We start from the raw sequence: 57052 nt of genomic DNA, 5'->3' as shown, positions 1-57052 counted from the left end.
GGCACTGGATAGATTGAAGGCGGCGGTCGCGGTGCCAGGCGACGGCCGCTCACTCGTGAAGCTGTGGACCGACCTGGGCGCGCTCGTCGCCGGGCTCCCCGAGGCCGACCGCTACCAGACCGAGGCGACGCGCTGGTCGGCACGCATCGCCGCCGCGGACGAGTTCATCAAGCTGTTCAACGCCCGCGGCACCGAGAGGGCGCTCGCGGCGGCGTGGGCGAAGGTCGTGGCGGCCGGCCCGCACCCGGAAATCACCCCCGAGCACCAGGCGCGGGGCGAGGCCGCACAGAAGCGCGCGCCGGTTCTCGCGGCGCTGGCCGCGGTGCCGTCGGTTGTGTCGTACAAGAACGACACGCTGCTCGCCGAAGCGTGGGGCGACGGCTCGGCGCTCGCGGGGTGCCGGGAGGGCGACGTCTACGTCACCCGCGTCAAGGTGGCCCGGGACCGGCTCGCCACGTTCGCGAAGCTCCGCGCCGCGGTCGAGGCCGCGGAGAACGGCGCCGGGTCGGAACTGGCCGTGGTCGAGGCCGCGAAGCCGCTCACCGGGTACGACCACCCGTTCGCCGACCGCGTCCGGCTCGGGGCGAAGTCGGTCGAGGTGCTGGCCGCGCTCAAGGCCGCCGCCGAGGAGAAGAACCCGTCGGACCGGGCGATCGCGGCCGCGGTGGACGCGCTGCGGGCGACGAACCTGGACCTGCTCGCGCGGCTCGACAAGATCGACACGCGCCTCGCCGCCGAGGCCGCCGCCGCCGGTCGCCGCCGCAAGATCCTCAACGAGTTCGCTGAGATCGACGCGAAGTACGACCGGCCCGACAAGCAGGACCGCAAGTGGCTCGCCGTGTGGCTCGCGAACAAGGAGCTGCTCCAGGGCCGCCGCGACACCGAGGAACTCCGCGAGCGGCTCACGCTCGCCAAGGCGCGGTCGCAGGCGGCCGCCGCGATCGCGAAGGCGCTCGACGACCGCGACATGTTCAAGCTCCGCGACCTGTTCGAGAAGCACGGCCCGCAGTTGGAGGGGTACCGCCCGCTGCGGGAGCGGAGGGCCGAACTCGACGAGCTGCTCGGCAAGGCGAACCGCGTCGCCGGGCTCCAGAAGCGGCTCGGCGCGGGCGACCCGGCGTTCACCGGGGACGACCTGAAGTTCGTCCGCGAGAACCACGCCGCTTTCCGGAACTCGGACCGCGCCGCCGTCGCCCAACTGGTGGCGGCGAAGCTGAAATCGGACGCGAGACTGGTTCCCGGCCGCCCGCCGATTAAAGTGGTGCCTGCCGGGAAGTCGGTGGCGGTGGTCGCGTACTGGGCGTGGGCCGGGCACGGGCTGGTGTCGCACTGCCTCGTCGCGGTGGACCGCGCCCGGCACCTCGCCGAGCCGGCCCAGGCCGAGCAGTACATGCTGCTGACGTGCCTCCCGCGGGACCACACGGCCGAGGGCGGCGGCAAGCGCCTGGCCCCGCCGCTCGGCGCGAAAGAGGTGTACGTCACCGTGTGGGCCGTGGTCGAACTCGGCTGGGCGACGGTCCACGGCCCCCCGCTGCACCTGGGGCCGGCGGCGGTGTGACTTTGCTTTGGCGAGCGGGGGACGTGAGTCCCCCGGTAGGATCTCCAGCGCGATTTGCGATTCAACCGGGGGGCTCACGTCCCCCGCTCGCCGGGCCTGTGGTTACATCAGAACGTGGTTCGAGATCCAACCGGGGGACTCACGTCCCCCGCTCGCCAAGACGAGCGAGGAGCGACCGGTGGACCGCTTCTGGCTGATCACCTGGACGACCTACGGCACCTGGCTTCCCGGGGACGCACGGGGATTCGTGACCGACCTGCGAGACGAGTTCGGCGACAAGTACCGGCTCAACCAACCCTCGACCGAGTGCGCGTCCGACCTCCCGGGGTTACGGCGGTTCTCAGAAGACAACCTCAAGGGACCGCCGATTTGGCTCAGTCCGGAGCAGGCGACAGCCGTCCCACCACAGTTCTCCGAAACGGCTGCGTACCGCGGGTGGCGGTTACTCGCGTGCGCCGTGATGGCGAACCACGTTCACTTGGTCGTCGGTGTACCGGGCGACCCGCAGCCGTCGAAGTTGCTCCAGTCGTTCAAGGGGTACGCGAGCCGACCATTGACCGCGGGCTGGGGGAGGCCGCCATCGGGCACCTGGTGGAGCGAGGGCGGTTCGACGCGAAAGTTACCGGACCACAAGGCCGTTTTCGCCGCGGTCCGGTACGTTCGCGATCAAGAGAGGCCGCTCGTCGTGCGGTTGAACGCGGAGCCGTTGCAGGAGTATCTGGGACCCGAGTGGACCGAACTCCTCCTGGCGAGCGGGGGACGTGAGTCCCCCGGTGTAACTGCAGAGTAGCGTGGAGATTTACCGGGGCACTCACGTCCCCCGCTCGCCGGGCCTGTGGTTACCTTGGTAAGCGGTTCGAGATTCCACCGGGGGACTCACGTTCCCCGCTCGCCAGGTGCAGGGGGCATACGGTGTCAGCAGCAGGGCACGCGGCGGTCGGCGACCAGTTCTACGTGACGCACTGCACGACCGCGGACAGCGTCACGAACTCGCCGGGGTACAGCGTCCGGGCGGCGTCGGCCGACGCCCCGGAGGTGCTCACGCGCGCCCTCGAGTACCCGCCCTACGAGATCCCGCTGGAGCTGTGGCGCGACAAGCCGGCCAAGCCCCAGACCCCGCGGCGGCTGGCCCGCACGAAGAATCCGGCCGGCGGCGTCTGGGTCGCGCACTCGGTGTACCTCGACAAGGACACCATGAACCGCGACCGCTCGTACTTCACGCACCTCCTCGGCCTGCCGGCGACCGCGGACGCCGCGAGCGTTCTCGAGTCGTGGGACGCCGACGGCTGGGCCAAGGAGTACCCGCAGGGCGCGCCGAAGGAGCTGGGGAAGTGCCCGCTGCCGGTCGGCACCAAGGTGTCGCGGGCCACACTCGCGGCGTTCCTGGGCCGGTCCGTCGGCGGGGCGTCGGACCTCGCGACCGTCGTGTGCCCGACGCGGTTCCGGGCCGACCCGGCCGGCCGCCGCGCGCTCGTCGCCCGGTTCCTGAAGGCGGTCCTCCTGCTCGCAAAGGAGCGGGCCGCGGGGGGCGAGCGCGACCGGCTGTTCGTTCACGCCGAGCCGGGCCTCGTTGCGATGCTCCTGTACGCCGCGGCCCGTGTGCTGCCGCCGGCGCTCGCCGCCGACCTCACGTTCTCGACGTTCGAGCCGGCGCACCGCGGGCTCCGCGACTACGTCCAGGCCACCGTGATCGGCACGTACCTCGCCGCACCGGGCAAGGGGCTCGACCCGGACCTCGTCACCGCCCGCGGGTTCGGGCTCGACGCGATCCACCCCGAGAAGTCGTCGCCCGAACTGGTCGAGGGGACGCCGATCCCGCCGGGGGTCGCGGACCTCATCGACCTGGCGGCCGCCGGCGAGTGGGACCTGCTCGACGACGTCCACCGGCTGGTCGGCAGCGACCCGGCGGCGGTCGAGAAGGTGCCCGGCACGGTCGCGCTGGCGCGGGCCACGTCGCGGATCACCCGCGGCGGGCTCACCGGGGCCGACCTGATCGCGCTCAAAGCCGACCGCCGCGGGGCCGCCGTTCTGAAGCAGCGCGAGGAGAAGGTCTGGGAGTTCCTGAAGGACGCGGTGCTCGCGGACGCGGCGCTACGGGCCGAGTTCAAGGACTGGATCGCCGACCCCGAGCGGCTCAAGGTGTTCCGCCGCGAGGCGTGCGAGGCACTGGTGAAGGGCGACTTCGACGGGTGGGACCGGCGCTGGGCGGTGGTCCGCGAGGCGGCCGACGCGAAGCAGTTCCAGGAGCAGGCCGACCGCGGGCAGAAGAACCTCGACCGGTACCTGCCGACCCTGCCGCTCCCGGCCCGGGACCGCGTGCGGGCGGTCTGCGCCGAGTCCGGCGCGTGGCCCGACCACCACCTCCTCGCCCCCGCCGGGCTCGACGAACTCGACGAACTGCTCGGCGCGAAGGTGGCCCCCGAGTGGCAGGGGTACACGTGCTTCGCGGTCATGGGACCGGACGAGAAGAACTGGCTGCTCGACACCACGAAGGCGTACCGCCCGGCGATGCGCGAGCGAGTCCGACACCACCTCGCCGCCGCGTCGCGGCCGGTCCTCGCGGCGTACCTGAAGCACGCCAAGGACTACGTCTCGACGATGCCCGGGTTCCTGTACGACTTCCTGAAGCCGTACCGCCCCGAGAGCGCGAACTTCCTCAGCCGACTCATTGACGCCGGGGCCGACGTGATCGACCCGGGCGACTGGGTGAAGCTGCTCGCCGACCTCGACATCTACGGCGAGCAGACGCCCGAGTGGCGCGGGTTCCTGCTCAAGGCCGACAACCTCGCGAAGCTGCTCGGCGGCATGAAGGCGCACCCGGCCGCGGTCCCGGTGTGGGACGGGTACGTGAACCTGCTCACCCCGGCGCTGGTCGCCGGCGACGAGTGGGAGCGGGTCATCTACGCGCAGCTCACGAAGGCCCGGCAGGCGCTCGGCGCGGCGGGGGTGCTGGTGCGGGACGTGGTCCCCGCGGCAGGCCTGCGCAAGCTCCGGGCGGCCGACACGCTCCTGGGCTTGCTCGCCGCCCCGGCGGCCGCCGAGGCGCTCGAGCCCGGCCAGCTCCTCGAAGCGTACCAGGTGTTCGGCATCGACCCGGTCGACGGCCTCCGCGGGTTCTACCTGCGGTTCAACTTCGCGGCGATCGACCTGAACGCGAGCCCGCTCCCGCTCCGGCCGTTCGCGGCCGCGTTCAAGTCGTGCTTCCCGGTCGGGCACGAGTACCCGTCGGCCCGCAACGCGGTCGCCGCGTGGGTCGCGCTGTCGATGAGTTGCCCGGACTTCACCCGCGGCGCGTTCCAGACGTACCTCCTCCGCGAGTTCGTCCCGGCGCACTGGCACGCCAACCTGCTCGCCGAGGCGCCGCGGATCGTACTGCACCCCGCGGCGGTCGCGTACATCGGCGAGACGGTCGCGGCGGCGCACGCGCAGAACACGTCGTTCCTCGACGCCGAAGACCCGCCGCCCAAGCCGGCGGCGAGCGTGGGGTTCGAGTCGGAGGCGACGCAGAAGGCGCGGGGCGGGCGGAAGATCGGCCCGGCCCGGCGGCGCGAGGCCGGCGTCCCCGGGTACCTGTGGGTCGCGGTCGGGCTGGTCGGCCTCGCCGTCGTGGGCGCGGCGGTCGTCGCGGCCATCAAGAAGAACGCGCCCAAGCCGGTCGAGCAGGACACGCCCGTCATCGTGGTCCCGAGCAAGGAGAGCCCGCCCAAGACCAAGCCGAAGGACACCAAGACCAAGGACAAGGACAAGTAGCGGCCCGAGGGTTCAGGAATGTCGCGGAGCAGTGCGGTCCCGGTGGCGCTCGCGGTGCCGTTCGCCCTGTACGCCCTTTGGGCCGTGCAGGCCGGCGTGCGCGCCGAACTCGCCGCGCCCTCCGCACCCATCGAGAAGGGCGCGCCCGACGAGAAGAAGCAGGCCGAGGCGCGGGTGCGGGCCGAGAAGTGGGCGCGCGACGTGCGGCAGACGAGCGTCGCGGCGCTCCAGGTCCGCGCCCCCGGCCCCGAGGAAAAGATCGAGGACGCCGACTGCCTCGCGCTCGCCCGCGCCGCCGCCGCTCGCGCCGCGGACCTCACCGACCTGGAGAAGTTCCTCTCGGGCGCGGAGCGGCCGGCGTACACCGGCAAGCTCAAGGAGCGGTACGCCGAGTGGCAGGCCGGGCGGGCGAAGCTCGTGACGGCCGAGGGGGCCGTCGAGGCGTGGCTGAAGGCCCCGCTGGCCGCGACCGACGGGCCGGCCGCTGCGGGCGCGATGAAGGCGTTCGAGGACCTCGTCGCCGCGTACCGCACCGCGTCGCCGTTCGCCGACGGCTCGCGGGCCGCGCTCTGGCAGGTCGAGGCCCGGGTGAAGGTGCTCGAAGCGCTGGAGGCCGCGGCGCAGCGCCCGTTCGACGACGTGCTCGCGCTGCCGCTGCCGCTCCCCGACCCGAAGGTGAACAAGACCGTCGAGCGGGCGCTCGGCGCGCCGGCCGCGGTCCGCGAACACGTGCGGTTGCTCGACGCCGAGGTCGCGAAGGTCGCCGGGACGAAGCGCCCGCTCCCCGAGCGGCTCGCGAAGGCCGCGGCCGCACTCGCCCGCCGCGGCGACGAGTGGGCCGCCCGCGAACAACTCCTCGCGCTGCTCGCCGACCCCGAACTGCTCACCGACCCGGGCAAGGCCGCCGACTGGCTCCCGAAGGTGCGGGCGCAGTTCGACAAGACGCAGTCGGCCGACGCCCGCGAGTTGATCCGCAGGAAGGTGCAGCAATACTGCGAGGCGTTCGTCCCGCGCGCCGCCCGGCTCGACGCGAGCGTACTGGTCCGCGACAAGGAGACGCCGCGGGTCAACGTGAAGGTCGTGTACGCCTCGGACGCGAAGACGCAGCCGCTCTCTGACCACCCCGGGCGGCTCAACGAGTTCAACTTCGCCACGCTGCACCGCGACTTCGATCAGGTGACCTGGCCGGGCGGGTTCGGGGGCCGCGACGCGCTCAAGCCGACCCCGGCGAGCCTCGTCGCCCGGGACTTCACCGCGGCGCGGGCGGCGGTGACGGCGTGGACCCCCGCGGCCGTGGAAGAACTGAAAAAGAAGTGCGAAGGCCCGGACGCCGGGGTACAACAGAGGCGGCGCGAGCAACTCGACACCCTGCCCGGGGCCGAGCTGGTGCGCGACCCGGCCGCACCGGAGCCGGCGTCGCCGTGGACCCGGGAGAACGCGAAGATCTGGACGCGGCTGGCGGCGCTCTCGGCCGCGATGGCCAAGGCCCCGGCCCTGTTCGACGCGAAGTGAGTTCGAGGCCGACATGACCCTCGCGGCGTGGAAGAAGGTACTCCTGTTCGGGCTGTTCGGGGCCGCCGGGTGCCTCGCGGGCTGGGCCGTCGGCGAGGTGTACCTGCTCGCGGCCCGCGCCGCCGCCGACCCCGGTGCGGGCGCGGCCCCCACGCTCATCTCGCGGCCGTCGGCCCCGGCCGCCGACACCCCGCCCCCGTCGAGCGAGTTCAAGGACCGCCTCGACCGCGAGCGGGCCAAGACCGGCGACGTGCAGATCTCGCTCATCTGGTTCAACCGCAACGACCTCGACCTGCACTGCGTCGACCCCACCGGCGCGGAGGTGTTCTTCAAGCAGCCGCGGTGCGCGTCCGGCGGCGAACTCGACGTGGACGCGAACGGCGACCGCGGCCGGCCGGTCACCAGCGAGCCCGTCGAGAACATCTACTGGCCCGCGGGCGGCGCGCCGGCCGGCAAGTACACGGTCGCGGTGAATTACTACAGCCGCCGGCCCGGCGAGCCCAACGCCACGACGTACAAGGTGAGCGTGCTCCGCGGCGGCGTCCGCGAGGACTTCTCGGGCGAGATCGCCGACAACGGCACCTCGAACAACCGGCGGCTCGTCCGCGAGTTCGAGCTGTCGCCGAAGATCGAGCTGTTCACCGCCCCCGAGGTCGAGCTACCGCCGGGCGCGACGCAGAGGGTGCCCGTGGTCGTGCGCCGCCTGTACTACCGCGGCGAGATCGCGGTCGCGGCGGAGAACCTCCCCGACGGCGTGACCGCCGACCCGCTCACCATCCCCGAGGGGAAGACCGACGGCGAGTTGGTGCTGCGGGCGGGCTCCGGCGCGAAGGAAGTGAAGCGGGCGATCAAGGTCGTCGGCACCGGCGGCGGGCTGACCGGGTCCGCGGACGCGAACCTGACCGTGCCGGCCCCGGCGGTGCGGTTCTCGGTCACGACCGTCATCATCCTCGGCGCGTGGACAGCCCTGCTCGCGGTCGGGTTGTGCCTCGCACTGCTGGTCGGCCAGAACCGCTACCTCGGCCGCCCGGCGTTCGCCGCGGGGCACGTGCCGATCGCGGTCGTCGTCTCGGGTGCGGTCGCCGCGGGGCTCGTGTCGGGGTCGGTCGGCCAGGCGCTGTACTCGCTCCTGCTCGGCTTCGGCTTCGGCGGCTTCGGACTGATCGTCGGGTGGGTGCTGCTCGGCACGCTGCTCGGGTTCGGCGTGAGCTTCTTCGTGCCGAACCTCGACCAGAACAAGGCCGCCCTCGCGGGGCTGATCGGCGGCCTGCTCGGCGCGGCCGCGTTCCTCGGCGGGTCGAACGCCGGCGACTGGCTCGGGCGGCTCACCGGCGCGGCCGCGCTCGGGTTCTGCATCGGAACGGCGGTCGCGCTCGTCGAGGCGGCGTTCCGGCGGGCGTGGCTCGAGGTGCGGTTCGGCGAGCGCGAGACGATCAACGTGAACCTTGGCCCCGAGCCGGTGAAGGTCGGCGGGAACGCGCAGCTCTGCACCGTCTGGGCCCGCGGCGCGGCCGACGTGGCTCTGCGGTTCTTCGTGCGGAACGGGCAGGTGGTCTGCGAGGACGTGCCGACGCGCTCCGAGTCGGTGGTCGCCGAGGGCCACACCCGCACCGCCGGCACCGTGATGCTGACCGTCCACACCGGCGGGGCGGTTGCCTCAATCGGGGGCGCGCCTGCCGCGAAGCAGGAGTCGGCGAAGCCCGCGAAGTCACTCGGGGGGCTTACGCCCCCCGCTCGCCAAGAGACATTGCCCCCGGCTCGCCAGGATGCGCCTCCCCCTGTGCGCCCGGAGCCGCCAAAGCCGGTCGCGCCGGACTACGACGACGGGATGCCGGTGCCGATCGGGCCGCCCCCGCCCGCACGGCCGAAGGTCGCGTCGATCCTCGACGACGGGTTCGTGACCCCCGCGGCGCCTCCGGTCGCCGCGAAGCCGCCGGCCCCGGCCGCCGCGCCGCCGAAGCCGGCGATCCCGACCGCACCGAAGCCCCCGGCCCCCGCAACGCCGGTCGCCGCCGCGCCGGCCGCGAAGCCCACCGGCGACGGGTGCCCCACCTGCGGCCGCGTCGCGCCGGGCCGCCCCGGGGCCCGCTACTGCATGATGTGCGACAAGCCGTACTGAACGCGAACCATTCCTCCCCCATCGCTCAAGGAGCCGTGCCGTGCCCTACGAGATGCAGATCGACCGGGCCAACCCCGGGTGCATCGTCTTCCTGGTGGACCAGTCGAACTCGATGCTCGACGGCATCGCCGGCACCCCGCGGCCGAAGCTCGACACGGTCGCCACCGCGATCAACCGGTTCTTCGCCGAACTCATCACCAGTTGCGAGAAGGGCGAGGACAAGCCCCGGAACTACTTCGAGGTCGGCCTCGTCGGGTACACCACCGACCAGAACGGCGTCGCCATCGTCAGGCCGCTGTTCCGCGGCGCGCTCGAGGGCCGCGACCTCGTCTCCATCGCCGACCTGTACGACAACCCGCTGGAGATCGAGAAGCGGCAGAAGAAGGAGTTCATCGACGACGGGGCCGGCGGGCTCCAGGAGGTCATCAAGGAGATCGCGTTCCCGGTGTGGTACCGGCCGCCAGCGGTGACCGAGATGTTCGGCACCCCGATGTGCGGCGCGCTCAGCTACGTCACGCAGGTGGCCCGCGGGTGGGTCGAGGCGCACCCCGGGTGCTTCCCGCCGATGGTCATCCACCTGACCGACGGCGAGCCCGTGGACGGCGACCCGCGGCCGTTCGCCGAGGAGTTGAAGGGGCTCGCCACGACCGACGGGAGCGTGCTGCTGTTCAACTGCCACCTGTCGAGCCGCGACTCGCAGCCGGTGTTCCTCCCGGCGACCGACGCGATGCTCCCCGACGACTACGCCAAGGACCTGTTCACCATGTCGAGCGCGCTGCCCGACAAGCTGCGGCACATGGCCGAGGTGAAGGGGATCTCCGCACCGCTCGGGTGCAAGGCGATGGCGTTCAACGCCGACGCGGTGAGCCTGCTCAAGCTCCTCAACGTCGGCACCCAGGTCGTCGCCACCGCCACCCTCCCCCCGCACCTGCGGTGAGGAAGAGTGAAGAGACTTATCCACAGATTACGCAGAGGACACAGATTAAAACCCAGAGGACAGAGGACAGTCGGAAGCCGGCGGGTACGCTCCTCTGTCCTCTGTCTGGAAATCTGTGTCCGCTGTGTAATCGGTGGATCACCTGTCTTTGGCTTTCGCTCTGTCTGGGAACTCGATGCTGCCTACTCCCGAAGCGCCGCCCGGTTGCCTCGTCGTGCTCGCGCCGCTGTCGGCCTCGATGAGCGGGGACGTGCGCGTGTGGCTCGGGCACCGGCTCACGCCCGACGGCGAAGCCGAGGTCCGCGACCTGCCGAAGTCGGTCGCTTCACGGTTCCTCGCCGATGAGCTGATCGAGGCGCTCGTCAGCACGCACGCGGCCGGCTACGCGCTGTCGCTCGATGTCGCGGTACTCGGGTACAGCACGCGGGACGACGGCTCGCTGAACCTCGTGTCGCTCCTGACGCCGGGGAGCCCCGCGTTGCGTTTCGTGCCAGTGGGCGAACTGGCGGCGCGGCCCGCCGATCCCCGCGGCCGGGAGGGCGACCCGCGGAAGTGGACCGACCGGGCCGAGTGCGCGGGCGACCCCCCGGCCGCCCTCGCGCTCGCCGAAGTTCACAAGCTCGTCGCGCTCTGGCTCACAGGGCGGCACACTGCCCGACCCCCGGTCGTGCTGCACGTCACCGACGGGCCGATCGCGGACGAGCACTACCCGCGGATCGCCCGATCGCTCGGCTTGCTCGCCACGGGGTACGGGCCGGCGCGATTACTGCACGTCGGGTTGACGGCGGGCGTCGAGCCGGTGCTGTGCGGCCTCTCACCGGGGCCGCTGCCTCAGCCGTGGGCGGCGCTCGAAGAGGTGTCCGCGACCCTCCCGGCCGAACCCGAGGGCCGGCCGGTGCGAGCGGCGCTGTCCCTAAACGACTGGTCGCTTGCGGACGCCTGGAGCGCGCTGTTCGATCTGGAGTGGGCGCAGAGCGGGAGTTGGGTCGGGGGCGACACCGACCGGTTCGACCCGGCGACCGCCCGCGGCATGTGGACGCAGAAGATGGGCAACACCCCCGAGCAGTGGGAGGACGCCTACGCCACCGAGCCCGCGTCCGGCGTGGCCGTCGTCGCCGACGGCGCGAGCAGCGGCATCTACTGCCGCACCTGGGCCGACCGGCTCGCGAAGCGGTTCATCGTGGACCGCCCCGAGATGCGCGACCCGGTCGCGCTGAACAAGTGGGTCCACGGGCTCCGCGGCGAATGGCGGGCGGCGATCAACTACGACACGCTGAACTGGTCGAAGAAGGCCAAGGTGGACGAGACCGGTGCGGCCGCGACGTTCCTGTCGCTCGAAGTCGGCCCCCTCGACCCGAGCGGAACGCGCCCGTGGCGCGCGAGTGCGGTCGGCGACGCGTGCCTGTTCTGGGTCCGCGGCGGCCGACTCCTCGGCACGTTCCCGGTCGTCGGTGCGGACCAGTTCGGCTCGGCCCCGATGCTGATCCGGTCGAACGCCGGGTACAAGACGCTTCCGCTCCACGCCGCGGGGGTGTGCGAGCCCGGCGACCGCTTCGTCCTGGCGACCGACGCGGTTGCGGCGAGGCTGTTCAGGAGCGCCGCGGCTGCCGACGGCCCCGACTGGGCGCGGTTCGAGACGATCGACGAGACCGCGTGGCGCGACGAACTCGACGCGCTCCGCAGGGCGAACGACATGGTCAACGACGACTGCACGCTCGTGATGCTGCGGGTCGCAGGCGGGTCGGGCGAGGTGGCTGCTGCCGGTGCCGAGGCGCTACCCCCCACCCGGCTCGAAGACTCGCCACCCTCCCCCACAAGGGGGGAGGGCACGGATTTGACCTCCCCCCTTGTGGGGGAGGTCGCCGCGGAGCGGCGGGTGGGGGGTGAAGCGACGACACACGTTGAGGCTCCCCCTGCGCCCAATGCGGACGACTCGACGCCCCCAACCACGGATGGTTTCTCGGACCCGGCGGACTAACCCGTCTAACCCCCTGCGAGGAACCCATGCGACCCTCTCCCGCTCTCCCCGGCCGGCTCGCGGCGTTCGCGCTCGCGCTGGCCGCGCTGCTCCCGACCGCGACACGAACCCGCGCCCAAGACCAGCCCGATAGCGCGGCGGTGCTGGAGAAGGTGAAGGGCGGGGCCGGGCTCGCCAAGGTGCGGGAGAAGCTCGCGGCCGACCCAGTCGGGGCACGCTTCCGCGTCGATGCGTTCGCGCTCAACGACGACAAGGCGCTGAAGGTCACCGGCGCGGCGCTCGTGCCGGGCGGCACCGACGAGGACCGCGCCGAGGCCGAGAAGGCGATCCGTGCGCAGGTCATCGCCGCGGTTCAAGAAGTTGCGGAGGCCAAGGAGTTCAAGGACTTTGAGTTCGCCGAGAAGGCCGCCAGGGGCGACGCGCTGCCGCACGTCGCGCTCCAGAAGGCCGCGAACGAGGCCGGGAAGACCGACCGCGCCGCCGACGAACTGAAGTTCACCGACGCCAAGTTCGACGCCAAGGGGAAGCTCGTCGTGAGCGGGCTCCGCGGCGCGAACCCGAAGGCGCTCGCGTGGGCCGAGGCCGCGCTGCCGAAGGTGCTCGCCGAGAACCCGGCCGCCCTCGACGCCGACGGGAAGGTCGCGGCCTCGCTCGACCTCGCGGCCCCAAAGGCCGGTATCGAGTGGCCGCTCAGCGCGGCGGCACTCCAGAAGGCGCTCGGCGTGTCGCGGGTCCGCGTGGACCGCGCGTTCCTCGTCGCCCGGCCCGCGAAGGCCGACGAGACGAACCCGAGCGGCGCCGCGTGGGCGGTCGCGCTCACCGGCTTCGTCATCGGGGCCGAGAAGCCCGACGCGACCGCGATCGGGGCCGGGCTCGCGAAGGCGTTCGAGGCCGCCGGGTGGCCCGCGGTCAAGGACGCGGACCTCGAGGCGCTCACGGGGGCCGACAACCGGCTCCCCGACCCCGCTCCGCACTTCCAGAAGGCCGTCGCCGAGAAGCCGGGCCTCGACGGCGTCCGCATCGACGCGCGCACCGCGTTCGGCCCCGACGGCACGCTGGTCCTCGCCGGCGTTCAACCGGGCCTCGACGACAAGCAGCTCGGCGAACTCACTCAAACCGTGCGCGGCGTGCTCGCGGCGCTCGCAACGGGGAGCGACGCGAACCCCGCGTACAAGCGGCTCGCGGAGGCCGGCTTGTCGAGCGACAAGCTCGACAAGGTCAAGTTCCGCGAGCTGCACGCCGAGCTGCGGAAGTGGGCGGCCGACAGCCTCGACGACGTGCGCCTCGGCCGCCTGTACTTCGACGAGTCGAGCAAGCTGGTGCTGACGTGCGAGGCACCCGACGAGGCGGTGAAGGCGGCCGTCGAGCGGCAGTTGATCGACCGCGCGACGAAGACGATCCCCGGCTTCAAGGCGGTCGCGGCCGAACCCGTCGCCCCGCCCGTGACCGAACCGAAGGAGCCGGAGAAGAAGGAACCCGAGAAGAAGGAACCGGAAGAGAAGAAGGACCCCAAGGAGCCCGAAGAAAAGAAGGACGGTGCGGAGTCACTCGTCGCGGCGCGGTTCCAGGCCGAGGCACCGAAGGTGGTCAGCGGGGCCGAGGTGCGGTTCACCAAGTTCCCCGGCGGGCTCACGAAGTTCCTCCAGCAGGTCGTCGCGGACCCGAAGAACAAGGAGTGGGACGCGCTCCTCGTCGAGCGCGGGTACTTCGACGCCGACGACCGGTACACGGTCCGCGGGGTCGCCAGCTCGGAGGCGCAAAAGAAGGCGTTCGGCGACTACCTCGCGTCGCTCAAGGGCGACCCCCAGTGGGGGCCGTACTTCGCCCCGAAGCCGCACGCCGTGCCGGACCTCGCGGTCGTTCCCATGCCCAAGCTCGTCGAGCGCGCCCAGCGGGTGATGCCGGCCTACCCCGCGTTCGACGGGATCCGCGTGACCGGCGCGCGGTACGTGTTCGTGGACGACAAGCTCGACCCCGGCCCACGGCTCGTGTTCGACGCGCAGGTGGTCGGCCGCCCGAGCCCCGCAGCGGCCGAGGCGCTGGGCCGGCTCATCGCGGCGGACCGCGCCTTCTACGGCCGCCGGCTCCCGAAGGCGCGCACCGGCGAGCCGCGGCCGGTCGAGATCCGCGGGGCGGCGGCCCCGGCCCCGGGCGACACGCTCAGCAGCGACCAGGTCGGCACCTACACCGAGGGGTTCGGCGCTCTCGCGCTCCAGAAGGGCGACATGGCCAAGGCCAAGGAGTGGATCGACGCCGGCCAGTTGTACGCCCCGCACCTGTCGTCGGTGTGGTTCCTCAGCGCGTACTACCACCACCTCAAGGGGGACGCGGAACTCGCCCGCCGCGACCTGTACCGCACGATCGAACTGGAAGTGCCGGTGGACTTCGACGGCCCGTCGCAGCGCAAGCGGCGGTACCGCGTCGCCAAGGACCTGCAGGGCGAGAAGCGCGACCAAATCGAGAAGCTCTGGCTGACCGCGTGGAAGGACTACCGCGAGGGGGCCAAGCCGCCGGCGTTCGCCGAGCCGAAGTGAGCGAGCGGCTCGGGCCTACACGTCGCGACGTGTGGGCTCGGGCCGCGCCACGTGTCTCTCGGAGGTCCACCCAATGCCCGCGCCGAAGCTGCTCGCCGCACTCCCGAAGCCGGTGCTGTTCGGCCTGTACGGGGCCGTCGGTGGGCTGCTCGGCGCGCTCGTGTTCGGCGAGCCGCTGTACCTCGCGCTCGAACCGCCGAGGGCGGCCGCGGCGCGCCCCGAGCCGGCGGTCGCGGTCGCCGCGTCGCCCGAGGTTCCGGTCGCCGTCAGCGGCACGAACACGTTCGGCGTCGAGGTCGCACGCGCCGAGTTCGACGGCCCCGTGACCGTGCGGTTCGAGGGGCTCCCCGAGGGCGTGGCGGTCGCGCCGGTGACGGTGCCGAAGGGCGCGACGAAGGCGACCGCGACCGTCACGGCCCGCGGCGCGGCGGTCGCCGTCGCGCCGGTGAAGCTGGTCGCAGAGGCAATGGCCGGGGACAAGACCGTGACCGCGACGGCCGCGACGCGGGTGGTGGTCCTCGACCCGTCGCGGCCGCAGGCCGACATCGTGTTCGTCCTCGATGTGACGCAGAGCATGGGGTGGGCGATCAACGGGCTCCGGGACGGGATGGGCGGGTTCGCCGAGCACATGCGGAAGGAGAAGGTCGACTTCCGCGCCGGGGCCGTCGCCTTCCGCGACCTGTTCGCCCAGGAGCCGCTGGAGTCGCTCCGGTTCCGCGGGGCGAAGGGCGGCGACCCGGGGTTCACCGACGACGCGGCCGAGTTCAGCCGCGAGGTCGGGAAGCTGACCGCGGTGGGCGGCGGCGACGACCCGGAGAGCACCCTCGACGCGGTGCTGGCGGCGTGCGACTACCCGTTCCGGAAGGGCGCGACCAGGGTGCTCGTGGTCGTCACCGACAACCCACCGAAGAACCTGTTCAAGCAGGGGGCCGCCACGGACCGGAACCAGGCCGCGCCGCCCGACGAGGTCCGCGAGGTCGCCGACCGGGTCCGGGCCGCGAAGATCGACTTCGTTCACGTCGTCACGCTCCCGCAGGTCGGCGCGTACCGCCCGCTCCAGGACGCGGCGCTCGGCAAGAGCCAGACGTTCGACCTGGGCCGGGTCGCCCGCGGCACCGGGTTCAACGACCTCGTCTCCGACTTCGGCCGCACCGTGGCGACCGCGGCCGCGGCCAAGAACCCCGACGGCAAGTTGCAGGTCGGCGGCGAGGCGGCGACGCCCGAGATCGGGCAGAAGTCGCTGCAATCGAACACCGAGTACGCGAAGGGCTCGAACACCCGGCTCGCGGTGCTGAGCGCGCTGTGGACGGGCGCGGTCGCGGCGCTCGTGTGCCTCGCGCTCGTCGCCGGCCAGCACCACTACCTCCGCGGCACGCTCCCGGCCGCGGCCGGCCTCGCCACCGGGCTCCTCGGCGGGCTGGTCGCGGGGCTGATCGGCGGGGCGGCCGGCCAGGGCGTGTACACGGTCGCCGCCGGCGGCAAGTTCCTGTCGGTCGCGTTCCAACTGGTCGGCTGGGCGATGCTCGGCGGGCTCGCCGGCGTCGGGCTGTCGCTGTTCATCCCGAACTTGAAGCGCGTCCACGGGCTCGCCGGCGGCGCGATCGGCGGCACGGCCGGCGCGGTCGGGTTCATCGCCGTGTCGTCGGTCACCGGCGACGTCGCCGGGCGGCTCGCGGGCGGGCTGCTCCTCGGGTTCTGCATCGGGCTGATGGTCGCGGTGGTCGAGGCCGCGTTCCGGCGGGCGTGGCTCGAAGTGCGGTTCGGCGAGCGCGAGACGATCACCGTGAACCTCGGCCCCGAGCCCGTGAAGATCGGCGGCGACGCGCCGGCCTGCACGGTCTGGGCGCGCGGCGCGGCCCCGCTCGCTTTGCGGTACTTCGTGCGGAACGGCCAGGTGATCTGCGAGGACTCGCCGGCCCGCACCGAAGCGGTCGTGGCCGAGGGCGACGTCCGCGAGGTCGGCAACGTGCGGCTCACGGTGCGGACCGGCGCGGGCACCGCGGCCCCCGTGCCGGCGCGGCCGGTTCCTACCGGGGGACTGACGTCCCCCGCTCGCCCGGCACCCGAACCGGCGCGACCGAAGCCCGCGCCGGCGCCCGAGGAAGACGATCTGCTCTCGATGCCGATGCCGGTCGCCGCTCCGAAGCCGGCCGCTCGCCCGGAGCCGCCGAAGGCACCCGTCGCGGCTCCGAAGCCGGCGGCCGCGCGCGACCCCGATGCGTGCCCGTCGTGCGGCCGCAAGAACCCCGGCCGCCCCGGCGCGCGGTACTGCATGGTGTGCGACAACACGTACTGACCACCCCGAGCGGTTTCGAGTTCCGAGTTTAACGTTTCGAGTTGCGGACGCGCGGCTCACGACTCGAAACGTTAAACTCGGAACTCGAAACTTCACTCCCCGGAGCCGCTCAATGCCCGCGCCGAAGCTGCTCGCCGCACTCCCGAAGCCGGTGCTGTTCGGCCTGTACGGGGCCGCCGGCGGGTTGCTCGGCGCGCTCGTCTTCGGCGAACTCCTCTGGTACCTGCTCCGGCCGCCGGTCGCGACGGCCGCCGCCCCCGAGCCGCGGGTCGCGGTCGCCGCGGCGAGGGACGTCGAGGTGTTCGTGGACGGTCGGAACGCGCTCCCCGTGCAGGTCGCCCGCGGCGACTTCACCGGCCCCGTCTCGGTGAGGCTCGACGACCTGCCCCAGGGCGTGACCGCCGCCCCCGTCACCATCCCGGCCGACAGGACCGAGGGCGAGGTGCTCATGGTCGGAGGGCGGGGCGCGGCCGCGGTCACCAAACCGGTGCGGCTCGTCGCCGAGGCATCGGCAAACGGGAGGACCGCGACCGCCGACGCGGTGGTCAACGTGAAGGTGTGGAACCCGCCGAAGCCGCAGGCCGACATCGTGTTCGTGCTGGACGTCACGTCGAGCATGCAGTGGGCCATCGACGACCTGAAGAACGGCATCGGCACGTTCGGCGACGCGCTCGCGAAGGCCCGCATCGACTACCGGCTCGCGCTGGTCACGTTCCGCGACGTTGCGGTGCCCGGCGAGAAGGTCGAAGTGGCCGAGTTCAGGCCGGGCGAGGCGTTCACCGGCGACGAGGCGGTGTTCCGCGAGAAGGTCGGCAGGTTCGTCGCGTCGGGCGGCGGGGCCGACGTGCCCGAGAGCAGCCTCGAAGCCGTGGCCGAGGCGACGAAGTTGCCGCTGCGGAAGTCGGCGACCAAGGTGGTGCTGCTCATCACCGACGCGCCGCCGAAGGTCGCCGACCAGGGCGGCCGGCACAGCGACGCCGCGATCCCCGCCGCGGTGCAGCGGGCGGCGCAGCTCGTGCGGGCGGCCGGCGTCGACTCGGTCCACCTCGTGGTGCAGCGGTTCGACGAGGACGACTACCGGCCGCTCATGCTCGCCGGTGCGGACAAGTCCGGCGGCAGGACGTTCAACCTGACCGACGTAGTCCGCGGCGACGAGGGGTTCGACCCGATCCTCGCGACGTTCGGCACGGCGGTCACCGAGGCGGCCCGCGCGAAGGTGCCCGAGAGCCGGCCGCAGGTGCCGACCCGCGGCGCCGCGCCAGTGCTGGGCGTGAAGAGCCTGCAGTCGGGCGAGCAGTCCGCGGCCGGAAGCGAGGGGAAGGTGGTGCTCCGCAGCGGCGTGTGGGCCGGGGCGATCGCGGCGCTCGTGTGCCTCGCGCTGCTCGCCGGTCAGCACCACTACTTGCGGGGAACCCTCCCGGCGCTCGGCGGCGTCCTCGCGGGGCTCGGCGGCGGGCTGGTCGTCGGGTTCATCGGCGGCGCGGCCGGCCAGGGGCTGTACCTGTTTGCGCCACAGGGCAGCGTCCTCGGTCTGGTCCTCCAGGTGCTCGGGTGGACGCTGCTGGGCGGGCTCGCGGGGGCCGGGCTGTCGCCGTTCATCCCGAACTTGAAGTGGACCCTCGGGCTCGCCGGCGGCGCGATCGGCGGCGCGGCCGGTGCGGCGGGCTACCTCGCGGTCTCCGCGGCGGGCGGCGAGGTCGCGGGCCGGCTCGTCGGCGGGCTGCTCCTCGGGTTCTGCATCGGGCTGATGGTCGCGGTGGTCGAGGCCGCGTTCCGCCGCGCCTGGCTCGAAGTGCGGTTCGGGGCCCGCGAGACGATCACCGTCACGCTCGGCCCGGAGCCGGTGAAGATCGGCGGCGACGCGAAGCTCTGCACGGTCTGGGCGCGCGGCGCGGCCCCGCTCGCTTTGCGGTTCTTCGTGCGGGATGGTAGTGTGGTGTGCGATGATGCCGTGATGAGGCGCGAGACGGCGGCGGCCGACGGGTTCTCGAAGGAGGTCGGCAACGTGACGGTGACGGTCCGCACCGGGTCGAGCGCGGTCGCGGCACCGCCCGCCCCGCGACCGGCGGCCCCCGCCCGCCCGGAGCCGGCGCGGCCGAGGCCCGCGGACGACGACTACGACGCGCTCCCGATGCCGATGAGTCCCCCGCCGCCGGCACCCGCGAAGGAGCCGCCGAAGCCCCCCGCGCCGCCGGTGCCCCAGGCCGGGGGACCCGCGCCCCCCGCGCGCCCGAAGCCGCCGGTGCCGGCCGCGCCGCCGAGGCCGGGACTCGGGGGGCTCACGCCCCCCGCTCGCCCGGAGCCCGCCGCGCCGGCCCCGAAGCCGGCCGCGCCCGCCGCGCCGAAGGGCCCGGACGCCTGCCCGATGTGCGGGCGGGTGAACCCCGGGAAGCCGAAGCAGCGGTACTGCATGGTCTGCGACAACACGTACTGACGCCCCCACGCACTGGGGTTCCTACAATGGCTCCGCCCCACGTCACCCGCTTCCCGGCACTTGCCATGCGATATCTGTTGTTGCTCGCGCTCGCCGCCGCTCTCGCGGGCTGTTCCAAGAAGAAGCCCCCCGAGCCGGCCGACCCGGACGCCGCTTCGCAGAGGGACGACCCGCCCGGCGACAGCACCGCGAAGGACCGCGCGTACTGGCTCACCGCGCTGAAGAGCAGGGACGCCGCCACCCGCCGCGAGGCCGCCGACGAACTGGTCGTGTGGGTGGGCACCGACCCGGAGACGGTCGCGGCGCTGCTCGACATGCTCAAGGACCGCAGGACCGACGGTGCCGGCCGCACCATCCCCGGGCAGATCAACAGCACCCGGCAGCAGGCGGCCGACGTGCTCTACCGCGGCGGGCCGAAGGGGCAGGCGGCCCTCAAGGAGAAGGGCGTCGCCGCGCTCCGCGAGGGGCTCGCCGACCCCGACCCGGTGATCCGCGAGCACTCGGCGTTCACCCTGGGCTCGCTCGGCACCCTGGCCCAGCCGGCCGTGTCCGACGTCCTCAAGCTCTGCAACAGTTCCGACGCGAACGTCCAGAACGCCGCGTTCGACGCGCTGCGGAACATCGGCGGGGGCGACCCGGTCGAGCTCTCGGCCCTGCTCAAGAGCTCCCGGGCCGACGCGGCCCGGCTCGTGGCCGAGCAACTGGCCCGGTTCCCCGCCATTCCCCCCGAGGCGGTGCCGAACCTCGTCGCCGGGCTCAAGAGCGGTCGGTCCGCGGCCGTCCGCACGGCGTGCGCCGCGGCGCTGGCCCGGGTCGGCCCGGCCGCGGCCCCGGCGGTCGACCCGCTCGTCAAGGCGATCACCGACCACTACCCGAAGGAGGCCGACGCCGCGACCGCCTACGAGCCCGGGTCCGAGGTCGCGTACTGGAACGCGCTGGCGGCGATCGGCGCGCCGGCCGCCGGCCCGACCGCCGGGCTCCTGGCGCACACCAACCCCCACGTCCGCACGGCCGCGGCCAAGACCCTCGGCGAGATCGGCGCGCCGGCCAAGGCGACCGCCTCGAAACTCAAGGAGCGGCTCGCGGACGACTTCGGCAGCGTCGCCATCGAGGCCGCGGTCGCGCTGTGCCGCATCGGGGCCGAACAGGACGCCGCCGTCGCCCTCGTCAAGCGGGCGATGGACCTCGACAACAGCGTCGCGCAGGCGGCCATCGAGGCGATCCCGCGGATGGGCGCCGCGGGCAAGGACCTCGTCCCCGCGGCGCTGGCCAAGCTCGCGAGCGAGAACCCGTTCGCCCGGTACGCGGCGGTCGGCGTGGTCGGCACGCTCCCGCCCGAGGAGGCGGCGAAGTACGCGGCCGACCTCGGCGCCCTGGCCGGGGACAAGGGCACCGGGGCCGGGGCCGACACCGAGACCCGCGCGGCCCGCGACATCCGCCAGCAGGTCGCCGTGGTCCTCCTGAAGCTCGGCCCGGCCGCCGCGCCCGCGGCCCAGGGGCTGGGCCGGGCGATCCCCAAGGAGACCGACGCCGCGCTCCGCGACCAGTTCGTCGAGGTGCTGCTCGCGATGGGCGAGGCCGCCCGGCCGGCGCTCCCGGCGCTGCTCGACCTCGCCGCCGATTCGTCCCTCGCGCCGGACCGCCGGGCGCACCTGTTCGACGTGCTCGTCGCCATCGCCCCGGGCGCCAAGGAGCTGCCGCCGCTGCTCGTCAAGGCGGCCGGCGAGGTCGGGTCGGCGACCCGGTTCCTCGCCGTCGCGACAATGGCCCGCCTCGACCCGGTCCCGACCGACGTGCTCGCGAAGCTGGTCGCGATGGCGACCACCGACCCGAAGACCCCCGCCCGGGTCGCGGCGATGCGGTCGCTGGCCGCCGCGGGAGCGAAGGCCAAGCCGGTCCGCGGCGACCTGGAGCGGATCGCCGGCGGGACCATCCCCGAGTTCGCGCTCTACGCCCGGGTCGCGCTCGCGGGCATTGACGGCGACGCGACCGCGGTGGCCGCCGACGCGCGGGCCGCCCTCGCCGACAAGAACGCGCAGGTGCGGCTCGCCGCGGCCGACGCGCTGTTCCTCCTCGGCCCGACGCCCGCGGACCTCCCCGCCCTCCAGCGGCTGCTGGGCGAGCGGAGCGACTCGGTGCGTGAGGCCGCCGCCCGGTGCGTCGGGAAGCTCGGCCCGGCGGGCAAGGACGCGGTCCCGCAACTCATCCGCATGCTCGACGACAAGGACGCGGCCGTCCGGGGCGCCGCCGCGACGGCGCTGGGCGACGTCGGCCCCGCCGCGAAGGACGCCGCGGACCGCCTGAAGCAGCTCAAGGGCACGGGCACCGGGCGGAAGGGCGACACCGGCGACCCGCTCGCCGGCCCGGCCGCCGCGAAGGCGCTCGAGAAGATCCTCGGCAAGCCGAAGAAGTGAGCCGCGGGGTGGCGCTCTCATTGTCTCGGCGCGGGTGCGCCACCCCTCGCCGATGAACTCCAACTTCGCCAAATCATCATAATTATTGCGGACAAATTTGTATCAGATTGATGCAGGTAATTGCCGCGCCTGTGATTGTGGCCATTCTCTCACCGGCACGATTGGGTCGTTCAAGTGCGATAAATCGCGTCGCCATCCGCTCCTGTGTGGTGTGAAGATTCCGGTTTTGCGGAACTTACCTTGACGCGGTGTCGCCCAATAACACGGTTGTCGTGACTTGATACTTGTGTGATGGCTTTACCGCGACTCGCACCACACGGACGCCGCCCCAGGCTCGCGAAGCTCCTCGCCCGCCTCCGCGAAACAATCGCCCCCCTTGAACGTCGGCCGCTCCGGTGGCTGCCCCTGGTTGTCGAGGGGCTCGAAGACCGCACCGTGCCAACGGCGATCCCGGTAACCGGCCCGAACGGCGGGGCGTGGGTGAAGATCGACACGATCACCGTCTCGACCCGGACCCACCAGACTGCGACGACATCAGCCTGCACCCTATCGATTTATTGATCCCTCGCTCCTGTTTAGGTAAATGTATGGAAGTACCAAGAAGTTTTTTGCACTGACGAGTGCAGCCCGATGCTTGGTTTGATATCCAGGGAGGGAACTGGCAATGCTCCGTGCTATTGTTGGGCTTGCGTTGGCTGGACTGATCGTCGTCAACGTAAGCGTATCGGCTCCTGTTCCTACTCATTTGCTTTCAAAAGAAGCCTCGCTCTACTATCCAGTTCGACCAGTCGCAAAATGGGTTTATCTGGTAGATCGAAAGGGACTAGCTGGAGCCGATGAAGTGGTCCAAGGAGTTGGCACAGTTAGACAGGTTGATGGCGGGCATTTGATTACAGTTTCCACCCACCGACTTTGGAAGCTACCTGTTGTTGACAAGAGAATCTTAGTCACTGGCGGCGGCTTGACTCAGACCGATAGCTACAGCGGCAAGTTGACTGTTCCGTATTGCTTGTTAAAGGTTCCCTGTAAAAAAGGCGACACTTGGGAGAACGACTGCTCGAACGACTTGTCCATTCAGCAATGGGTGCGCACTGTCATCGGCACAGAAGAAGTCGAGGTTCCCGCAGGGAAGTTCACGGCAATTCGAGTTCGCTCGGTGCTTGTATCGAAGCCACGGCAACAGGGTGGCCTTTGTATGCCCGGTCTGGACATCAGCTCTGAAGAGTGGTACGCCCCTGGGGTCGGAGTTGTGAAAGTCGATCGCAGTGGCCTTGCGCCGAATTGGGTGTTGAAGTCCTTTACGCCGTGATGATCACTTCCGGTCGGCGATGACCTGATCCAGGACTTGCTTTACCGCGTCGGCGTCGGTCGCGCCGACGCCGGTGTACTGCCGCCGCGCGCCGTTGCCGCTGATCGGCACCGTCGCCCGGAACGTCGACTCGCCGCCCTCGCGGACCAGCGAGCGGTCGGCGCGGCTCACCCCGTACTTCGTCAGTTCCGCGAAGAGCGGGTCGAGGGCCGGGGCGGTCGGCTCGGCGTCGCCCGCCGGCACCACGCCGCCGGCCTGGCGCAGCGGGACGCGGTTGTCGGGCGGCGTGTCGATCCGCAGCTCTTCGGGGTCGTGGTTCTTGCCGGCCAGCGACGCTGGCGAGCTGGTCGGGCCGGGGTTGAACGAGCCGCGGAACCGGTCCGGGTCGTCGGAGTACCCGGCCCCGCTGCGGGCGGTCGGCGTGGTGAGCGGGTCGCGGCCTTTTGTGGCGCGGTCCGGCAGCGGGACGTTCTGGGGCGGGATGCGGCTCGGGCCGTACACGAGCGGGTCGCGCTGCTTCGGGGTGCCGCCGCTGCCGACGGAGCCGCCGTTGCCGTCGCGGGACTTGCACCCGGACAGCGCGAGCAGCCCCACCAGCCCGGCGGCGACCGCCCGGCGGACGAGGGTTCGGCGTTGCGGGTTCGGCACCGTCATCTTGACCCGCCTCCGTGGGCGACTACACCAGCGAGAGGTTCACCGGCACAGTCCACCACCTACACTCTCACCGACCGGACGCCCGCGGTCCACCTCCGGAGGGCGGAAACTGCCTCCCGGCGGCCTGCGGCGGGTGGGGCGGTTCCCGGTGGGAAAACTTTTCCGACGACATAACCAGGGCGAGGGGCGGGTTCAATGGCGGTTTTCCGGATCGCGGTCATCGGCGGCGACGGCATCGGGCCAGAGGTGATCGACCAGGCCATCCGCGCGGCCGAGGCGGCCGCACGCAAGCACGACGGGGCCGACCTCCAGTGGAACCGGCTCCCGTGGAGCACCGCGTACTACAAGAAGCACGGCCGCATGCTCCCCGAGGACGGGTGGGAGCAACTCAAGCCCCACGACGCCATCCTGTTCGGCGCTGTCGGCGACCCGAGCGTGCCCGACAAGATCACCGTCCACGAGCTGCTGCTGCCGATGCGGCGGAAGTACGACCAGTACGTGAACCTGCGGCCGGCGTACCTGTTCGCCGGGGTGCCCTGCCCGCTCGTCGGCAAGAAGCCGGGCGAGATCGACATGCTGGTGTTCCGCGAGAACACCGAGGGCGAGTACGCGCCGGTCGGCGGGAACCTGTACCCCGGGACCGAGCACGAGATCGCCGTGCAGACCGGCATCTTCACCCGCCGCGGGTGCGAGCGGATCCTGCGGGCGGCGTTCGAGACGGCGCAGAAGCGGCCCCGCAAGAAGCTCACGAGCATCACGAAGTCGAACGCTCAGGTGTGGGGTCTCGGCCTGTGGGACGACGCCTTCGAGGCGGTCCGCAAGGAGTTCCCGGGGGTGCAGAGCAGCTCGCTGCTCGTGGACGCGGCCGCGATGGACTTCGTGCGCAAGCCCGAGGCGTTCGACGTGGTCGTGGCGAGCAACCTGTTCGGCGACATCCTGACCGACCTGAGCGCCGCGGTGACCGGGAGCATCGGCCTCGCCAGCTCCGCGAACATCAACCCGACGCGGAAGTTCCCGAGCATGTTCGAGCCGGTCCACGGCAGCGCCCCGGACATCGCCGGGAAGGGGATCGCGAACCCGATGGCAGCGGTCCTGAGCGCGGCGCTCATGCTGGACCACTTGGGCCTCGCGAAGAGCGCGGACGCGGTGCGGGGCGCGGTGAGCAAGGTGCTGGGCGAGGCGAAGGTGCTGACCCCCGACCTCGGCGGCAAGCACACGACCACCGACATCGGCGACGCCGTGGTCCGAGCCATCGGGTAATGGAGTAAGAAGAGAGTGATCCACAGATTACGCAGAAGACACAGATTTTCGGACAGAAGACCCCGGCTGATCTCTGACTTCTGTCCTCTGATTTCGAATCTGTGTCTTCTGCGTAATCTGTGGATCACTCTCTTCTGGTTTTCACAGGGGCACGAATGCCGACCGGTCCGCAGATCATCCTGACGCTCAAGGTACTAGTCGCAGCGGTGACGGTGCTGCTCGTCGCGTCGCTCGTGGCGCTGGTGCTGAAGAAGCCGCGGCTGCACGGGCGGATCAACACCGTGTTCTTCGCGCTGACGATGGCGACCGTCATCGGGTTCGAGGCGCTGCTCCAGTTCGTGAACGTGTCGGCGACGTTCACCCCCGAGGCCCGCGAGGCGCTGCGGGTCCACCTGTGGTTCTCGGTCCCGTCGGCGGTGCTGCTGCCGGTGATGCTGGTCACCGGGCGGACCCGGCGGAAGTCGGTTCACGTTGCGTTCGGGGTGGTGTTCGCTATCCTGTGGGCCGGCACGTTCGTGACGGGCGTGTTCTTCCTCCCGCACAACTGACGCCGCACGGCGAGCCGGGAGCGTCAGCGACCGGAGCAACGTGAAGCAAAAGACTCCGGTCGCTGACGCTCCCGGCTCGCCGAGGTCGAAACCTTCTCTCGAAGACGACCGCCATGTCGGCCGGCACCCACCCCGACGACCCGCTCCCGATCCCGCTCCCGGACCTGTCGGGCGAGTGGGAACTCGACGCCGAGCCGCTCCTGGAGCCGGACGCGGAACCCGAGCCCGAGCCCGTCGCTCCCGCACCCGCACCAACTCCCGAACTGGCCGCGCCGCCTGCCCCGACTCGGGGGGCTGCCCCCCCCCGCTCGCCCAAGTCCGACGCCACCCCGCCGAGCCCCGAGCAGATCGTCGAGGCGATGCTGTTCGTCGGCGGGCACCCGCTCACGGCCGACGCGGTGTGTGCGGCGGTCCGCGGGCTGACACTTGAGGGGTTCGGTGCGGCGATCGACGCGCTCACCCGCCGCTACCGCGAGCAGCGCCGGCCGTACGCGGTCCTGCCGCGCGAGGGCGGGTTCGTCCTCGGAGTCCTACCCAAGTACCGCGGGCTGCGGGAGCGGCTGTTCGGCGGGCCGCGGGAGGCGCGGCTGAGCCAGCCGGCGCTCGACGTTCTGTCGGTCGTGGCGTACCGGCAGCCGGTCGGCAAGGCGGAAGTGGACGCGATCCGCGGCACCGACTCGGGCGGCATCCTGCGGCAACTCGTGCGGCTCGGGCTGATCGCCGTGCAGCACCGCGGCGAGGCGACGACGCCCGAGGTGCGGTACGGCACGACCCCGCGGTTCCTGACCGTGTTCGGCCTCGCAACGCTCGACGACCTCCCGCGCCTCGGCGACACGGCGCAGGTGTGAGTGGTGAGTGTGAGTGTGAGTGAAGTGCGGCGCGGTGGTTTTGTCTTCTCTCGCACTCACACTCGCACTCAACACTAGCGGGCCGCGAACACGACCTTCTTCGCGGCGCGGTCGATGCCGACGAGGCCGCCGGTCTTCGGGTCGGTTCCGATCCCCTGGCCGGGGAACGGGCACGTCAGCGCTTCCAGTAGCTCCAGTTCCTTCCCGTCCTTCGGCACCTTCAGTCGGTACAGCACCTTGAAGTGGTGGTGCGTCACCAGAAGGGTGGCGCCGTCGAACACGCCGCCCGACGCGCTCATCTTGTCCCAGTCGTCCACGACCGCCTTCGGGAACGTCCAGCGCCGATCTTCTTTGAATCCGTCGGAGTAGCGGATCAACAGCGTCTTCGCGTTGTCGGCCCCGTAGTGCGCGAAGCAGCACCACCAGTGCTTGCCGTCGTGGACGTTCCACACCAGGCTCCCGGGCGGGTTCTTGAACTCGTGGAACACGGACAGCGTGTTCGCCTCGGGATCGAAGACTCGGATGTCACTGGTCTCGGGCGTCTTCGGGTAGTTCGAGTGCGCGCAGTACACCTTGCCGCCGAGCACGAACGCGCTGTTCAGGTGCGTCGCGCCGCCGGCGCTGCCGATCAGCTTGCCGGTCGCGCGGTCGTAGGCCGCGACCGTGGTGCTGCTGACGGCGAACACGCGCGTCTCGTCGGCCGCGGCCGCCTGCGTGGCGTGGTCCGACTTCCGTTCACCGGTCGCCTTCCACCCGGGCTTGAGCGTCAGCTGCGATTCGCCAGTTGCGGCGAACCCGATCAGGACGAGCGCGAGGAACATGGGCGGGCTCCGGGAACTGGGCTTTACGCGGCACGCAGAGAAGCTATCGTTCCGCCCGACCGACCGGAAAGGACTCCGGCCGATACTCCGCACGGAAGCGGGTTCGATATGCGCAGATCTGCCCTGTGGGTCGGGGTGCCGGTGACCGTCGTCGCCGGCGTCGCCCTCTGGTTCACCCTCGTGCCGGGCCGCTCCGGCGCGGGGTGAACCCCCGTGGGCTGCGGCCCCATCGTCGGCGGTCCGCCGACCTTCGACCCGTACTCGCAACCGCGACCGTTCGCTACCCCCCAGCCGTACTACCCGCAACCGCAAGCGTACCCGCAGCCGCGGCCCCAGCCGCGCCCGGTGGCGGTGCAGCCGCAGCCGAGGCCGCAGCCGCGCCCGCAGCCGAAGCGGGTCGAGGTGCTGCCGGACCCGGACCCCGAACCGGTCGCGGTGCGGCCCGTTGCGGTGCCGCCGCCGGAACAACTTGGCATCCGCGTGGCCGCCCCCGGGGTGGTCGTTCCAGCGCCCGACGCGCTGGGGATCACACTGAACTGAGAACACGCCCGCGGGTCGCGACCCGCGGGCGTGTTCACTTCACAAGCTCGAGCACCGCCCACAGCGACGGGTCCTCGGCGAACGGGAAGTCCCAGTTCACGCCGAGGAACTGGTCGCCGAGTTCCTGGTCGCGGACGACGTAGGACACGCCGAGCCGCGGGTGCTCCTGCGGGTCGAACCCGTACAGCGCCGCGGCCGGGATGAACGCTTCGAGCCGGTACCCGCCCTTGACGCGCGCGCCGCGGAACAGCACGTCGCCGAGGTTCGCCGCCGGCGCGTCCTGCTGGGCGCGGTTGATCTTGAGCTGCGCGACGAACGGCTCGTCCTTGTCGGCCCCGCCGCCGGCCGCGAGGAACAGGAAGTGGTGGCAGTACCGGCTCGCGCGGTGGCCCGCCCGCGAGTCGCGCGTGTCGAGCAGCAGCCACAGCCCGTCGCTTGACTTCGGCTGCGCCGCGTCGCCGATCGCGGCCTGCTCCTTGCCCCGCACTTCGACCTGTACCGCGAGGCCGAAGTCGTTCCACGCGAGCCGCACGTCGGCGAAGTTGGTCTGCTCGTCGAGCGCCGCGAAGTTGTCGATGCGTGCTGATTCGGGAAGGTCAACGAGGTGGTCGTGCGCGTCAGTGTCCTGCGGGACGCCCTTGACGTACGGGCACGGGTGCGCGACGCGGACGAGGAAGCGGTTCGGCACGATCGGCGGCATGGCGCGAGTCCCTCCGTGGCGCGGGCGGTGCCGTTACGATAGCCGGACCGTGAACACGCGACCACAGGGGGCGAAAGGGCCGGGGTCAGTCGCCCGTGACCTCAAGTACCCCGCTCGGGCCGTCGAGGACGACCCTGTAGCGGCTCAACACGTCGCGGCCGACGGTCTACATACCCCCCCCGCTACGATCGACGTGCGGGGAGAGGATGTTGACGACCCGCGGCGGCTTGTCGGTCACCAACCGTACCAGGATCTCGACGTAACCGAACGTCTTGTAGGCTTCCTGCGCGACGGCCAGTTTGTCCGTGCCGGAGCCGACGACCCGCCCCTCGTGAACCGCGACGTACTGGTCGCGGTGCGTCTTCAACAACTCCGGCAGCAGCCGCAAAACTGCCTCGTACTCGGCGTCCCACTTGGTCCGCGGCTGCGGGAGGCCGAGCAGCGGCGCTTCGAAGATCGGAACCGGAGTCATTGTCGTCACCCTCCCACCGGGTCCACGAAACGGTTGCGGGTCGCCCAGTTACGGTATCAGTCGGCCCAGTTCCCGAGCTTCAGACCGGGCACGTTCGCGTAGTCCTTGACGTTGCGGGTCACGAGCGTCGCGTCGTGGGCCAAGGCGATGCACGCGATGAGCAGGTCCGGACGACCCGCGTTCTTCAGTTTCTTGTTCTTGAGGAGAACATCGAATCGGTCGGCGGCTCCGCGGGTGACCGGCAGGATACCGAACGGTTCCAGGGAGGTTTCGGTGCGGCGCAACAGGTCGTAAAGGGCCAGGACCGCGGGTCCGTCTGCTGCGGTCGTGATGGCGTTGAACCGCCCGCGTAGAACCTCCACCCGAACAACGGCCGGCACGGCCACCGTGTGTTCGTTCGCCGCGATCACCTCGGCGTACCGGGCCGTCACGCGCGCGTGACCCTTGACCAGGTGCGAGAAGATGTCCGTGTCCAGCGCGAAGGTCACGTGCCTCCCCCGACGGGGTGGCGCTTCCGCTCGCGGTAAATCTCCTCGACCATCGCGTCCAGCGAGTCGTCGTCGGCCAGACACCCGGCAACGGCGAGCATCCTCTCCTTCGACGACAGGTGGCTCACCGGCTCAGGTGGTCGTTCGAAGTCACTGCCCGAGAGCCAAAGCTTGAGAGCAGACCGGAGGAAGCGCCACTCACCCTCTGCGACGCGGCCCGGAAGGCGCCCGCTGAGCGCGAGGCGCTGAACGACGGGTTCGGAGTACCGCAAGAACGCAGCCGCTTCCGGGAGCGTGAGCACCTCGGGCGGCGCGGCGGGCCCGTTCGTAGTCGGCTTCGGTGGTTTGGTGGCCTTCGGCATGGTTCAGTCCCCGTGCGGGTGGTCCTCCGCCACCGGCGCGGCGACCGGCGGGTTCAGGAGGCTGCGGGCCAGCACATGGTTCGCGGGCACAGCGGCATCTCGGGGGTGGTGCGTTCAGTCGGCCCAGTTCTCGAGCTTTAGTCCGGGGATCGCACTGTAATCTTTGGTGTTGCGAGTTACCAGCACTGCATCGTGCAGCAAGGCAATACATGCGTTTAGAAGGTCAGGTACGTCCATATTTCGTGCGGCCTTAGTCCGACGCAGTTCAGCAAAGCGTGCTGCGGCGTCGCCGTCTAATGGGATGACACGAAATTGAGTTAGAAATTCTTCGGTCTGCTGAAGACGAGATTGCATTTGAATAATTGCGTCGGGCATGGTCGCCTTCAGCAACCCGTCCAGGCGCCCGCGCAACATTTCGGCTCGCGTGACCGTGGTAATGAACTCGGAAAGTGGGGCAGCGAGCCGCCGTTCGCGGACACGCGGGTTACCATAAAACAAAAGTGTAAGTATATCTGTGTCGATGAGAATCATGGAGCTTCGTCCTTTTGGGACGGATTCTCGACTTCTTGCTTCCGTAACGTGCGCATCCGCTTGATGAATTCTTCGGCCTCGACGCTTGCCACCTCGCCCCAAGATTCAGCTGCAACGGATGTGCGCCACTCATCTTTTGGGAACGAACCATCTTCGACCCAACCACCGGGCTGGCGGACACGGCGTCCACAGTCTACTCCCGACAGCCAGTTCAACACCGTGCTACGGAGGAATCGCCATTCGCTGCCGATGAGGCGCCCCGGAATATCGCCCCGAGCAACAAGTTGACGGACTGCAGGTTCGGAAACTCGGAGGAGCAGCGCGAGGTCGCCGAGGGTCAGAATCTCCTGGGGAGTTTCAGGTGTGCGGGCAGCGTGAGTCAGAACCTCGTTTGCCAGGGCCAACGAGACCCGTGCAAGTGATTCAACTGAACCTGGTGTTTGGTGCTGCATCTCTCCGGTCTCCCAAAGTGCGGCGGTATTACTGTACGGTTCAGTCGCCCTGGGGATGGAGATTGGCGGCGACCGGCGGGTTCAGGAGGCTGCGGGCCAGCACCTCCTTCGCCCTGTCGAACTCGGGCTGCCACAGGATCTCGGGCCGGCCGTACTTCATGCAGTCGCGGACCTTCTCCAGCGTGTTCCGGGCCATGTGCGGGCACTTGTTGCACGCGCACGACACCCCCGGCACGCCCAGGAACGTGTGCCGCGGGTGCCGCCGCTGCAGGTCCCACATCATGTTCGCCTCGGTCGCCACCAGGAACGTGGTCGGGTCCGCGAACGTGGCGACGTGCCTGATCATCGCCTCGGTGCCGCCGGCGAAGTCGGAGTGCTCCAGCACGTTCCGCGGGCACTCCGGGTGCGCGATCGTCACCGCGGCGGGGTGCTGCCTCTTCATCTTCAGCAGGTCGCCGACGCTGAAGATTTCGTGGACCATGCACGACCCGTCCCACAGGATCATGTCGCGGCCGGTCAGGTCGCGGAGGTACGCCCCGAGGTGCTTGTCGGGCACGAACAGGATCTCGTACCCGGGTGGCACCTTGTTCCGCACCACGTCCTCGGCGTTGCCCGAGGTGACGACCCAGTCGGACAGCGCCTTGACCTTCGCGGAGCTGTTGATGTAGCACACGGTCTGGAACGTGCGGCCGTTGGCCCGGAGCCGCTCCTGCTCGCGGGCGAGCTTGTCGGCCGGGCACGCGTCGACGAGGCTGCACCCGGCCGCGAGGTCGGGGAGCAGCACCTTCTTGGCCGGGTTGAGCATCTTGGCCGTCTCGGCCATGAACAGGACGCCGCAGAACACGATGACGGGGGAGTCGACCTTGGTGGCCTCGCGGGCGAGCTTGAGGCTGTCGCCGGTGACGTCGGCGAGCGCCTGGACCTCGCCCTCCTGGTAGTAGTGGGCGAGGATCGTGGCCCCGATGCGCTTCTTCAGGTCGAGGATTTCGGCGGAGACGTCGTCGAGAACGGCCGGCATGGCGCGGCTCCCTTGTTTTTAGTGTGGCGGAGGGTGAACCCACACAAATTGTTCGCAGCCATTGTACGCGCCGGCGGCCGGGCGGCCGGCAAATCGCGGCCGCCGGCGGGGCGCGGGGGCGGGGCGGGGCCCGCGGCGCGGGCGCTACGGCACCAGTTCCTTGAACCGCGCCTCGTCCACCTCCTCGACGCGGGCGGTCCCGGCGTACACGACGAACCGGCGGCCGCCCACCGCCTCCTGTTCGAAGGCGACGACGGGGCCGTCCGGGATCTTGCCCGGGTGGGCGCCCTTGGCCGGTGGGACCGGCAGGCCGTACCGGACGACGATCGGGCCCTGCGTCCGGGGCGACTTCAGCAGCACCGCCGGGACGGTGATCGGCCCGCCGTCACCGGCCGGGAGCGACGCGCCGAACGCGTTCATCTCCTCGAGGTTCGCGGGCGCGCGGCCCTTCTTCTCGGCGAACAGGGCGTAGAGCTTCTGGACGCCGGTCAGGCGGGTCTGGGTGATCGTCCCGTCCATGGTCACGGCTTCCGGGGGTGGGCGGGAGCACCCCGCAGCCAGGACACACGCCAGCACCACGAGCCCGGTCCCGCTGGGGGAGGTCGTCACGTCGGGTCTCCTCGTCTGTGGTGGGGGCGCCGCGCCAGACCGAATCGCAGGGATTCGTTTCCTTGTTGGTGGGGCAGGCATTCGTGCCTGCCTCCGGACGCCTTCGGAGGCAGGCACGAATGCCTGCCCCACCAAGAGCAACTGATCCACGCGATTCGGCGTCAGTCCCGCCAGGCCGGGTCGATCGGGGCCCCGTCCTGCCAGAACGCCATCGATTCGTAGACCCCGCGGGGGACCCCGTAGCGGAGGCTCCGGACCGCGCCGTCGGCCCAGAGTACGGGCATGGCGCCCGGGTGCGGGGAGCCCGTGATTCGGTTGCTGATGGAACAGTTCTTCTGAAAGTTGTGGTGGTCCCGGTTCGACCACGGGGAGCACCCGTTGTTGGCGTCCACCTGGTAGTCCCCTTCCGGGGTCGGATCGACCTGGTCGATTTGGGGGGAGGCCAGGTCGCGGGCGAAGCCGAGCAGGGCGGCCTGGTGGCCGTCGTCCCGGGACCCCGCCCAGGACGGGTTGTGGCCCATGGTCTGGGCCGACTGGCTGTAGCTCTGCGGGTCCATCCCCTTGTGGGCCAGGAGGAGCGAGTTGCTCGCCCCGTCCGCGGAGGAGACGTCGGCCAGCGTGACCCGCCGCCGGGCGCCCGGGTTGCTGACGTTGATGCTAATCACGTTGTACCCGGTGACCGGGATCGAGAAGATCGCCCGCCGGTTCTGGTCGCGGAACCCGACGTAGTCGAACCCGGCCCGGCTCGCGGACGCCGGGGACCGCCGGCTCGGGCACAGGTACACCGGAACGGGGAGCGTCCGGACCGCGTTCTAACCGATGTCCGTGCCGGCGGTCGCCGCGCCCTGGTCGTACACCGCCGACTGCTCCAGGTACGGGAGGATGCGGACCGTGTAGGGCATCGGCACGGTCCCACTGGTGGCGTTCTTCCGCTGCCGGTACCCGAACTCCGGGAGCGTCCCGAGCGTGTCGTGGTAGGCGTGCGCGGCGAGGCCGATCTGCTTGAGGTTGTTCTGGCACTTCGCGCGGGCGGCGGCCTCGCGGACCTTCTGGACCGCGGGCAGGAGCAGCCCGATCAGGATCGCGATGATCGCGATCACCACCAGCAGTTCGATCAGCGTGAACCCACGCCGATCGCGGTCGGGAGTCGGCGGCATGTGGCCTCCGGGAAGAGGGTGTCCCGGCAGACCCGCGGGCCGAGGGGCCGGAAGAGTGCGGGCTGCTCGGGGTCGGGACACGAGAACTTAAATCGAGAACAGAGAAAGTGAATTCAATCCTATGGCAGTGTATCAAGTATCCGGCCCGGCACAAGCCGCAGATTTTCGCGGCACGCGCCGCGCAGAAGTGCTACGCTGTGCGCTACGCCGCGGCCGCGCGGGACCCCTCCCTTCCCGCCCCCCGCGGCCCCGCCCGGCGCCCCGTGCGGCCCGCGTCCGACCAACCGGGCGCGGACCGAGCCGGCGATTCCGCGGCGGCGCACAGGTCCGGACGGTCACCGAGGCTCCCATGGCACCGCCCCGCCGCGCGGGCTTCACGCTCGTCGAACTCCTCGTCGCGATCGCCATCGTTGCGATCCTGATCGGCCTCCTGCTGCCGGCCGTGCAGAAGGTGCGCGGGGCCGCCGCCCGCGCCGCGTGCGCCAACAACCTGAAGCAGATCGCCCTGGCGTGCCACGCCTACGAGGCGGCGAACGGGTTCCTGCCCCCGGGCGGGATGGCCACGTTCAGCGCCGCCGCCGGCACCACGGACATGTCGAAGGGGAGCTGGGTCGGGTGCCTGGCGTTCGTCCTCCCGTACGTCGAGCAGGACGCGCTCCACAAGATGATTCCTGTGAACTGGAACCCGAAGACGCCGGTCGGTGCCCCGTGGTGGTCGTTCCCGACCGCCCAGCAGGCCGCGCAGGTGAAGGTCAAGGTGTTCCGGTGCCCGTCCGGAAACCTGGACGCGATCGAGGCCAGTTCGGCGGGGCTGTTGTACGCCGCGGTCGACGACGCCTCGGTCCCGGGGGAGTACCTCTGGTCCACCTACAACTTCATCGACGACCCCGTCAGGATGAAGCTGACGAGCTACCTCGCCGTTTCGGGCGTGTTCGGCACCTGCGAGCCGTCGACCCAGGGCGTCCTCGCCAACGGGTCCGCGGTCGCCCTCACCGCGGTGGCCGCCGGCGACGGGGCCAGCAACACGCTCCTGCTCGGCGAGTCGCTCAACACGTCGGCCGGGCCGGTGCCCGACTTCGGGTTCGGCTGGATCGGGGCCACCCCGGCCCCGGCGTGCTTCGGCCTGCCGGCACACGGCACCGAGCTGTGGGGCGACTGGGGCAGCAACCACAACGGGATCGTCCAGTTCGCGTTCGGGGACGGCTCGGTGCGGCAGCTCCGCACGTTCGGGTCCGACGAGGCCGACCCGCGGATGGCGGTGTTCCGGGCGCTGGCCGGGTACCGCGACGGCCAGCAGGTGGACGCCGGGGCCGTTGTGAACTGAGCCGCCCGTTCCTCCCTCCCCACGGTGCCCCATGCGCCGACCGCTCTGGTCGCTCCTCGCCGCGCTCGCGGCCGCCGGGTGCGGCGAGAAGCCACCCGACCCCGCGACCCTTCCCACGGTCCCCTCGCGCGTGCTCGTGCCGCAGAGGCACGACGGGAAGGCCGGCGAGCCGCCCGTGAAGAAGTCCCAGCGCGAGCCCGTGAAGATCGGCCACTGACCGGCCCACTCGCTGCCGGCCGCGGCGGGCCGTACAACACCCCGGCACCGCCGCGCCCCGTCCCCCCGGCACCCGCACATGCGCCACCTCGCCGCCCCCGTGCTGCTCGTCGCGGTCGTCGCCGCGGCGCTCGCCCTCGCCCTCGTGTCGGTGCGGTCCGGGCCGCCCGGCCCGCCGAGGGTGCGGCTCGCCGTGCTCGTCGTGTTCGACCAGATGCGCGGCGACTTCGTGGACCGGTGGCGGCCCCTGTTCGGGCCGGACGGGTTCGCCCGCGTGCAGTCGCAGGGCGCGTGGTTCACCGCGTGCCACTACCCCTACGCGCGGACCACCACCGGCCCCGGGCACGCCTCGATCCTCAGCGGCACGTGCCCGGACCGGCACGGGATCGTCGACAACGCCTGGTACGAGGGCGGGGCCACGGTGTACTGCGCCGGGTCGCCGCGGTACGAGTTCGTCCCGGCCCTCCCGCACCTCGCGGCCAGGAAGGGGGACGTGGGCAACCCGGACCGGATGCTCGCCGAGACGGTCGCCGACGCGCTCAGGGCGCAGCGGCCGGGGGCGAAGGTGTTCGGCCTGTCGCTCAAGGACCGGTCCGCGATCCTCCCGACCGGCAGGCGGCCCGACGGCGCGTTCTGGTTCGACCGCCGGTTCGTCACGTCCACGTACTACGCCGACCGCCTCCCACCGTGGGTCGAGCGGTTCAACGCCTCGGGCGCGGCCGACGCCTGGTTCGGCAAGGACTGGGCGCGGTCCCGCCCCGACCTGGACTACGCGAAGTGGAGCGGGGCCGACGCGGGGCCGGGCGAGGGGTCGGGCGTCCAGGTGCGCGAGGGCAAGGACAAGGTGTGGAAGCAGGGGGCCGAGTTCCCGCACCCGAACACCGGCGGGAAGGACAAGCCCGGCCGGGAGTACTACGACGCGCTGTCGAACTCGCCGTTCGGCAACGAACTCCTGCTCCAGTTCGCCAAGGAGTGCGTGACCGCCGAGGGGCTGGGCGCGGACGACGTCCCGGACCTGCTCGTCGTCAGCTTCTCGTCGAACGACCTGATCGGCCACACCTGGGGGCCGGACTCGCAGGAGGTGCTCGACGTCACGCTCCGCAGCGACGCGGTGGTCGCCGAGTTGCTCCGGTTCCTCGACGCGAAGGTCGGGGCCGGGAACTACCTCGTCGGGATCACCGCCGACCACGGGGCGTGCCCGCTGCCCGAGGCGTCGCGCGCCCGCGGGCTCGACGCGAAGCGGGTGGACCCGGGCGCGATCGTCGCGGCCGTCGACAAGCACCTGACGGCGACGTTCGGCCCGCCGGCGGCGACCGGCGACAAGAGGCCCGGGTGGTTCGCGGCGACGCCGGTCCCGTGGCTGTACTTCGACCCGAAGACGCTGGCCGTGGCCGGCACGAACCGCGAGGCGGCCGCCGCGACCGTGGCCGGGTTCCTCGCGACCTACCCAAGCGTCGTCCGGGCCTACACCCGCGCCGAGGTGGAGTCGCGGGCCCCGACCACCGACGCGGTCCTGGGGCTGGTGCGGCGGTCGGCGTACCCGGGGCGGAGCGGCGACGTGTTCGTGCTGATGCGCGAGTGGGACCTGCCGTCGGGCACCACCGGCACCGGCACCACGCACGGCTCGCCCTACGACTACGACCGGCACGTGCCGCTGATGGTGTTCGGCCCCGGGGTCTCCGGCGGCGCGTTCGCGGAGCCGACGACCCCGCAGGCGATGGCCGCGATCTTCGCGAAGTGGCTCGGGGTCCGCCCGCCGCGGAAGGCCGACTTCCCGCTCCCCGCGGCGCTGCGAGACAGGTGAGTGCGTTGATCGAACGTGTGGCGTCCGGCACTCCCCCGGACGCGGTGTGGCGAGCCACGTGTGCCCGAGGCGGGAACGGTCGCCGTGACGGGGCGCGTGTGGATTCGAGCAGGTGGCCGGGCGAACCCTGAGCGCCAGCGAGGGGGTAGCGCTACCCCCTCGCCGGCGTTCGCCCAAAATCGCCAGCCGCACCCCCCTGCCGCGAGTTGCCCTTGGTGCGGTTGCACAGGAATAGTACACTTGATATTCGCTCCCCAGGCGGACGGTATTCGGTGTCTTTCTGGCGAACGTTTCGGTGGCGATTACCCTGACTGGCAAGACACTCGGTTTGTGCTGCCCCCTGATTCTCTCTATACTGGGGGCGAATTATGACTTATCCTCAATGGATACGTAGCCCACGCGGACCCCAACCGGCAGTCCCATGCCCCCTCCGGTAACCAATACCGAAAGCGGTTCGCACCAACCGTACAGCAAGACCGCCGGAGCCGAGCCGCTGCCGGGCTACCGCCTCATGGAGCCGCTCGGCCGGGGCGGGTTCGGCGAGGTGTGGAAGTGCGAGGCCCCGGGCGGGCTCCACAAGGCCGTCAAGTTCGTCTCCGGCGCCGAGTCCGAGGACGGCCAGGGCGAGCGGCGGTTCGCGCAGGAACTCGAAGCGTTCCAGCAGATCAAGGCGATCCGCCACCCGTTCCTCCTCACCCTGGAGCGGGTCGAGGTCATCGGCGGCGAACTCATCATGGTGATGGAGCTGGCCGACCGCCAGCTCCAGGACCGGTTCCGCGAGTGCCGCACGTGCGGGCTCCCGGGCGTCCCCCGCGACGAGCTGCTCGCGTACTTCGCCGACGCCGCCGAGGCGCTCGACATGATCTCCGCGAAGTACGGGCTCCAGCACCTCGACGTGAAGCCGGCCAACCTGTTCCTCGTGTCCGGGCACGTCAAGGTCGGCGACTACGGCCTCGTCGCGCAGCTCAACCCGGACGGCCCGACCAGCGGGAACCGCGGGCTCACCCCCAAGTACGTCGCCCCCGAGGCGCTCCGCGGCGAGCCGTCGAACCGGTCCGACCAGTACAGCCTCGCGCTCGTGTACCAGGAGCTGCTCACCGGGACGTTCCCGTACAACGGGAAGACGGCGCAGCAGATCATGCTCCAGCACGTCTCGTCGAAGCCGGACCTGTCGGGCCTGCCCCCGGGCGACCAGCCGATCGTCCTCCAGGCGCTGTCGAAGGACCCCGAGCAGCGGTTCACCTCGTGCCTCGCGTTCGTGCAGGCGCTGCTGGGCGTGTCGAGCGCGACGGCGCTGCCGAACACCGGGATGGACGTGCGGCGGGCGCGGGTGCAGCGGTCGATGTCCGAGATGAACCTCCCGCCCGGGGAGGCGATGGCCGACGAGGTGGACACCGGGAACCGGTACCCGGTCGAGTCCACGCAGAACTTCACGCTCCCGGGCGGCGCGGCCAACGTCACCCGGCCCGGCGCGGCCGGCCGGCTCCCGGCCCTCGTCTCGACCAACCGCCGGCCCGGGTCGGTGATCCAGGCCCCGTCCGGCTCGCAACAGTCGAACGCCCGGTCCGTCCCGCAGCAGCCGCAGCCCACGGCCCCGCCCCCGTCGCGGTTCGCGGTCGTCCTCAACCCGATCAAGTCGGTCGTCCCGGTGGCCCGGCTCATCGGGATGCCGGCCCACGACTCGTCGCTGACCCCGCCCGACTTCGCGATGGCCGTGCTCGGCGAGGCGGCCGGCGGCGGGCACATCCCGCAGATGGCCGGCGACCTCGGCCGCCAAGCCGACGGCACCTGGATCTGCCGGTTCCCCAGCACCGTGCCGCTGCCCGTGGTGCCGATCAAGCTCGCCATCGTCCGCGACACGTTCCGGGTGAACGCCGAGCAGCCCGAGCCGACGCAGATCGTGTTCCGGCAGATGGTGACGAGCGGGTTCTTCAGCTCGCGGGCCGCGAAGAACTCGGGGTTCGAGGTGACCGTCCACCTGCCCCCGCCGGGCAAGGTGGTGGGCGAGATCGTCGTCACCGGGACCCTGTTCGGCACCCCGGACAAGGACTTCGCGCGGCAGGCGCAGGACGTGATCCCGCAGATGATCGCCTCGATCCGCCGCGAGCTGAAGAACGTGGACGACCGGCGGAAGCACCCCCGCATCCCGGGTACGTTCCCGATCACGCTGTACCCGATCCACGGCGACGGCGGGATCGACAACCCGGTGTACGCCCGGTGCCGCGACGTGTCGCTGGTGGGGCTGTCGGTCGCGACCGAGACCACGTTCAACACGAAGTACGCCTACGCCGCGTTCGAAGGGGTCGGCATCACCGCCGGCCAGACGATCCTGGTCCGCTGGGTCCGCACCCAGGTCGTGGACCGCATGTGCGTCTCCGGCGGCTACTACCGCACCGACCTGTAATCACCCCGCGCATCAGTGTTGAGCAACTGATTCGCGTCACTCACCCGAACCGACATTCCGTGTTCTTGGCTGCGGAGGCGCAGATGTCACAAGCGTTGCTTGATGGTTTCAACGCTGCGATGCTCAATATTTACGAGGCGGCCAAGCAACTCAAACCGCCGTACAGCGCCCCGCGGTTTTTACGGATGGTTCACGAGCACGGGGGCAAAGAGACAGCCGACCGATTGTTGGCCACTGGCGATCCGTCAGAGGGGTTCACACAGTTGTTCCTTCGCGGCAAGGACAACCTCCGCATCAGCGTAGAATATGTTGTCCTCCAGGACCCGTGGCGCGTACTGTTTGAGCCAGAGCAGTTGGCAGTAGCTCGCAAGCGGTTGCTGGATCACGGATGTCAACTTCCTCCCGAAGACAGTCCTTGAGCTGAATACGGGAGATGTTTCCCTTGTTCCTGTGCGACCACGCCCATCCGTTTGGGTGGTTCCACGTCGCTCTCGGGGGATTGGTGGCAGGCAAATGAGCGGTGTCAACTGGAGGGGTAGCAATGGCGTCAGAGCGAACGAGGTACGGGAGCGGAGTGAACACAAAGTCAGCCGCACTGGATGCTGTGATCCTCGATTTTCCGGTGGATCGTGAGTTCAATGAGTCCGAGGTGGTTGACGAGGTTAGGCGGAGAGGGCTCCCTGAACGGGGGGCAGTTGGGAACCATCTCCGAGCATTGCGAGACAGAGGATTTCTCCGCCAGTCAGGTGGAGGGTGGGTGCGAGTTGAGCAGCCCTAAGTCCCGTGTGGATCACCTGATTACCATTGAACTCGTGAATAAGCATGTCCCTGCCCATTGAAGTCGAGCAAGAAGACGATGGCCGGTGGCTGGCCGAGGTGCCGGAACTGCCCGGGGTGCTGGCCTACGGTGCGACCCGTGAGGAGGCGACCGCGGGGGCGCTCGCGCTGCGGGTACTGGCCGACCGGTTGGGACACGGCGAGGAATGAGTTGGCCCGCGACACGCTGAGGTACTTCGCCCCCTCACCCGCGACTCGCAGAGCCTCGTCGCGACCTCTCCCCCCGAGACCGGGAGCGAGGTGTTGCCGCGGGCCTTCTCCACAGCGACGCGGATGGATCAGCTCAGAGCGGGACCAGTCGCCCCCACCTCGCCCCCGGTCTCGGGGGAGAGGTCGCCGCGCTTCGCGGCGGGTGAGGGGGGGCCACCTTCGATAATCCCACAGGCGAACGTCACACCTCACGTTAATGACACCGCGGTGTCACAGCACCGCGTGCAGCAGCCCCTCGAAGCCGCCGGTCGCGTGGAGCAGTTCGCCGAAGCCGAACGAGCACAGGTTCGCTGCCACCACCGCCGCCAGGTCGCGGCGGTTCGCCCGGCGCGGGTCAGGCGTCGCCACCGGCCACTCGTCCCGCTCGATCTCGGCGGGCCGCTTCGCCAGCGCTCGGGGCGGCGCACAGGTCTCTCGAAGCACGTCCGGCATCACCACCGGGCCGTGCCCGGATTGCGTACGCAGATTGTTGCGGCCTGGTCGTCAAATCGTTAGCATGGCCGCAAGTCAAATGACGGGTACGACCGGACCGTATTCGCACGCCTCGTGCAGAAGACGCCGTGAAGTAAGTCACAACGAGGGCACGATGTCGAACAGCCCATTCGAATTCGGCTCGCCAGATCAAGGCGGGGAGAGCGGCGACGCGAAACCGTGGGAACGGCCCAAGGTCAACCGTGGTGCGAAACCACCGGATCGGGAAGCGAAGCCCCAGGAGGCATCGACCGGGGCGAACATGGTCGGAATCCTGGCCGCCGTCGTGTCATCTGCGGTGGTAACAGGGTTGATGAAAAGCAAGGACGGTGCCTACTGGACGGGGGTGTTGATTGGGGGAGGGCTGGTCGGGGCGGCGTGCGGACTGATCCCGTTACTCGCGGGCCGGGCGTTGGGGCGACCCAGTTTGGCCGGTTGGGGGATGGGTGTGTGTGTCCTGACGGGGCTGTTGCTTGGGGTGACGGGTGCCGGCCCGGTTGCCGTTCTCTTCGCCCTCGTCATTGCCCTACTCGGACAGGCACGCGAGCCGGGTACCCGGAGGCGGGGCGCGCGGCCCGTGGCCGAGAGCGACGACGACATTCCCATCGCCGAACCCGTGCGGGCCGCCCCGCGGCGACAGACCGCGAACCGCGGGCCGGTCTGGAAGGTCACGGGCACCGACACCGACTCGGGCCAGGTAGTCAGCCGGGAGATTGCGGCCGACACCGAGCAGGAGGCGGTCGCGTTCGCCTCGCTTGAGAACATCGAGGTCCAGTCGGTGGAACGCGTGGCGCCAGATCACATCCAGTAGTAAACTGCGGCAGCAAGTCGGGCACCACCCCACCGTGGCCGAGAGGATTCCGGGAACGACCGGGCAGGTGGGCTTGATCGTTCGGCCAGGGACGCGGAGGCGGCACCGTGCGGGTCCTCCAGAACGTCCTCCTGGTCATCGGTGCCCCGGCGCTCGGGGTGGCGACGTGCGGCCTCGGCCTCGCGAGCGTCCTGGCCGCGACGGCATTCCGGACGCGCCCCGGCCAGGACCCGAGCCTCGACTGGGGGGCGACCGGTGCGTTCCTGTGCTGCGGCCTGGGTGGGGGTGCGTTCGGGGCCGTGGCCGGCCTCGTGCTGGCCGTCCGCTGGATGACCCACCACCGGAGTGGCCCGTGGGGGGCGGCCACCTGGGTCGGGGTCGTACTGGGTGTGGCCGTGGTCGCGGCGGTTCGGCTCTCGGGCGTCCTGGGCGGCCACGTGACCGGCGCCGTGCTCCGGTGGGGGCCGGGGTTGGCCTGCCTCCTGGCCGCGGGCGGCACGCTCGGCGGGTTGCTGGGGGGTGCCATCGACGCGCGCCGGGGCCACCGTGAAGCGAGAAGGCGCCGCCGGAGACACACGGCGTAGTTCGCCGAACCCACCGCTGCACCGGACCGAGGCGGCATCAGGCGATCCTGATTCCGAGGGGCAGAGGGCAGAGGACAGAAAGATCGGGCACGTCGGCGCACCTTGCGTTTCGTCCGTGCCCGCGTGCGTGCCCGTGCCCGACTCGGGATTTCCCGTCTTCTGGTCCGCTGCATCCCGTCCGTGATCCGCCTCGTCCGCGTCCCATCGCTTGCCGCCCGTCACCGCAGCGCCGTGACGCGGGCCTTGCGCTGCCGGTAGTACTTCAGCCCGGGGACGAAGAACGACAGCGCCGAGACGGCCCCGAACAGCAGAATGCTCCACGGCCGCACCGGGGCGAGCGGCATCACGACCGCGGCGGCGAACGTCAGCACCGCCCACCCGTAGAACCGGCCCGACAGGATGCCGGCCTTGAACACCATCACCATCCCCGCGGCGATCGCCACCGCGGGGGACAGCGTCAGCGCCGGGAGCGGGATCAGCCACTCGATCGCGAACATGGCGATGCTCGCGCACACCCCCGCGGCCCAGGCGTGCGCGATCTGCCGCTCGACGAACAGCACAGGCCCGGCCGCCTTGCGGATCTGCCACAGCACGGTGCCCCACGTCAGCAGCCCGACCGTCCAGAACCCGAGGTACCACACGTGGTCGGCGACGCCGCTCCACGCGAGCGCCTGCGTGATGAGGCACAGCAGGAAGATCATCAGGCTGTGCCACATCCACAGCTTGCCCCAGTTCTCGAGCACGTCGGCGTGGTGGGTCTCGCGGAACAGCCGGGCGATGAAGAACCGCAGCCCGCTCGGGGCGGCCGCGACCGGCCGGCCGGCGGCGTAGGCCTCCAGGTCGGTCGCCAGGTCCGCGGCCGACGGGTACCGCAGCTCGACCGGCTTCTGGAGGCACTTCAGGCAGATGAGTTCGAGTTCGCGGTCCACGGTCGGGTTCAGCGACCGCGGCGGCACCGGCTCCTGTTCGAGCACCAGCAGCAGCGTGTCCACGGGGTGCGCGGCCTGGAACGGCGGGCGGCCGGTGAGCAGCTCGTAGAGGACCGCCCCGAGCGAGTACACGTCGGCGGCGGCCGTCAGGTCCTTTCGCCCGGCGGCCTGCTCGGGCGACATGTAACTCGGCGTCCCGACGATCGCCCCCGTGCGGGTCAGGCTCCCCGTGCCGTCGAGCTTCTTGGCGAGGCCGAAGTCGGAGACCTTGGGATCGGGGATCGGGGATCGGGGATCGGGGATCGGGGAAAACAGCGAGACTGAGCCGGTGCGTTCGTCCTGAGTTTTTGAGCGGTCTTCGCCCCGATCCCCGATCCCCGATCCCCGATCCCCGCCCACTGCCAGCAGAATGTTCGAAGGCTTCAAATCCCGGTGCAGGATGCCGAGAGAGTGCGCGTGGTGGACGGCCCGGGCGATGACCCCCACGAGCCCGGCGGCCTCCCGCGGGGGCAGCGGCCCGCCGGCCCGCACCCGCTCGGCGAGCGTCTGGCCGCCGACGAACTCCATGCACAGGTACGCCTGCCCGCCGACCGTGCCGACCTCGTGAACGGTCACGATGTGCGGGTGCTTGAGCCGGGCGGCGGCCTCGGCCTCGGTGCGGAACCGCTCGAAGTGCTCCCCGCTGGCGAGGTGCGACTCGCGGATCATCTTCACCGCGACGACCCGGTTCAGGCTCCGCTGCCGCGCCCGGTACACCACCCCCATGCCGCCCCGACCGACCTCTTCCAGCAGCTCGAAGTCGCCGAAGTCGCGGGGCAGCGCCGGCCCCCCGCCGCCCGGCGGGGGCGCGTCGCGGGGGGCCGGCGGTCGCGCGCGGCCGGGCTTCGGGAGCGACACCGTGGACGGGTTGGCCGGCGCCGGGCCGTTGGCGAACCGGGCGAACTGGGCCACGGCCCACAGTTCCCGGAGTTCGGCGGCCAGGTCCGGCTGCTCGCGGGCCGCCGCGTCGACGTCCGGGGCGCGGCCGGCCGCGGCGTCGGCCGTCAGCCGGTCGATCAGACTCGCCAGGCGCTCGTCGTGGTCGGTACTCATCGGTAGCCTTCAGAATAGCCGCCGCCCGGCCCCGGGCCCAAGGTGAAGTCGGTGCCCGTCCGGCCACCGGCACGCCAACTGCTTCATAGTTGATCATGAGGGAGGAAAGCCATGCCGGAATCCGAGTCGATATTGAAAGTCTTGTGCGTGGACGACAACCGGGACACCGCGGACAGCCTCGCGGTTCTGTTGCAGATTGCGGGGTTCGAGGCGATCGCCTGTTACGACGGGGTGAGCGCCCTGGAGGCGGCCGCCAAGTTCCACCCGGACGTGTGCGTCCTCGATTTGAATATGCCCGGGATGAACGGTGACGAACTCGGCCGGCGCGTCCGGGCCGGGGAGGGGAACGCCGACACGACGCTCGTCGCGCTGACCGGCCTGCCCGAGGACGAGGCCCGCGAGCGGACCGCCGCCGCCGGGTTCGACCTGCACCTGACCAAGCCCGTGGACCCGGAGCGGCTCGCGAACACGGTGATCGACATCGTGATCCTGCGGGCCCCGTCGCCGTCGTCGCGGAGTTCAACGCGGATCGTCTGGCCCGCCGCGCGGAGCACCGCCTAGAGCCCGGATCGCCCCCCCCGTCATCACTCGCCCGCTCGCCCCGCCACGTCTCCCGTCTCCCGTCTCCCCCTCCACCCCTCTTTGCACGAGCCACGACCGCCCCCGAGCGGCGGACGCTCCCCCGCGAACATTCCAGAGCACAAAGGTACGGTGTCGGGAAAGACAGCAGGGCTCCGGCCCGTTTCCGCGCCTCGCGCGGGCCGGTGCCGGTTCGTGTCTCCTCTGCACCCGGCGCAGTCACTTTCGAAAGCTGGACCGACTGAACGTTCCCAGGGTCGGGTCGTAGAAGGTGCCGGTGTACCGGGTTCGCCCGGTGCCGGGGTGCGCGAGGTGGCCGGTGCGCGACACGGTCCCGACGACCGGGTTGTGCCCCGGCTTCGGGGCCGGCGGCAGCGGGCGGCCGATCCCGGGGACGCCGGCCCACGACGACCGGCCCGCGGTGCCGTTGAGGACCGTCGGCTCCGGGGGGTGGCTCCGGAACCAGCCCGCGTCGGCCCGGTCGGTGGAGCCGGCGAGTCCCAGGAGGGCAACGGCGAGGAATCGGCGCACGTTCACGGGAGGCTCCGCGTCGGGGTGTCGGGTGGCGTCACAGGCACCCATCGGCACGGGTGCGGCCCGGCGCTCACGCGGTCCGGTGGGCACCTGGGAAAGGTGGCGGGGGCGTGCCGGTCGGGCCGGTCGCGCGGCCCCGGGCCGGGGGCGACCCGCCGCGGTGGGAGTTGGAAATCCGGGCGGGCGGGCGTATAATCCCGTTGACGCGAGGACGGAATCGCGTAGACTCAGGTTAGTTCGGAAGCTTGCACTTTCCGGCGTACTCCGCCCCGGTGGACCGGGCTCCGGTAAAACGCATCTTGACTCCTCCCCCCGCAATCTGGCACTGTGCCGTCCGAATCAGTCACCACTCTCGACTTGCAAACCGAGCCCGGGGCGACCTGATTCCGATTCCAGTGCGGCACCGGGTGACAGTGGGCTCTGGACGCCCGCCCACCGGGGGAGTCGAGAACACGAGTGCAGCGTGGGACTCCAACAGTGAGTGCTATCGGAGAGCGAATCTCCTGACCCGTTCCGGGGGCCGATACCCGCCCCCATCACGACCCGCCGGTGCGAACGAATCCGCCTGTGGGTCCTCTTCTACTCCCGTTTTGAGGATCTGCTATGCCCGACGCCAAGGGCGTCGAAGGGCCGCAACCGCGCCCCTCACTTCTCCGTGCCGCCGCGGCCCGTCGTCCGATCCGCAAGCCCGGTGACCCCACCCCGGCGGCCGGCCCCGCGCCCTCGGCGGTCGCCCCGGCCCCGCCGGTCGCGCCGCCCGCCCCGCCGCGGACCGCGGACCGGGCCGACCGCGAGCGCATGGACCGCGAGTCCGAGCAACCGGCCCGGCCCGCCCGCCCCGGCGGGTGCCGCCTCGACGACCTGTACCGGATGCCCATGCCCCAGCTCTTCAAGCTGGCGGAGAAGGAGGGCATCCACGAGCACACCGGCATGAGCCGGGCGCAGCTCATCGTCGGCGTCGTCCGGCGGCAGATCGAGCGGGGCGAGGTGGTCCGCGGGTCCGGCACGCTGGAGGTGCTCCCCGACGGCTACGGGTTCCTCCGCAGCCAGGCCCACAACTACCTCGCCAGCCCCGAGGACATCTACGTCTCGCCGTCCCAGATCCGCCGCATGAGCCTGCGGACCGGGCTCGTCGTCGAGGGGCCGATCCGCCTGCCGATCGAGAACCAGGACAACTTCGCCCTGATGCAGATCGAGCTGGTGAACAACAAGAACGCCGACGAGGTGAGCGGCGTCACCAACTTCGAGGACCTGACCCCGCTGCACCCGAACGAGCGGCTCCACCTGGAGACGACCCCGGACGAGCTGAGCATGCGGATCGTCGACCTCGTCACCCCCGTCGGCAAGGGCCAGCGCGGGCTGATCGTCGCGCCGCCGCGGACCGGCAAGACGATCCTGCTCTCGAAGATGGCCAACGCCATCATCAAGAACCACCCCGAGTCCTACGTCTTCGTGCTGCTCGTCGACGAGCGGCCCGAGGAAGTCACGGAAATGCAGCGGCTGGTGAACAGCCCGAACGCCGAGGTGGTGGCGAGCACGTTCGACGAGCCGCCGGAAGAGCACATCCACATCGCCGACATCGTGCTGGAGAAGGCGAAGCGGATGGTGGAGCTGAAGCGGGACGTCATCATCCTGCTCGACAGCATCACCCGCCTGGCGCGCGCCCACAACACCGAGACCCCCGGCGGCGGCAAGCTGCTCTCCGGCGGCCTCGACAGCAACGCGATGCAGAAGCCGAAGCGGTTCTTCGGCGCGGCCCGCAACGTCGAGGAGGGCGGCTCGCTGACCATCCTCGCGACCGCGCTGATCGACACCGGCAGCCGCATGGACGAGGTGATCTTCGAGGAGTTCAAGGGCACGGGCAACAGCGAGTTGCACCTCGACCGCCGGCTCGTCGAGAAGCGGGTCTACCCGGCCATCGACGTGAACCGCTCGGGCACCCGGAAGGAAGAGCTCCTGCTCCACCCGGACGAGTTCGACCGCATCCGCATGCTCCGCAAGGTGCTGGCCGACATGCACCCGGTCGAGGCGATGGAGCTGATCGTCAACCGCTCCAAGAAGTCGAAGACGAACATGGAGTTCCTGCTCGGAATGAACCTCGGTTGATGCGAGCCACGGGGTCACCCCCGTGGCCCTTGAACCACACACCACCCCCGCCCGCGGCACCCGCCGCGCCGGGGGTGTTTTTGTGTTCACTGACTGTGGTGAGTGAGTTAGACTCTCCGCCATGCCCAAGCCGTTCGACGCCACGCTGAAGGACCTGATCGCCTCGCACCCGGAGGACTGGCTCGCCCAACTCGGCGTGCCAATCACCGAGCCGCCCGAGGTGCTGTCGGCCGACTTCTCCACGGTCACCGCGGCCGCGGACACGCTGCTCCGCGTCGGGAACCTCGTGGTCCACATCGACGTCGAGAGCGGCCCGGACGACTCGCTCGCCGAGCGGATGCTGCTGTACAATGTGCTGGCGCACCACCACACGGGGCTCCCGGTGCGAACCATCGCCGTGCTGCTGCGGTCGAACGCCCAGCGGGCGAGCCTGACCGACCGGGTCGCCTACGAGCGGCTGTCGTTCGTGTTCGACATCGTCCGCGTGTGGGAGCTGCCGAGCGAAGACCTGTTGAGGGCTGGAATCGGGCTGATGCCGCTGGCACTTCTCGGGAAGCCGGGTGCGGGAAAGACTCGCGAGCAGGCGCTGCCCGAACATGTGGAGCGGATCGCCGACCGGGTGGAGCGCGAGATGAGCCCCGAAGCCGCGAGCATCATGACCGCAACCTACATCCTCGCAGGGATGCACCACAAGGCGGCGTTCGTCAAGAAAGTCTTCAACAAGGTGTTAGCGATGCGCGAGTCGTCGACTTATCAATTGATTCTTGAGGAGGGTGCCGTCGAGCACACACGCGAGCTGATCCTGAAGCAGGGTCGCGTCAAGCTCGGCCAACCGACCGACAAGCAGGCCGCGAAGCTCGGGGCGATCCAGGACCTGGAGCGTCTGGACCGCATCGCAGTCAAACTACTGACGGCGAAGTCGTGGGACGGGCTTCTGCGCGTGACGTGACGGGTTCCTGAGGGGTGGCGGCGTTCTGGGGGACGACGCGATGACCGAAAAAGAGTGGCTCGCAGGAAACGATCCGCTCGTCATGGCTGACCATCTTCGCGGTCAGGCGACCCCGCGGAAGACGCGACTTCTGTTGGTCGCGGCTTGCCGACACATTTGGGAGTCGGTTCGGGAGAAGCGAACCGGCAAATGGCGAGATGAAGTCGAGATGGAGGAAACGAATGGGCAGATTTTAGAGATTGGCGAGATGGTTGCCGACGGTTTGATCACCCATGACGATGCGCTCGAACAGGCTCCCGATCCCGATGTTGGTTCCTTGACGAACTTGACCAGTGCGTGTCCCGAAGTCTTGCTCGCAGTTCGTTACGCCGTGGGATTGATGGTCATTGCCTGGGGGTATCACGACGCGGACAAATTCGCCAAATCAGCCTGCTGGACGAGCGTCGCCGAAGAGGACTTTGACCTCCTTCCGTCTCACGCGGTCTTCTGCGAGAATCATAGTGAGGTCGCATTCGAGGAGTGGATCGCTGCGGAGCGAACCGAACTGGCCCGCGCGATCAGGAACTACGAAGAAGAGTTCGAGGAGGGGTACGGGCGTTGTGTCGTCATGTCCAGTCATCCCCCCGACGTACAGCAAGAGATCTACCAAGACGGCCGTGCCGCGATGGAGCAAGAATCCCAGCACCACGCACATCTCCTCCGCGACGTCTTCGGCAACCCGTTCCGCCCGGTGGCGTTCGACCCCGGGTGGCGCACTGACACCGTGGTGTCACTCGCGAAGCACCTGTACGAGTCGCGGGACTACTCGGCGATGCCGATTCTCGCCGATGCGTTGCAGGACGCCGGGTGCGAGGACGAGGCGGTCCTGGCGCACTGCCGCGACCCGCAGCAGGTCCACGTCCGCGGGTGCTGGGTCGTCGATCTGGTGCTGGGCAAGGCGTGATGCGTGGTACAATGCCGCGACACACGGGGAACGCACATGACCTTCGACCGCATCACACACGACCCGCTTCAAATGGGCGGCAAGCCGTGCGTCCGCGGGATGCGGGTGACGGTCGGCACGGTCGTCGGCCTGCTCGCCGCCAAGCGGTCGCCCGACGAGATCCTTCGCGCGTACCCGTACCTGGAGGCCGCCGACCTCGACCAGTGTCTCGCCTACGCCGCGTGGCGGCTCGAAGAGCGGGAGCAACCGCTGGTGCTGTCGTGAGCCTCGCCCTCCTGGTGGACATGAACCTGTCTCCGGACTGGGTCGCGTTCCTCCAGGGGCACGGGCACACCGCGGTCCACTGGTCGGCGGTGGGCGACCCGCGAGCCCTCGACACCGACCTTGTCGCGTGGGCGCGAGCGAACGGCCACGTCATCCTGACCCACGACCTCGACTTCGGGGCGATCCTGGCTCAGACGCACGCCGCCGGCCCGAGCGTCGTCCTCGTGCGGAGCCAGGACACACTCCCCGCGGCGATCGGCCCGGCAGTGGCCGCGTCGCTTCAGCAGTGCGAGGCCGACCTCCTCGCCGGCGCGCTCGTCGTGGTCGATGTGGCCCACCGCCGCGTGCGCATCCTGCCGATTTGAACTCAATCACGCGGCGCGGCTGCTCGGCCCGAACGAGAGCAGGTCCGCGTGCGGCTCGGGCTCCTCGATGGCCCACGGCACCTCCGACTCGGGCAGGTCGATGTCCAGCACCACCGCCGCGAGCCGCTCCACCTCCGCCCGCAGCGCCACCAGTTCCGCCGACGGGGCCGACAGCGTGGCCGGGGCCAGCGACGCGGCGTCGGCGGCCGTCGCCTCGGCGAGTGTTGCGCGGTCGGCGGCGGTTTGTTGAGAGGTCACGTCGGCCTCGCGCTCGCCGACCCTCACGAGCCGCTCGTGCAGGTCGTGGTACCGGCCCTCCAGCGCGGCCCGCTCCTCGGCGACGCGCTCGCGGTGCGCGAGGAGCGACTTGGCGTGCCGCGCGAACAGCCGCTCCCACCGCCGCCGCAGCACCCGCAGCCGGCGGACGATCCGGTGCGACCCGGAGTCGTGCAGCGCCTCCCCGACCGCCTGCTCCGCGGCCATGGCCCGCGAGGCGTACCGGGTGAGGTCCGCGAGCACCGCCTCCTGCACCCGGTTGAACTCGGCGATGGCCTGCGTCATCCGCTCGCGGTCGGCGGCCCAGTACCGGAGTTCCTCGCGGAGCCGGGTGTGGTCCGACGCGCGGGCCTGCTCCCACCGCGCGAACACCCCGGCGTGCGCCGCCTCGCGCCGGGTGACCGTGGCGATCCGCCGCTCGAGGTACGCTTCGAGCTGCTCCCGCTCCGCCTGCCACCGGGCCTCGAACGCGGTCAGGTTCGACTGCCACGCTTCGAGCTTCAGCCGCAACTGCCACAGGTCGTAGGCCTCGGCCCGGCGGCGGGCGTCGGCCCGGATGAGCCGCTGCTCGCGGGCGTCGAGGTCCTGCTCCTTGTGCCGCAGGGACCGGGCGAGGTCCTCCATTTCGAGCACGGTCTGCCGCTCGGCCCGGTGCCACCGCGAGCGGGCCTCGGCGAGTTGCGCCAGCTGCTCGGCGACGAGCCGGCGGCGGTCGTCGACGTCGGCCGCCTCCTGCTCCAGCGCCGACCGCAGCGCGGCGACCGCGCCGCGCTCGCGGTTCAGGAGCAACTCGCGGTGCGCGAGGTCGTCCGGGTTCGGCGTCCGAACCAGGTCCTCGGGCAGCTCGACCGAGAGGAGTTCGGTGCGGATGCGGTCGCGGCGGAGTTCGAGCTCGGTCAGCACGGTGCGGGCGTTCCGCACCCGGTGCTCCAGCGCGGCGGCCTCCTCCTGGAGCCCGGCGTTCTCGGCCTCGGTGCGGGCGAGCCACTCGGCCGCGGCCCGCGACACGTGCTGCACCTCGGCGGCGCGCGCCTCCAGCGCCGCGTTCTGCTCGGTGAAGTACCGCGCGGCCTCGCCCCACTCGGCCGCGGCCCGCTTCTGATGGGCCTCGACCAGCCCCCAGGCGGCCGCGATCCGGTCCCGGGCGGCGGCCGCGGCCGCGTGGAACTCGCTGCGCACGGCGTTCAACTGTGAGACGTCCCCGGCGAACTTCTCGCGGTCGGCGGCGAGGTCCGCGAACTGCTCGGCGAGCCGCTGCCGGGTGTCCGCGGTCCGCTGTTCGAGGCGGCTGGCGAACCGCGCGGCGAGCCTCCGGGCGCGGCTCCGGGCGCGGGCGGCGTCGGCGTGGGCGGCGCGTGCCTCGGCCAGGAGCCGGTCGGCGGCGGCGCGGTCGGCGGCGACCCGCTCGCGCTCGGCCCGGAGGTCGTCGCGGGCCTGTGTCACCGCCGCTTCGCGCGCCGCGAGGTGCTGGTCCCGTGGGTCCGTGGAATCGCTCATGCCCGCCTCCTGCCGGCCGGAAGATACACAATCTGGTATCGGTTTGATGCGCGGCGCAGGTTAGCGAAAGTGCGGGAAGGTGGGGCTGGAGGGGTTCTCGGGGGCCGCGCGGCGGAGGTCGGTTCGGCCCGGAGCTGCGCGCCGCCTGCATTCGGCGCACACGGGTTCACGACGTGTACCGCGGGCGGCTACAACGTCGGGAATCCGCCCCTTCCCCAGGCGCACGCCATGCACCGCACCACAGTGATCGACTCGCACACCGGCGGCGAACCGACCCGCGTCGTCGTCTCGGGTGGACCGGACCTCGGCACCGGCCCGCTCGCCGACCGCGCCCGCCGGTTCGGTGCCGAGTTCGACGGGTTCCGCTCCCGCGTGGTGAACGAGCCCCGCGGGTCGGACGTGCTCGTCGGCGCGCTGCTGTGCGAGCCGAGCGACCCGGCGTGCGCCGCGGGGGTGATCTTCTTCAACAACGTCGGCGTGCTCGGCATGTGCGGGCACGGCACCATCGGCCTCGCGGTCACGCTCGCACACCTCGGGAAGATCGCGCCCGGCGAGTACCGCGTCGAGACGCCCGTCGGCGTGGTCACGGCGGAGCTTCACGACGCCCACCGCGTCACCGTGCGGAACGTGCCGAGCTACCGCTACCGCAGGGCCGTGGCCCTGGACGTGCCCGGCGTCGGCCCGGTGGTCGGCGACATCGCGTGGGGCGGGAACTGGTTCTTCCTGGTCGCCAACTACCCCGAGGCGCTCACCGTTGCGAACGCCGAGCGCCTCACCGACGTGAGCTGGCGCATCCGCCGCGCACTCGAAGCGGCCCGCGTCACGGGTGCGAACGGCGGGGTGATCGACCACATCGAACTGTTCGGGCCGCCGCTCGACGCGGCGAACCACGGCCGGAACTTCGTGCTGTGCCCGGGGAAGGCCTACGACCGCTCGCCGTGCGGCACCGGCACGAGCGCGAAGCTCGCGTGCCTGTTCGCCGACGGCAAGCTGCGGCCCGGCGACGTGTGGCGGCAGGAGAGCGTGACCGGGAGCGTGTTCGAGGGCACCGTCGCGCCGACCGGCGACCCCGGCGTCGTGGTGCCGAGTATCACCGGCACCGCGTTCGTGACCGCCGAGGCCACCCTCCTCGCCGACCCCGCCGACCCGCTCAAGGACGGAATCCGGATTTGAACAGATAGCCGGTGACTCCTGGGTAGAATTGTACCGCAACGATCCAACGCCGGGTGAGTTGCACAGCACGACGGGGCCGTCCATACGGCAGCGGTTCACTGGCGATCGAGGGCGCGAACGTGGGACCGGCGTGTTGCCTGTTGATTCCTCTCGGGACGCGGAAGAATGCCGATGCGGCCGTCAAGCGCCTCCTCAAACTCGCCACCTGTGGAGACCGGTACGGGTTCGGGGGCCGCGACACGCGTCCGATCGGTGGACAGATCTTGGATATGGCGTCGCCACTGTGTTGCGGAGAGTTCAGGCTCGATCCCGAGATCGAGGGGTACGAGGACGGAATTGAAGAGGCGTTCGGATTCCGGCCCGATCCCGAGAGCATCAGCATCAGCGCCTGCTGCAACTTGCCAGACGACCACCGCGCACTTGCCGTGGTCGCTGCTTACCTTGCCGAGCAAACCCGCGGCGTCGTCCGTTTCGATCAACCGCCGTGGACGTTAATCCGTCCCCGGCTCAAAGATGTTTTGCTGCCCGGTCGCTCACGCAAGTTGCTGTGGAACGGCCTGCGGAAGCATGGGTGGCAGGTGTTCCTCGACGGCGAGGCGATGCGGGCGTGGTCCCGGCACCCGGACTGCGTCATGCCCAAATGAGGCCGCCGGGTGCGCGAACATCCCGCGGGCGTGTCCCTGGTACGACGCACCCACCACGAGGCACCGCATGGACCCCGGACCGCTGGTCCGCCAGCACCTCGGCGACCTCGCCATCCCGGTGTTCGTCGACACGCCGTACCACACGGGCCAGCAGGCGACCGAGCCGGGCGCGTGACGCGCGGTCAGCGGCCCGCCCCCTCCCCCGCCAGCACCTCGAGCGGGTGGAGCGCGACGCGGCCGGTGAGGTCGCGGATCTGGTGCCGACACGAGGTGCCGGTCGCCACGATGGTCGCGTCGGGCTCGGCGGTCACCGACGGGATCAGCGACAGGTTCGCGACCGCCACGCTCACGTCGTAGTGCTCCCGCTCGTACCCGAACGCGCCGGCCATCCCGCAGCACCCGGCGTCGAGCACGGTCACCCCGTCCCCGCACGCGAGCCGCAGGGCGTCGGCCGAGCCTCGTACCCCGACGAGCGCCTTCTGGTGGCAGTGCCCGTGGAACAGCACCTTTCCCGGCCGGGGGCTGACGTCGAGTGACACCCCGTTGTCACGCACCTGCCGGGCGAGCCACGCGTCGGCGAGTTCGGCGACCGCGGCCACGCGCTTCGCGGCCGGGCCGGGCACCAGCTCGGGCCACTCGTCGGCCAGCGTGAGGATACAGCTCGGCTCCAGCCCCAGCACCGGCACGCCGGCCGCCGCGGCCGCGTCGAGCCTCGCGATCCCCCGCTTCGCCAGCTCGCGGGCGTCGGTGAGGAACCCCTTCGAGATCATCGCCCGCCCGCAGCACACGCCCGCCAGTTCGACCGTGTACCCGGCGCGTTCGAGGAGCGTCACCGCGGAGCGGCCGATCCGCGGCTCCTGGAACGTGGTGAAGCAGTCGTCGAGGAGGATCACACGACGCGAGTGCGGAGCGCGGAGTGCGGAATTCGGAATGACCGCACCGGACTTCTGGTGCTCGCTCCGCGTTCCGCGTTCCGCGCTCCGCGCTCGGGAGAACCAGCGGCGGAAGTGGTCGCGGTGCCACTCGGGGAGCGGGCGGCGGCGGTCGATGCCGGCGGCGGTTTCGAGCAGGCGGCGGAGGAACGGGCGGCGCGCGAGCCAGTTGTTGAGCCCCGCGAACCGGGCCGCGAGCGGGCTCAGGCGGTGGATGTTCTTGACCGCGAGGTGCCCGAGCGGCCGCGCCCGGTCGGCGTAGTACGCCTGGAGGAACTCGGCCTTCAGCTTCGCCACGTCCACGTTCGCCGGGCACTCGCTCTTGCACGCCTTGCACGACAGGCACAGGTCCATGACGTCGTAGACCCACCGCTGCGAGAGTGGCGAGCGGGGGGCGTGAGCCCCCCGAGGGCGCGCGAGAGGCGCACACTCGGGGGGCGCACGCCCCCCCCGCGCCGGGGCTGCCCGCGTCAATCGCAAGGCGGTCGCCCGCGCCCGGGTGGTGTCCTTCTCGTCCCGCGTCGCCCGGTAGCTCGGGCACATCGCGCCGCCCTGGGTCTTGCGGCACACGCCGGCCCCGTTGCACGCCTCGGCGCTGCGGAAGAACCCGCCCTGCTGGCCGAAGTCGAGGACCGTGGGCGGGTCGGCGGGCACCGGACCGGGCGGGACGCGCCAGTTGGCCTCCATCGCCGGGCCGTCCACGACCTTCCCGGGGTTCAGCACGTTCTCCGGGTCGAACCCGCTCTTCACCCGCTTGAACGCCTCGTACACCGCGGGGCCGAACATCTTCCGGTTCCACTCGCTCCGCACCAGCCCGTCGCCGTGCTCGCCGCTCAGGCTGCCGTTGAAGCTCAGCACGAGGTCGGTCACGTCCTCCATGATGCGGCGCATGCGGACCACGTCGTGCGGGTCGTGCAGGTTCAGCACCGGGCGGATGTGCAGGCACCCGACGCTCGCGTGGCCGTAGAACGCGCCGTCGGTGCCGTGCCGGTGGAAGATCTCGCGGAACCGGGCGGCGAACTCGGGGAGCCGCTCGGGGGCGACGGCGCAGTCCTCGACGAACGTGGCCGGCTTGCCGTCGCCGGGCATCCCGCCGAGCAGCGGCACGGCCGAGCTCCGCAGCGCCCAGAGCGGGTCGCGGACGGCCGGGTCGAGCGCCGGGACCGACGCGAGCCGCCCGACCGCCGGCCCGAGCCGGCGCTCGAGTTCGTGGACCCGGTACGACACGTCGGCCGCGTCGTCGGAGCTGAACTCGACCATGAGCAGCGCCTCGGGCCGCCCGCGGACCGCGGCCATCGTGTCCCTCAGGCTCCGCTGGTTGCGGGCGAGGTCGATGAGCATCCGGTCCATCAGCTCGACGGCCGACGGCCCGAGTTCGAGGCACACCGCGAGGGCGTCGAGGGCGGCCCGGAGCGAGTCGAACTGCGGGACGAGCAGCCCGCGGTACTTGGGCCGCGGCACCAGCGCGAGTTCGGCCGCTTCGAGCACGACGAGCGTGCCCTCGGAGCCGACGAGCAAGGGAACGAGGTCGGGGGTCGGGAGTCGGGAGCCGGGAGTCGGGGAAGACGTGGGACCGGTCGGCTCATTTGTTCGGACCCCTGCCCCCGGATTCCTGACTCCCGGCAGGAGGCCGGCCAGGTTGTACCCGCTCACCTTGCGGACGATCTTCGGCGTGCGGGCGACGATCTCGGCGGCGTTGTCGCGGACCGCGGCATCGGTGGCGCGGTAGGCGCTGCCCTCGCGGGTGCGCAGCTCCAGCTTCCGCTCGTACTCGGCAGCAGTGAGCGGGCCGAACGCCGCGCGGCTCCCGTCGGAGAGGATGGTGTCGAGCGACAGGACGTGGTCGACGGTCTGGCCGTACACGACCGAGCGCGCGCCGGCCGAGTTGTTGCCGAGCATCCCGCCGAGGGTGGCGCGGCTCGCGGTGGCGACGTCCGGCCCGAAGATGAGCCCGTACTTCGCGACCTCGCGGTTGAGTTGATCGAGCACGACGCCGGGCTGCACCTTCACCTTGCGGCCGGTGACGTCCACCGGGCCGATCGCGTTGAGGTACTTCGAGCAGTCGATGACGAGGCCGGGGCCGATCGACTGGCCCGACAGGCTGGTGCCGCCGCCGCGGGCGGTGATGGGGACGCCGAGGTCGGCGGCGATCTGCACGGCGGCGACGAGGTCGCCGGGGGTCTTCGGGATGGCGACGCCGAGCGGCCGCACCAGGTAGTGGCTGGCGTCGGTGGCGTACAGGTTCCGGGACGTGTCGTCGAACCGCACCTCCCCGCCGGTGTGCTTGCGGAGGCTGCGGACGAGCGAGTCCCGGCGTTCGGTCGCGAAGTCGTGCATCCCGGTATTGTCCGACCCGCCCGTGAAGCGGGGAAGACGCGCGGCGCGAAGAATTGTGCGGCCACCGGCCGCCCGCTCGTTGCACGCCTGCCTGGGGCTCCGGTACAGTGACGGGTATGTCGAAGCAAAAGGGCACAACCACGAAGCCGCCCGCCAACGGCACCCCTGCGAAGGCCGAGCCGCCGCGCGCCGCCTACTTCCTCTCGTTGACCCTGGAGAACGTCCGCTGCTTCGGCCCGAAGCAGACCCTCGACTTGTCGGATGGCAAGGGTAAGCCTGCACCGTGGACCATCATCCTCGGACTGAACGGCACCGGGAAGACGACGCTGCTGCAGTCGCTTGCGGGCCTCGAATTGGTCAGCCTGGACTCATCGAATTGGATGAAGCTTCATTTGATCCCCCCGCCTGCCGATCGACTAGGCTCTGTCTGGTGAATCTGTAACCGGGGCAAGTTTCCGGAGATAGCGCTG

The 57052-nt window shown here is 70.9% G+C and carries 48 protein-coding genes and 1 pseudogene (1 of these 49 cut by a window edge); 33 read left to right on the top strand and 16 right to left on the bottom strand.

The window, feature by feature from the left end; all coding sequences use genetic code 11:
* From ACTIGN_RS16250 to ACTIGN_RS16195, 12 genes are all read left to right on the top strand, one after another.
* On the top strand, positions 1-1558 hold the 3' portion of the coding sequence (locus ACTIGN_RS16250; RefSeq protein WP_439625656.1) for a hypothetical protein. Its footprint begins 1328 nt before the window's first position; the window shows 1558 of its 2886 coding nt (coding positions 1329-2886); the start codon falls outside the window, past its left edge; it ends in the stop codon at positions 1556-1558.
* 178 nt (positions 1559-1736) lie between these two features.
* Positions 1737-2348: a transposase gene (locus tag ACTIGN_RS16245; protein ID WP_439625654.1), complete on the top strand. Its 612-nt coding sequence runs from the start codon at positions 1737-1739 to the stop codon at positions 2346-2348.
* A gap of 122 nt (positions 2349-2470) precedes the next feature.
* A complete protein-coding gene (locus ACTIGN_RS16240; protein WP_439625652.1) occupies positions 2471-5308 on the top strand; it encodes a hypothetical protein in 2838 nt (945 codons plus the stop codon).
* Positions 5309-5326: 18 nt separating this feature from the next.
* Complete coding sequence (locus ACTIGN_RS16235; RefSeq protein WP_439625650.1) at positions 5327-6820, top strand: hypothetical protein; 1494 nt, start codon at positions 5327-5329, stop codon at positions 6818-6820.
* A gap of 13 nt (positions 6821-6833) precedes the next feature.
* Positions 6834-8939 (top strand): YfaP family protein, encoded by a 2106-nt coding sequence (locus ACTIGN_RS16230; protein WP_439625649.1) that lies wholly within the window; start codon positions 6834-6836, stop codon positions 8937-8939.
* Positions 8940-8979: 40 nt separating this feature from the next.
* Positions 8980-9876, top strand: a complete 897-nt coding sequence (locus ACTIGN_RS16225) for a vWA domain-containing protein (RefSeq protein WP_439625647.1) — start codon at positions 8980-8982, stop codon at positions 9874-9876.
* 175 nt (positions 9877-10051) lie between these two features.
* A complete protein-coding gene (locus ACTIGN_RS16220) occupies positions 10052-11854 on the top strand; it encodes a hypothetical protein (protein ID WP_439625645.1) in 1803 nt (600 codons plus the stop codon).
* A 26-nt stretch (positions 11855-11880) separates the two neighbouring features.
* Positions 11881-14388, top strand: coding sequence for a hypothetical protein (locus ACTIGN_RS16215; protein ID WP_439625643.1), 2508 nt, complete (start codon positions 11881-11883; stop codon positions 14386-14388).
* Positions 14389-14461: 73 nt separating this feature from the next.
* Positions 14462-16684 carry a vWA domain-containing protein gene (locus ACTIGN_RS16210; RefSeq protein WP_439625641.1) on the top strand — a complete coding sequence of 741 codons (2223 nt, stop codon included), beginning with the start codon at positions 14462-14464 and terminating at the stop codon, positions 16682-16684.
* Between the two features lie 112 nt (positions 16685-16796).
* Complete coding sequence (locus tag ACTIGN_RS16205; protein ID WP_439625639.1) at positions 16797-19118, top strand: vWA domain-containing protein; 2322 nt, start codon at positions 16797-16799, stop codon at positions 19116-19118.
* A 65-nt stretch (positions 19119-19183) separates the two neighbouring features.
* Positions 19184-21532: a HEAT repeat domain-containing protein gene (locus ACTIGN_RS16200; protein WP_439625638.1), complete on the top strand. Its 2349-nt coding sequence runs from the start codon at positions 19184-19186 to the stop codon at positions 21530-21532.
* Positions 21533-22196: 664 nt separating this feature from the next.
* A complete protein-coding gene (locus ACTIGN_RS16195; protein ID WP_439625636.1) occupies positions 22197-22841 on the top strand; it encodes a TapB family protein in 645 nt (214 codons plus the stop codon).
* A 3-nt stretch (positions 22842-22844) separates the two neighbouring features.
* Here the strand turns inward: ACTIGN_RS16195 and ACTIGN_RS16190 are convergent, their stop codons facing one another.
* On the bottom strand, positions 22845-23495 hold the full coding sequence (locus tag ACTIGN_RS16190; RefSeq protein WP_439625634.1) for a hypothetical protein: 651 nt from the start codon (positions 23493-23495) through the stop codon (positions 22845-22847).
* Positions 23496-23690: 195 nt separating this feature from the next.
* Here ACTIGN_RS16190 and ACTIGN_RS16185 point away from each other — a divergent pair, with 195 nt between their 5' ends.
* The 3 genes from ACTIGN_RS16185 to scpB all read left to right on the top strand — a co-directional run bounded on the left by ACTIGN_RS16185 (position 23691) and on the right by scpB (position 26151).
* On the top strand, positions 23691-24755 hold the full coding sequence (locus tag ACTIGN_RS16185) for a tartrate dehydrogenase (protein ID WP_439625632.1): 1065 nt from the start codon (positions 23691-23693) through the stop codon (positions 24753-24755).
* 155 nt (positions 24756-24910) lie between these two features.
* Entirely contained in the window at positions 24911-25303 is a 393-nt protein-coding gene (locus tag ACTIGN_RS16180; RefSeq protein ID WP_439625630.1) for a hypothetical protein, read from the top strand.
* Between the two features lie 113 nt (positions 25304-25416).
* Positions 25417-26151, top strand: coding sequence for an SMC-Scp complex subunit ScpB (gene scpB, locus ACTIGN_RS16175; protein WP_439625629.1), 735 nt, complete (start codon positions 25417-25419; stop codon positions 26149-26151).
* A 74-nt stretch (positions 26152-26225) separates the two neighbouring features.
* Here the strand turns inward: scpB and ACTIGN_RS16170 are convergent, their stop codons facing one another.
* Entirely contained in the window at positions 26226-26972 is a 747-nt protein-coding gene (locus tag ACTIGN_RS16170) for an endonuclease (RefSeq protein ID WP_439625627.1), read from the bottom strand.
* A gap of 213 nt (positions 26973-27185) precedes the next feature.
* Between ACTIGN_RS16170 and ACTIGN_RS16165 the strand changes: the two genes are divergently transcribed.
* Complete coding sequence (locus ACTIGN_RS16165; protein WP_439625625.1) at positions 27186-27512, top strand: hypothetical protein; 327 nt, start codon at positions 27186-27188, stop codon at positions 27510-27512.
* Positions 27513-27546: 34 nt separating this feature from the next.
* On the opposite strand, the gene ACTIGN_RS16160 is transcribed toward ACTIGN_RS16165, so the two are convergent.
* The 9 genes and pseudogenes from ACTIGN_RS16160 to ACTIGN_RS16120 form a co-directional block, all read right to left on the bottom strand.
* Positions 27547-28212 carry a hypothetical protein gene (locus ACTIGN_RS16160; protein ID WP_439625624.1) on the bottom strand — a complete coding sequence of 222 codons (666 nt, stop codon included), beginning with the start codon at positions 28210-28212 and terminating at the stop codon, positions 27547-27549.
* A 166-nt stretch (positions 28213-28378) separates the two neighbouring features.
* Entirely contained in the window at positions 28379-28684 is a 306-nt protein-coding gene (locus ACTIGN_RS16155; protein WP_439625622.1) for a DUF5678 domain-containing protein, read from the bottom strand.
* A gap of 56 nt (positions 28685-28740) precedes the next feature.
* Positions 28741-29172: a type II toxin-antitoxin system VapC family toxin gene (locus ACTIGN_RS16150; RefSeq protein ID WP_439625620.1), complete on the bottom strand. Its 432-nt coding sequence runs from the start codon at positions 29170-29172 to the stop codon at positions 28741-28743.
* Positions 29169-29534 carry a helix-turn-helix domain-containing protein gene (locus ACTIGN_RS16145; protein ID WP_439625619.1) on the bottom strand — a complete coding sequence of 122 codons (366 nt, stop codon included), beginning with the start codon at positions 29532-29534 and terminating at the stop codon, positions 29169-29171. Before ACTIGN_RS16145 ends, ACTIGN_RS16150 begins: the two co-directional genes overlap by 4 nt.
* A 114-nt stretch (positions 29535-29648) precedes the next feature.
* Positions 29649-30065 (bottom strand): type II toxin-antitoxin system VapC family toxin, encoded by a 417-nt coding sequence (locus ACTIGN_RS16140; protein WP_439625617.1) that lies wholly within the window; start codon positions 30063-30065, stop codon positions 29649-29651.
* On the bottom strand, positions 30062-30517 hold the full coding sequence (locus ACTIGN_RS16135; protein ID WP_439625615.1) for a helix-turn-helix domain-containing protein: 456 nt from the start codon (positions 30515-30517) through the stop codon (positions 30062-30064). Before ACTIGN_RS16135 ends, ACTIGN_RS16140 begins: the two co-directional genes overlap by 4 nt.
* Before the next feature lie 40 nt (positions 30518-30557).
* On the bottom strand, positions 30558-31535 hold the full coding sequence (gene nadA, locus ACTIGN_RS16130; protein ID WP_439625613.1) for a quinolinate synthase NadA: 978 nt from the start codon (positions 31533-31535) through the stop codon (positions 30558-30560).
* Positions 31536-31679: 144 nt separating this feature from the next.
* A complete protein-coding gene (locus ACTIGN_RS16125; RefSeq protein WP_439625611.1) occupies positions 31680-32144 on the bottom strand; it encodes a hypothetical protein in 465 nt (154 codons plus the stop codon).
* A gap of 161 nt (positions 32145-32305) precedes the next feature.
* Positions 32306-33301, bottom strand: a pseudogene (locus tag ACTIGN_RS16120) (DUF1559 family PulG-like putative transporter).
* A 349-nt stretch (positions 33302-33650) separates the two neighbouring features.
* On the opposite strand from ACTIGN_RS16120, the gene ACTIGN_RS16115 reads away from it, so the two are divergent.
* The 6 genes from ACTIGN_RS16115 (at position 33651) to ACTIGN_RS16090 (ending at position 40036) form a co-directional block, all read left to right on the top strand.
* A complete protein-coding gene (locus tag ACTIGN_RS16115; RefSeq protein WP_439625609.1) occupies positions 33651-34625 on the top strand; it encodes a DUF1559 family PulG-like putative transporter in 975 nt (324 codons plus the stop codon).
* A gap of 31 nt (positions 34626-34656) precedes the next feature.
* Positions 34657-34842: a hypothetical protein gene (locus ACTIGN_RS16110; RefSeq protein WP_439625607.1), complete on the top strand. Its 186-nt coding sequence runs from the start codon at positions 34657-34659 to the stop codon at positions 34840-34842.
* A 78-nt stretch (positions 34843-34920) separates the two neighbouring features.
* Positions 34921-36645, top strand: coding sequence for an alkaline phosphatase family protein (locus tag ACTIGN_RS16105; RefSeq protein WP_439625605.1), 1725 nt, complete (start codon positions 34921-34923; stop codon positions 36643-36645).
* A 421-nt stretch (positions 36646-37066) separates the two neighbouring features.
* Entirely contained in the window at positions 37067-39049 is a 1983-nt protein-coding gene (locus ACTIGN_RS16100) for a serine/threonine protein kinase (protein WP_439625603.1), read from the top strand.
* Between the two features lie 83 nt (positions 39050-39132).
* The gene (locus ACTIGN_RS16095; RefSeq protein WP_439625601.1) at positions 39133-39468 is read left to right on the top strand and encodes a hypothetical protein; all 336 of its coding nucleotides are present in this window, start codon (positions 39133-39135) and stop codon (positions 39466-39468) included.
* Between the two features lie 403 nt (positions 39469-39871).
* Positions 39872-40036: a type II toxin-antitoxin system HicB family antitoxin gene (locus tag ACTIGN_RS16090; protein WP_439625599.1), complete on the top strand. Its 165-nt coding sequence runs from the start codon at positions 39872-39874 to the stop codon at positions 40034-40036.
* Between the two features lie 270 nt (positions 40037-40306).
* Here the strand turns inward: ACTIGN_RS16090 and ACTIGN_RS16085 are convergent, their stop codons facing one another.
* Positions 40307-40519 carry a hypothetical protein gene (locus ACTIGN_RS16085; protein WP_439625597.1) on the bottom strand — a complete coding sequence of 71 codons (213 nt, stop codon included), beginning with the start codon at positions 40517-40519 and terminating at the stop codon, positions 40307-40309.
* A gap of 163 nt (positions 40520-40682) precedes the next feature.
* Here ACTIGN_RS16085 and ACTIGN_RS16080 point away from each other — a divergent pair, with 163 nt between their 5' ends.
* Positions 40683-41378, top strand: a complete 696-nt coding sequence (locus ACTIGN_RS16080; protein WP_439625595.1) for a hypothetical protein — start codon at positions 40683-40685, stop codon at positions 41376-41378.
* A 107-nt stretch (positions 41379-41485) separates the two neighbouring features.
* Positions 41486-41962, top strand: a complete 477-nt coding sequence (locus ACTIGN_RS16075) for a hypothetical protein (protein WP_439625593.1) — start codon at positions 41486-41488, stop codon at positions 41960-41962.
* A gap of 218 nt (positions 41963-42180) precedes the next feature.
* On the opposite strand, the gene ACTIGN_RS16070 is transcribed toward ACTIGN_RS16075, so the two are convergent.
* Positions 42181-43983 carry a serine/threonine-protein kinase gene (locus ACTIGN_RS16070; protein WP_439625591.1) on the bottom strand — a complete coding sequence of 601 codons (1803 nt, stop codon included), beginning with the start codon at positions 43981-43983 and terminating at the stop codon, positions 42181-42183.
* A gap of 111 nt (positions 43984-44094) precedes the next feature.
* Here ACTIGN_RS16070 and ACTIGN_RS16065 point away from each other — a divergent pair, with 111 nt between their 5' ends.
* On the top strand, positions 44095-44544 hold the full coding sequence (locus ACTIGN_RS16065) for a response regulator (RefSeq protein WP_439625589.1): 450 nt from the start codon (positions 44095-44097) through the stop codon (positions 44542-44544).
* A gap of 237 nt (positions 44545-44781) precedes the next feature.
* Here ACTIGN_RS16065 and ACTIGN_RS16060 read toward each other — a convergent pair whose 3' ends face one another.
* Positions 44782-45099 carry a hypothetical protein gene (locus ACTIGN_RS16060; RefSeq protein ID WP_439625587.1) on the bottom strand — a complete coding sequence of 106 codons (318 nt, stop codon included), beginning with the start codon at positions 45097-45099 and terminating at the stop codon, positions 44782-44784.
* A 600-nt stretch (positions 45100-45699) separates the two neighbouring features.
* Between ACTIGN_RS16060 and rho the strand changes: the two genes are divergently transcribed.
* The 5 genes from rho (at position 45700) to ACTIGN_RS16035 (ending at position 49723) form a co-directional block, all read left to right on the top strand.
* Complete coding sequence (gene rho, locus ACTIGN_RS16055) at positions 45700-47202, top strand: transcription termination factor Rho (RefSeq protein ID WP_439625586.1); 1503 nt, start codon at positions 45700-45702, stop codon at positions 47200-47202.
* A 121-nt stretch (positions 47203-47323) separates the two neighbouring features.
* Entirely contained in the window at positions 47324-48151 is an 828-nt protein-coding gene (locus ACTIGN_RS16050) for a hypothetical protein (protein ID WP_439625584.1), read from the top strand.
* A gap of 40 nt (positions 48152-48191) precedes the next feature.
* Positions 48192-49094, top strand: a complete 903-nt coding sequence (locus ACTIGN_RS16045; protein ID WP_439625582.1) for a hypothetical protein — start codon at positions 48192-48194, stop codon at positions 49092-49094.
* Positions 49095-49130: 36 nt separating this feature from the next.
* Positions 49131-49358 (top strand): DUF433 domain-containing protein, encoded by a 228-nt coding sequence (locus ACTIGN_RS16040; RefSeq protein WP_439625580.1) that lies wholly within the window; start codon positions 49131-49133, stop codon positions 49356-49358.
* The gene (locus tag ACTIGN_RS16035; protein WP_439625578.1) at positions 49355-49723 is read left to right on the top strand and encodes a DUF5615 family PIN-like protein; all 369 of its coding nucleotides are present in this window, start codon (positions 49355-49357) and stop codon (positions 49721-49723) included. The genes ACTIGN_RS16040 and ACTIGN_RS16035 overlap by 4 nt, the downstream gene beginning before the upstream one ends.
* Before the next feature lie 6 nt (positions 49724-49729).
* On the opposite strand, the gene ACTIGN_RS16030 is transcribed toward ACTIGN_RS16035, so the two are convergent.
* Positions 49730-51496: a hypothetical protein gene (locus ACTIGN_RS16030; RefSeq protein ID WP_439625576.1), complete on the bottom strand. Its 1767-nt coding sequence runs from the start codon at positions 51494-51496 to the stop codon at positions 49730-49732.
* A gap of 228 nt (positions 51497-51724) precedes the next feature.
* On the opposite strand from ACTIGN_RS16030, the gene ACTIGN_RS16025 reads away from it, so the two are divergent.
* Positions 51725-52669, top strand: a complete 945-nt coding sequence (locus tag ACTIGN_RS16025) for a proline racemase family protein (RefSeq protein WP_439625574.1) — start codon at positions 51725-51727, stop codon at positions 52667-52669.
* Between the two features lie 269 nt (positions 52670-52938).
* On the top strand, positions 52939-53313 hold the full coding sequence (locus ACTIGN_RS16020) for a DUF6368 family protein (protein ID WP_439625572.1): 375 nt from the start codon (positions 52939-52941) through the stop codon (positions 53311-53313).
* A 182-nt stretch (positions 53314-53495) separates the two neighbouring features.
* Here ACTIGN_RS16020 and ACTIGN_RS16015 read toward each other — a convergent pair whose 3' ends face one another.
* Entirely contained in the window at positions 53496-56582 is a 3087-nt protein-coding gene (locus tag ACTIGN_RS16015; RefSeq protein ID WP_439625570.1) for an FAD-binding and (Fe-S)-binding domain-containing protein, read from the bottom strand.
* 116 nt (positions 56583-56698) lie between these two features.
* Between ACTIGN_RS16015 and ACTIGN_RS16010 the strand changes: the two genes are divergently transcribed.
* Complete coding sequence (locus tag ACTIGN_RS16010; protein ID WP_439625568.1) at positions 56699-57016, top strand: AAA family ATPase; 318 nt, start codon at positions 56699-56701, stop codon at positions 57014-57016.
* The last annotated feature ends 36 nt before the right edge of the window (positions 57017-57052 follow it).

The organism is Gemmata sp., assembly GCF_051859125.1.
Classification (GTDB): Bacteria; Planctomycetota; Planctomycetia; order Gemmatales; family Gemmataceae; genus Gemmata.
The sequence above is the reverse complement of the archived record's forward strand: the minus strand, read 5'-3'. Positions and strand labels throughout refer to the sequence as shown.

What these genes read in the sequence shown, in the direction of transcription:
- ACTIGN_RS16070 (WP_439625591.1), bottom strand. Translation starts at nt 43,983, where the DNA reads ATGAGTACCGACCACGACGAGCGCCTGGCGAGTCTGATCGACCGGCTG.
- ACTIGN_RS16105 (WP_439625605.1), top strand. Translation starts at nt 34,921, where the DNA reads ATGCGCCACCTCGCCGCCCCCGTGCTGCTCGTCGCGGTCGTCGCCGCG.
- ACTIGN_RS16095 (WP_439625601.1), top strand. Translation starts at nt 39,133, where the DNA reads ATGTCACAAGCGTTGCTTGATGGTTTCAACGCTGCGATGCTCAATATT.
- ACTIGN_RS16090 (WP_439625599.1), top strand. Translation starts at nt 39,872, where the DNA reads ATGTCCCTGCCCATTGAAGTCGAGCAAGAAGACGATGGCCGGTGGCTG.
- ACTIGN_RS16205 (WP_439625639.1), top strand. Translation starts at nt 16,797, where the DNA reads ATGCCCGCGCCGAAGCTGCTCGCCGCACTCCCGAAGCCGGTGCTGTTC.
- ACTIGN_RS16010 (WP_439625568.1), top strand. Translation starts at nt 56,699, where the DNA reads ATGTCGAAGCAAAAGGGCACAACCACGAAGCCGCCCGCCAACGGCACC.
- rho (WP_439625586.1), top strand. Translation starts at nt 45,700, where the DNA reads ATGCCCGACGCCAAGGGCGTCGAAGGGCCGCAACCGCGCCCCTCACTT.
- ACTIGN_RS16115 (WP_439625609.1), top strand. Translation starts at nt 33,651, where the DNA reads ATGGCACCGCCCCGCCGCGCGGGCTTCACGCTCGTCGAACTCCTCGTC.
- ACTIGN_RS16235 (WP_439625650.1), top strand. Translation starts at nt 5,327, where the DNA reads ATGTCGCGGAGCAGTGCGGTCCCGGTGGCGCTCGCGGTGCCGTTCGCC.
- scpB (WP_439625629.1), top strand. Translation starts at nt 25,417, where the DNA reads ATGTCGGCCGGCACCCACCCCGACGACCCGCTCCCGATCCCGCTCCCG.
- nadA (WP_439625613.1), bottom strand. Translation starts at nt 31,535, where the DNA reads ATGCCGGCCGTTCTCGACGACGTCTCCGCCGAAATCCTCGACCTGAAG.
- ACTIGN_RS16170 (WP_439625627.1), bottom strand. Translation starts at nt 26,972, where the DNA reads ATGTTCCTCGCGCTCGTCCTGATCGGGTTCGCCGCAACTGGCGAATCG.
- ACTIGN_RS16230 (WP_439625649.1), top strand. Translation starts at nt 6,834, where the DNA reads ATGACCCTCGCGGCGTGGAAGAAGGTACTCCTGTTCGGGCTGTTCGGG.
- ACTIGN_RS16180 (WP_439625630.1), top strand. Translation starts at nt 24,911, where the DNA reads ATGCCGACCGGTCCGCAGATCATCCTGACGCTCAAGGTACTAGTCGCA.
- ACTIGN_RS16065 (WP_439625589.1), top strand. Translation starts at nt 44,095, where the DNA reads ATGCCGGAATCCGAGTCGATATTGAAAGTCTTGTGCGTGGACGACAAC.
- ACTIGN_RS16135 (WP_439625615.1), bottom strand. Translation starts at nt 30,517, where the DNA reads ATGCAGCACCAAACACCAGGTTCAGTTGAATCACTTGCACGGGTCTCG.
- ACTIGN_RS16190 (WP_439625634.1), bottom strand. Translation starts at nt 23,495, where the DNA reads ATGACGGTGCCGAACCCGCAACGCCGAACCCTCGTCCGCCGGGCGGTC.
- ACTIGN_RS16030 (WP_439625576.1), bottom strand. Translation starts at nt 51,496, where the DNA reads ATGAGCGATTCCACGGACCCACGGGACCAGCACCTCGCGGCGCGCGAA.
- ACTIGN_RS16195 (WP_439625636.1), top strand. Translation starts at nt 22,197, where the DNA reads ATGCTCCGTGCTATTGTTGGGCTTGCGTTGGCTGGACTGATCGTCGTC.
- ACTIGN_RS16210 (WP_439625641.1), top strand. Translation starts at nt 14,462, where the DNA reads ATGCCCGCGCCGAAGCTGCTCGCCGCACTCCCGAAGCCGGTGCTGTTC.
- ACTIGN_RS16025 (WP_439625574.1), top strand. Translation starts at nt 51,725, where the DNA reads ATGCACCGCACCACAGTGATCGACTCGCACACCGGCGGCGAACCGACC.
- ACTIGN_RS16050 (WP_439625584.1), top strand. Translation starts at nt 47,324, where the DNA reads ATGCCCAAGCCGTTCGACGCCACGCTGAAGGACCTGATCGCCTCGCAC.
- ACTIGN_RS16100 (WP_439625603.1), top strand. Translation starts at nt 37,067, where the DNA reads ATGCCCCCTCCGGTAACCAATACCGAAAGCGGTTCGCACCAACCGTAC.
- ACTIGN_RS16080 (WP_439625595.1), top strand. Translation starts at nt 40,683, where the DNA reads ATGTCGAACAGCCCATTCGAATTCGGCTCGCCAGATCAAGGCGGGGAG.
- ACTIGN_RS16045 (WP_439625582.1), top strand. Translation starts at nt 48,192, where the DNA reads ATGACCGAAAAAGAGTGGCTCGCAGGAAACGATCCGCTCGTCATGGCT.
- ACTIGN_RS16110 (WP_439625607.1), top strand. Translation starts at nt 34,657, where the DNA reads ATGCGCCGACCGCTCTGGTCGCTCCTCGCCGCGCTCGCGGCCGCCGGG.
- ACTIGN_RS16140 (WP_439625617.1), bottom strand. Translation starts at nt 30,065, where the DNA reads ATGATTCTCATCGACACAGATATACTTACACTTTTGTTTTATGGTAAC.
- ACTIGN_RS16185 (WP_439625632.1), top strand. Translation starts at nt 23,691, where the DNA reads ATGGCGGTTTTCCGGATCGCGGTCATCGGCGGCGACGGCATCGGGCCA.
- ACTIGN_RS16215 (WP_439625643.1), top strand. Translation starts at nt 11,881, where the DNA reads ATGCGACCCTCTCCCGCTCTCCCCGGCCGGCTCGCGGCGTTCGCGCTC.
- ACTIGN_RS16040 (WP_439625580.1), top strand. Translation starts at nt 49,131, where the DNA reads ATGACCTTCGACCGCATCACACACGACCCGCTTCAAATGGGCGGCAAG.
- ACTIGN_RS16020 (WP_439625572.1), top strand. Translation starts at nt 52,939, where the DNA reads ATGGCGTCGCCACTGTGTTGCGGAGAGTTCAGGCTCGATCCCGAGATC.
- ACTIGN_RS16015 (WP_439625570.1), bottom strand. Translation starts at nt 56,582, where the DNA reads ATGCACGACTTCGCGACCGAACGCCGGGACTCGCTCGTCCGCAGCCTC.
- ACTIGN_RS16160 (WP_439625624.1), bottom strand. Translation starts at nt 28,212, where the DNA reads ATGCCGCCGATCGTGCCGAACCGCTTCCTCGTCCGCGTCGCGCACCCG.
- ACTIGN_RS16220 (WP_439625645.1), top strand. Translation starts at nt 10,052, where the DNA reads ATGCTGCCTACTCCCGAAGCGCCGCCCGGTTGCCTCGTCGTGCTCGCG.
- ACTIGN_RS16200 (WP_439625638.1), top strand. Translation starts at nt 19,184, where the DNA reads ATGCGATATCTGTTGTTGCTCGCGCTCGCCGCCGCTCTCGCGGGCTGT.
- ACTIGN_RS16155 (WP_439625622.1), bottom strand. Translation starts at nt 28,684, where the DNA reads ATGACTCCGGTTCCGATCTTCGAAGCGCCGCTGCTCGGCCTCCCGCAG.
- ACTIGN_RS16145 (WP_439625619.1), bottom strand. Translation starts at nt 29,534, where the DNA reads ATGCCGAAGGCCACCAAACCACCGAAGCCGACTACGAACGGGCCCGCC.